Source organism: Oligoflexus sp. (genome assembly GCF_035712445.1).
GTDB lineage: Bacteria > Bdellovibrionota_B > Oligoflexia > Oligoflexales > Oligoflexaceae > Oligoflexus.
Window position 1 is genome coordinate 1 of sequence record NZ_DASTAT010000061.1, and the last position, 57,671, is coordinate 57,671.

The following is a 57,671-nucleotide window of genomic DNA, read 5'->3' on the forward strand; positions in this document are numbered from 1 at the left end:
GGAATTGCGTGGCGATTGGCGCTTCATCCCGGGGGACTTCGTCGGCGGTCAGGACAAGGAACGCTGGGAAAAATCAGAGTTCCTGGACCTGCCCGGAACCTGGGCCATTCAGTATCAAGGCCAGGGCATCGTCTCGATGCGGGCTGATCTTGATGTGCGGCCGTCCGATCATTGGGGGCTTTTCTTAAAGGATGCGCCCAGTGCCATCGAGGTCTGGATCAACGGCGAACGCCTCGGCGGTTCCGGTACGGTGGGTCGCGACGTCCAGTCGATGGTCCCCTCGCGCAAGCCTGTTCATATCAAGCTGCCGCGTGCCGAGCATTATGAAATCATCATTCATATGTCGAACTTCAAGCATTCACGTGGCGGCATCTATTTTCCCGTGACCTTTGCGCAGTATGAAGCCTATGATTACAGCCTTCGGCTCCGACAGATCATGGAAGCCGGTTTCGCGGCCTCCATCCTGGTGATTGGCCTTTATCACGCCTTCCTCTATTTCATCCGCCGCGAGACTATGACCATCATCTTCGCCCTTTGCTGCATAGCCGTGGCCCAACGCCTTGCCAGTTCCAATACCAGGATCTTCGATCTTTTCATGGATACCAGCTGGGATCTTTCCTATCGCCTGGAATACGGCAGCCTCTATGTGATCGCACCTATGATGGAAGCCTTCATCGGGATGCTCTTTCCCATGGACTATCCCAAAAAACTGATACCCTGGCGCGTGGCCTGGTATCTCGGGATTATCAGCACCCTGCTCTTCCCCATAGCCGTCATCACCGACAGCCTTTGGTTTGCGCATGCCGGTCATCTGACAGCGGCTTTGATCTGTACCTATACCGTTATCATGGCGACTCTGCGGCAGCGCGTCGGCATTCGCTGGATCAGCTTCGGCACCGCCTGCATGATTATCTTCTCGTCGATTGATGTGCTCTATTCCTATCAGGATCAAACCGGAACCTATACCATCCACATAGGCTTTCTCCTCTTCATCCTCTTTCAGGCCGGGGCGATTGCGAAAAATTACGCCTCGATTCAAACGAGTCTCATGGAAGAGGAAGCCAAGCGGAAGCATAGCTACAGGCAGCTCGGCAAGGTGTTCTATCCGCATCAGCTCTTGATGATGGAAGGCGGGCGCAACCTGGAAGACACCATGCCCACCGGCCCGGGCAAGGGCTGCGTTCTTTGCTTTGATATCATCGGCAGTTCGACCGTCAAGCACATCAACAAAAACCAGGTGATCAAAAAGTTCTTCACTCATTGCTATGAAGTCATGATGGAGAATTATTCAACCGCGAGCCTGAGCGCGAATGCCTATCGCATGAAGGAAATGGGCGATGGCTTCCTCTGCTCGATCGGCTATCCCTTCAAGGTTCCCGATGGCAGCAATGAAGCGGCGTTCGCCGTGCGCCTCGGCCTTCGTTTCATTGCGATCTTCGATGAGCACATCAAGGCCATGGATTATCCGCTGCCGATTCACTGCGCGGTCGGGATCGCCGGCGGGGATCTGGAAGGCTTTTATCCGGAAAGCGGAACCCGCGAATACGATCTTTATGGGCGCGCGGTCATCCTTTCGACCCGTTACGAGGGCATGCGGAAGCACCTCTTCAAAAACGGCCAGGTCGATGCCTCGGTTTTGATCGTGCAGGAGGAAATCTATCTGAGTCTGCCGACCGACCTGCGTCGACGCTTTATGGAATTCGATCTGGTTCGCCACAATCTGAAGGTCCGCGACGATCCCTCCGCACGCGTGCTTTACTATGCGATGGTGACCAAGGAGCAGGATATCCTCTTTCCACACACCGGAAGCTAAAGCGTCTCCAGCACTGGCCGAGCGCGATCCTTCGTGCTAGGATCGCGCCGAAGTGCTGAAAGGAAACGCCGATGAAGAATACCCGCATACGTCCCATCCAGGCCCGAGACAACGCCGCCACCGCAGCCGTCATCCGTCAGGTCCTGACCGAATACGGTCTGAATCGCGAGGGCTTTGCCTTTGTCGACACCGAACTCGATGCCCTTTTTGAAAATTATCGCGCGCCACGCGCTGCGTATTTCGTGGCGGAAGTGGCTGGTAAAATTGTGGGCGGGGCGGGCTTTGGACCCTTGCTCGGCGGGGACGAGTCCACGGCCGAACTTAAAAAGATGTACCTGCTGCCCGAGGCCCGCGGTCTTGGGCTCGGCAAGGGTTTGATGGAAGCCCTTCTGCCTTTGGTTCAGGCTGGCGGTTACTCCCGCCTTTACCTGGAAACCATGCCCGAGATGAAGGATGCGATTCGCGTCTATGAAAAATACGGTTTCGAAGCGCTGGCAAAGCCCATGGGCAACACGGGCCATCACGGCTGCCAGGCGTTTTATGTGCGTTCGATCGGTTCCGCGTAATTCCCGGGAATGCGGGTGCGGCTCAGATAATGCATCGGGCCGAGTTTTTTCTCCCACTCATGCTGCACCTGCACGCGCTCTTCCTTCGGCTTATGCATAATGGTCTGGCATTCGCGGGAGCAGCAGCCCTCGAATTCCGTCGCGCAGCCGGGGCATTGGATGAAGAGCCGGTTGCAGCCTTCGAAGCGGCAGTTCACGTGGGTATCGCAGCTGCTTTCGCACTGATGACAATGCGCGATCACATCCTCGGTCACACGTTCGCCCATGCGCTGGTCGAAGACGAAATTCTTGCCGACGAAACGTGAGGGCAGACCCTTCTCGCTGATCTGCCGGGCGTAATCAATGATGCCGCCGTGCAGCTGATTCACATCCTTGAAGCCGCGGAAACGGAAATAGGCGCTGGCCTTTTCACAGCGAATGCCGCCCGTGCAGTAGAGCAGGATTTTCTTATCCTCCTGTCCCTGCAGCTTGTCCAAAACTTCCGGCAGAGCGTCGCGGAAGGTATTGGCATCCGGCAGCAGCGCGCCTTGGAAATGACCCACTTCGCATTCGTAGTGATTGCGCAGATCGACCACCAGCGTTTCAGGCTGATCGAGCGCCTCATGAAAAGCTTCGGCATCCAGGTGACGCCCGACATTGGTGACATCAAAAGTGCCATCGGGCAAACCATCGGCCACCAGTTTTTTACGAACCTTGATTTTCAGTTTGGCGAAGGCCTCGCCTTTTTCTTCCAACGCGAACTTGAAAGGGATACCCGGAAACACCGACCAGACATGCTCGCAGAAGGCATCCTTGTTTTCCACCGGAACCGTGACCTGAGCATTGATGCCCTCATGGGCCACATAGGTTCGACCCTTCACACCCAGCGGTTCCCACGCCGCGCGAAGATTCTGCATCATGGCCGCAGGATCCTCGATAAGCACATAGCGGTAGAAGGAAAGCGTAATTTTTTCGGGGGTGTTGGTCATGATGTCCTCCAAACTGAAGCAAGGTCTTCGATCATGGGCTGATCTTTGTCAAGTGCTTAGATTCTATGACGACGTCCAACTGACAGGTTTTATGACAACGCCAGGACTCTGGCAGGGGTCACTCACAATATTTTACAGTAAAATCAACATATTAAGCATAATAATCGGTGGAACCTCTCTTGCATTTTACCCGGCCAGAAGAGGTGCTGATCATGTTGTTTCCGATGCCGCGCTCCATCCTGTTGATTCTGTTCTTTTGCAGTCTGGCGTGTCGCCCGCTTAAAAACAGCGTTTTACACGATATTTATTGGGAAGACAAATCCAGTCAAGCCAGCGGGAATTCACGCAGACATGCGGCATCCGCCGAAGAAATTCTGTGGACCGTGCACGTGGCGGGTTGCTCGGGAATACTCTTGAATCCGCGTTATGTGCTAACCGCCGATCACTGTGAAACCAAGGTCGGTGATCGACTGCGCACAGGCTGGTCCATCCTCACGCGCGGTACGCAGGATCTTGAAGTCAGCGCGGTGGCCGAAAGTTCCGAGGCACTGGATTATCGACTGCTGGAAGTCAAGTGGCTGACGCCCGTGCCCAAAACCATACCCTATCCGCCACGCATAGCCACGCAGCTGGATGATGTATTTACCAGCGTCGACGAAGATCAGGGTGATGAGATCTTCACCGTGGGTTTTCCCGATGATCGCTCAGGAGTCTGGTCGGCGACCTATGCCGAAGGCCAGGCGAAGGCCATCAAAAATTCTCAGCTCTTCTTCAATGCCGGTGTGATCAATGGCAATTCGGGTGGTGGCGTTTTGAAGAAGGAAACGCATATGCTCGTGTCCCTGGCCAATGGCGGGCGCCACAGTCTGGGCCAGGCGGGTTGGGACAAGGCGGAGAAAGAAGATCCCTTGTCCTGGAATTATGGGATTGGCCTTTGGTCGATCTATCCGCAGTCGCCTCTATTGCAGAAACTTTTCCCGGCGGGTGTGAATGCGCTCTATGCCGAGACCCTGCAGCCCAAGACGAAAATTTATCTGGCGATCACCGGAACCGAGTCGAGCGCCAAGCTTTGGATCGCGGCCTCGTCGCAGACGAAAAGGGTTTTGCTCTGCAGCGGTCTTGTCAAAGATTGCAGCGAGGACAGCCAGGGCGTGCTGAAGCTTTCTTTGCAGAATGTGAATCAGGGCCGTGCGTTCTATCAGTCGCCGGCGGCTCCGGAGTCCCTTCCCGAGATGACTCTCGTGGCCTTGGATCAGGAGGGCACGGTGATCGGTCAAAGACAGGTCGTGCTGGAAAAAGGAGAAGGCTCATGAAGATGATGAAGCTCTTTCTTATGCTGCTGGTCCTGAGTTCCTGCGGCAAAACCTGGCGTTCGAAGGCTGAGCCCGATACAAAATCGGCGCCTAAAAAGGCGGGTCAGCTGGATCGTTGGTCGGGGCGTAGCGATTATATAGATACGGGTTGGCAGGTCAAAAGCCAGCCTTGAACTTGCCTTCGCCCGAGGAAAGCACTAGATTGAGGGCTGATCTTTCCCTGGAGGACGGCCTTGAAAAGCATTCAGTATGAAACGCTGCACGGAAACGCGGCGGAAGCTTATATTGAAGACCTCGCGCGCCTGCGTATTCAGGTCTTTCGTGAGTTTCCCTATCTCTATGACGGCACCACCGCCTATGAAGCCCGTTATCTTCAAACCTATTTCCAATGCCCCGATAGTCTCATCGTTTTAGCCCGCGATGCCGATCGCATCGTCGGCTGCGCCACGGCCATTCCACTTAAATTCGAGGAAGATGAATTCAAACAGCCCTTCCTCGCTCAGAAGATGCAGCCCGACGCTGTCATGTACTTTGGAGAGTCGGTGCTTTTGCCTGAATATCGTGGGCTTGGGGTCGGCAAAACTTTTCTTCACAAACGAATTTCCTATGCGCAAAGCTATCCCGGCATTCAGTGGGCGGCTTTCTGCGCCGTCCGTCGTGCTTCGGATGACCCGAGACGTCCTTCCCCATATCGTCCTCTGGATACGCTCTGGCAAAGTTTCGGCTTTCACGCCGCGCCCGGCATGCGCACGAGCTATCGTTGGAAGGAGATCGGCCAGTCCAAGGAAACGGATCAGGACATGCAGTTTTGGTTGCGGCCCATTCCCTAGTCCCCGAACCCTGAACTGTTTGGACGAGCCCGCGGCTTTCAGCTAGGATGAAGTCTGGACCCGCGACAACAAAAGGGGATCTATGGAATTTAGCAGTTCACTCGATTCAGTGTTCTGGTTGAAGGTGCTGATGTCCGTTGGCTGTGGCTTTATCTTCGGAATCGAACGTCAACTGCGTGGCAAGCCCGTCGGCATTCGAACCAGCTGCATGATATGCCTGGGCACCATGGCTTTTATTCACCTCGGGCTGCTGCAGTCCAAGCAGGACGCCGACCATATTCGTCTGCTGGGACAGATTGTCACGGGCGTTGGTTTTCTAGGCGGTGGCGTGATCTTCACCCAGGGTGGCCTTGTTAATGGCGTCACCTCGGCCGCTGTGATCTGGCTGCTTACCGCCGTTGGCGCGGCCATCGGCTTTGGCCATTTCGGTGTGCCCATTGCCCTGTCGCTCGTCGGCGTCGGCATCCTTTGGGGCGTGCAGGTCCTGGAGCGTGGCTTTCGTGGACTGCGTCGCGGCGTGCATTCAGTCCGCATTCAAAAAGATGTACAACCCTGAGGTTTCCCGTCATGACCCAGACAACCAAAGCCGCCTCGCGCGTGCGCGTCGCTGCCGTCAACTATCGTCAGGAACGCCTGGCATCCTGGAATGCCTTCTCTGAAAAAATCGAGGAATGGACCCGGCTCGCGGCGGACTACCACTGCGACTTCATCTGCTTCCCCGAGTTTCTGAGCCTTCAGCTTCTGACACTGGAAACCCGATTGCTGCGCGGTTCAGCGGCCATTGACCGGCTCGCGCACTATACCGAACCGCTGCTCGCCCTTTTCAAAAAGCTGGCCCACGATCAGCGCATCAACATCATCGGCGGCAGTCATCTGCAGCGCAATGCCGCGGGGCTTTGTGAAAACATCACGCATGTCTTCACCCGTCAGGGCCAGCATTTCCAGCAAGGGAAAATCCATCCCACCCCAAGCGAGAGGATGGCCTGGGATGTTCACGGCAGTTCCAAGCTGCAGATGATCCCGACCGACTGCGGTCCCATCGCGGTCCTGATTTGCTACGACAGCGAATTCCCGGAACTCAGCCGCCATCTCATCGACCAGGGCGCGAAGATGATCTTCGTTCCTTTCTGTACGGATGACCGCCAGGGCTACCTGCGCGTTCGTCTGTGTTCGCAGGCCCGGGCGATCGAAAATCAGTGCTATATGGTACTGTCCGGTAACGTCGGCCTTCTGCCCGGCGTTTTCAATATGGATATTCAGTATGCCCAAAGCTGCATCCTGACTCCCTGCGATTTTGGATTCGCGCGTGACGGCATCGCTGCGGAAGCCGAACCCAACTCCGAAGGCCTGATCATGGCCGAGCTTCGTCTGGACGATCTGGATCATGCGCGAGCCGCGGGCACGGTCCGTAATCTTGCGGATCGACGCCTCGATCTTTATCAGGTTCAGTGGAAGGATACGCAGCCTTAAGCCGGGAAAGCACAGACGCTCTATGCATGGTTCATCGTTTCTTTTGGAACTTCTTATCCTGATTGGTTCGGCCACATTCGTGGCCACGGTGTTTCATGCTCTCAAACTTCCCACGATCATCGGCTTCATCGTCGCCGGCATGATCATCGGCCCCTTCGGAATCGGCTGGGTCGGCTCCGTTCCCGGCGCCGAGACCCTCAGTGAAATCGGCATCATCTTCCTCATGTTCACCATCGGTCTCGAATTCTCTTTGAGCCAGCTGAAGGATCTCAAACGCCATTTCCTTGGACTCGGCGGCAGCCAGGTGCTGGTCACTCTGAGCCTGACCGCCGTCCTCTGTCATCTCGCTTTCGATACGAGCTGGATGCAGAGTTTTTTCATCGGCTGCCTTGTCAGCCTCAGTTCCACCGCCATCATCATGAAGCTCCTTCAGGACAGCCGCGAATCCGCATCACCGCACGGCAATGCTATCGTCGGCGTCCTCCTTTTCCAGGATCTCGCCGTGATCCCGATGATGATGCTGCTGTCCCTGGTCGGGCTCGCCGGCAAGTTTGATGAAGCCACCGTCTGGGACCTCAAACTCCTCCTGAAACTTCTTGGTGCCGGTGTCTTTTTATTCTTCGCCGGGCATTATCTTATTCCCAAAGCGCTGCACCGCGTGGCCAAAACCGGCAGCCGCGAACTCTTTTTTTTCGCGGTCCTGCTGCTCTGCCTCGGCATCTCGTATTTGATGCAGCAGGTGGGACTGTCGCTGTCTTTCGGGGCCTTTCTTGCCGGTCTTTTGATCGCCGAATCCCCCTATGGGCGGCAGGCGATGAGCGATATCCTCCCGCTTCGGGATAATTTTCTCGGCCTCTTCTTCGCCTCGGTGGGGATGCTCGTCAACACCCGCTTCGTCCTTTCTCACATCGGCACCGTCCTGTCCTGGGTCTTGGCGCTGGCCTTCATAAAAATCGTCGTGACCTATGTCGTCGCTCGCGCCTGGCGCTATACGCATAGCGTCGCCATCATCGTCGCGCTCAGTATCTTTCAGATCGGCGAGTTCAGTTTCGTCCTGGCAAAAATGGGGCATGACTATGGGCTGATGGATAATGAAGGGCTGCAGTATTTCTTTGCCGTTACCGTTCTGACCTTGATTCTAAGCCCCTTCCTTTTCAAATGGGCTCCTATCTGGGCTCTTGCGCGCTCCGATGGCGAGAAGGGGGAAACGCCCGCGGAGACCCCCACGGCCCCAGGTTCCCCCAATAAAGAGGGTCATGCCATCATCGTAGGCTTTGGCGTCGCCGGACAGAACCTGGGTCGCGCCTTCAAGGGTCTTGGCATTCCCTATAAGGTGATCGATCAGAATTACAATAACGTGCTACTGCAGAAAAAAAATGGCGAGGACATGCTCTACGGCGACGCCTCACGCGTGGAAATTCTGGAGCATGCCGGTATCCATGAAGCCCGTCTTCTGATCATCGCCGTATCGGGAGCCGCCATGACCAAAGCGGTTTTGGACGCGGCCCATCGCATTCGAAAGGACATCACGGTGATCGCCCGGGTGCTCTATTCCCGTGACGTATCGATTATGGAACCCGGCCCGCAGACCACCCTTGTGGTCGCCGAGAACGAAACCACGATCGAACTCCTCGCCCGCTCGCTCATCAGTTTTGGAATCGCGGAAGAGGAAATCTATAACTTCATGGCCGAAGCCCGCCGCAACATGCACAACACGCATTCCGGGCTCTCCGATTTCCTGCGCACCTCCCTCGATCATTCCACCTGGCAGATGCTGAGCGCCCTGCATTCGGTGCAGCTTCGCCCCGACTCCTTCGCGGTCGGCCGTTCCCTGGATCAACTCATGCTGCGTACGCATACCGGAGCCACAGTCGTGACAGTCTATCGCGACAGGGAAGGTTCCCTCCTGCCTCAGGCGGGCATGAGCCTTGTGGCCGGAGATATCCTGCATATGGCGGGGGATCGGGAAAGTCTGCGGAAAGCCAGTCAGCTGCTCCTCAAAGGAGAGGGCCTCGTGTCCCATCCTTCGACTGCCACTGCAGTTCCAGGATAAGATCCTCCCCTTCACGGCGCCGGATCAGAGTCGCCTTCAGGGATTCGAGCAGCTCCTGCAGAAGGGAAAGGCGCATGGCCTCTTCCAGATCGTCCTTGGGCTTTCCTGCCGTGACCGCAAAGCGAATCCGCACGCGCGTCAGCTCATTATCCACAAGCACATGCAGCTGAAGCGCCGAGCCCGGCTTCGTCGGCCGATGACCAAAGGCCTCTTTCAAGGCTGTGATCACCAGCATGGTCAAGCGCCCCAAAGGACCGCTGACCAGCGCGTGATCGGGCTGAATATCCGTGGAAAGAGTCCAGCCTGCTTCGGCTGCGCGCCGGTAGCAGATATTACCAATATGATCGAGCCAGGTGCGGCCTTGCATCTCCTGACGATCCTCATGCGCCTTTGGTCGCGAAAGCAGGGCAAACGACTGGGAAACGCCATTGATGCGACTCACGTCCTCCTGCATCCCCTGCAGGATCAGCAGATTCTGTCCATCATGCTGAAGGTTTTTCAGCTGCTGTCCGAGGAGCCTGAGCGGCTCGCCGATTAAAATCGCGGCGCTATCCGCCAGCTCATTCACTTCCCTGAGACGCGCCGACAGAAGTTGCCAGTCCTTCTCGGCCACCAGCTGACCATGCGTGGAATCCATAAGGGAAGCGAAGGCAGCGGCCAGCACCACGCTTGTGAAGATCACCAGCAGCAAAGTCGATTGGAACCTTTGCACGTACTGCGGAAAAGTCTGAGCGAAGGAAATCTGCAGACCGTAGGCCTTAAGATCCATCATCACCAGCACATGGCAGCATAAAAGGGCAATGGAGACCAAAAGAGCCACTCGCGGCCGCGCCACCAGAAAAAGACTGGCTGCCATGACGGGAAACCAATGCAGGGCCGGAACCAGAATACTGCGTCCCCCTATCGCCGCAAAACTCACGATCACACCATAAAGCACAATAATATAACCGACCCCAATCACCTGCGGCCGCGGTAAAAATTTCAGCACGAGCATACTGATCAGACCGAAAGCAAAAATAACCGATCCACTCAGCAGCACATTGTCCATGACCTTTTCCACAAACAGCTGCTGAATAAGATTGGTGGTCATGGAAATCAAGCCCAGCGTGCAGATCAAAGCCGTGGCCCGGGCGCGAAAGCGTTGCGACACCGACCACGAGCGCGTGACCGGCGGCAGCGCGCGATCAAGGCCCGCGATGGCGAGGCGGATCAGGCGATAAGGCCAGCGCTGCCGTCTTTTCTCCTGGGCCTGGGTCGCCTCACGACTGGACATCAGCCGCGAATTGCCGAATTGCGGCGGCCTATCCTGATCCGACTGCAGCGAGGCATAGCTGCGTGGAATTTCAAGGTCACTCCAATCCGCAGCGCTATTCAAATCATCCACCACATGCCAGAGCCGATCCAGGGCATCGCGCATGCGTTCGATCAATCCATCCTGCATATAGGGCTCAAGGCGCTGCGTCTGGAGCAGCCTTTGATAATGCACCAGGGCCGTGTGCACGATCGCAAGCGGATTGTTCACCTCATGGGCAAGGTTCCCGAGCATCTCGCCGATCATCGACTTATGCGCAGTCTGAGCCCGCACCACATGCTGGCTTTCCAGCTCACCTTCCATCCGATCGTTATAAAGCGCGAGGGTGTGCATCATCCCGACGATGGCCATGACAGCCAGGATCTGATTGAAAAAAGCCTGATAAAAAAGCCGATCGAAGCTGCGAAAAACTCCGAGGCCATGACCATAGATGCCGTTGCCATGCAGGGCAACCATCACAGCCAGACAAAGTATGGCGGCCATCATCAGCCCCTGGCGTCGACCGGACAGAAAGCTTACGAATAGAATGATCCAGGGCAGCCAGTAAAAGTAACCGACGTAAACCGTCTTCAGAGCCAGAATGTGGGTGATGCCGATGGGCGTGACAAAGAGTGCAAAATAAAGCGCAGCCTCGCGAAAGCGGCCTGTCTTTCGCACGTACATCAGGACGGCAAGGGGAACCAAGGGCATGAGCAGGGGGCTGACCTTGCCGATCCAGGGCATGGGCAGCATCAGCAGCTGGGGGGCAAGGATCGCGGCCGACATAAAAAAACCGAGCATCGCGATCACCAGAATGCCAAGCCGATAGCGCTCATCACGATTGCCGGGCCGCACCTTGGCCGGCAGAAAGGCCTTCAGCCACCATCCATAACGCTGCTGCTTCTCCGCTTCAATCCGATGCAAGGCCTCGCTCCTCGTCAGTAAGGCGGCAATGAAGAAACTCATGTAACATAAGCTGACAGCTGTACCTTCGCCTGGGGTTTTGCTAATTGTAACAACCAGTATCCGTCCCGGCTATTGGAGTGTTCCCATGGATCCAGCTATTGCGAATGAACGTCCCCTTCTTATCCGTTGGATGGTCTACGCTCGGGCCATCCTCATCAGTCTTCTGCTTTTCGTGCCGCTCCTTGTGATCAACGCTTTGCAGACCCTCTCGCTGATCGTCAAACCTCTGTCAAAACCCCTCTTCCGTGGCATCAACCGCCGCCTTGCCCAGGTCTACTGGTCAATTCTGGTCTGGTTCCTGGAAAAAGTGTATCGCGTCCGCCTGAAATGGCAGAGCGCGGAGCTGCCGTCCCGTGAGGATGCCATATTGATAGCCAATCATCAAACCGCCGTGGATGTCCTGCCCCTCTTTGCACTGGCGGCGCGCAGCGGGCGTATGGGTGACATGAAATTTTTTGTCAAAGACGTCTTCAAATATATACCCGGTCCTGGCTGGGGCATGGTCTTCCTCGACTGCATTTTTCTGAAGCGTCGCTGGATGTCGGACCGGCGTCGGATCAAGGTCACCTTTGAACGCTTCCGCACGGAAAACATTCCGCTCTGGCTCAACATTTTTCCCGAAGGCACGCGCTTCCGATTAGACAAAGTGCGTGAGGCCCAAATCACAGCCAAACACTATCAGCTGCCGCTCTGCGAGCATGTCCTCGTTCCTTACGCCAAAGCCTTTGAAACCAGCATCCTCGGCCTGAAGAATCAGGTCCAGGCAGTCTATGATATCACGATAGGGTACCCGCAGGGCATTCCTTCCCTTTGGCAGATGCTCTGCGGGGATGTGAAGCAAATCGAAGTGCGCGTGGATCGCTTCCCGCTCACGTCCCTGCCGCAGGAAGCCCAGGGTATCGAACAGTGGCTGAATGAACGCTTTTGGGCGAAAGAGCAGCATCTGCAAAGACTGCATAAGAGTGGAAGCTTCACGACGCCGAAGAAACAGGCGTCGCAGGCGTTGCCGCTTTGCGCAGATAAAGGGTGGACGGCAGGCTGATGACCAGCGAAAACGCGCAGTAATCCGCGCGTGCCGGAGTGCCTTCCAGGACCACGCGAATGGAACCTCCGGCCTCTTCGATGAAACTCTTCACAGCATCCATGCCGATTCCACGACCGGAAACCTCGGTGAGCGTATCCGCTGTACTGAGCCCCGGATAAAAAATCAATTCCGCCAGCTGCTCGGGCGGCGCCACATGGCTCGCCGACAGGATGCCAAGCTCCAGAGCGCGACGCTCCAGCTTATAAAGGGAAAGTCCCCGCCCATCATCCGTGATGCAGATCTGCAGGCGGTTGCGTATCTCGCTCAGCACCATGGTCAAGGTGCCTTCCGCTTTCTTGCCCTGCTTCAGCCTTTCAGCCGCGGGTTCGATGCCATGATCCAGAGCATTGCGGATGATATGGATCAGGACTTTGCGCAGAAGCTGCTGCGCCTGGTAGCTCATGCCGCAGTGAATGCCGGTGATGATCACCTGCGGCTGGGCCTTGCCGAGATCCCTTGCGATTTTTTCCGCTGGGGCGCTGATATCCCTCAGCACCACATGCGAATCCTCGAAGGCCAGTTCTTCAAATTTGATCAGAGCCTCCGCCAGCGCATCATTGAATCCACTGCCCACGCTGTCACTCTCCAGGCTTTTGAGCATCTGCGTATGCTGCACCAGGAACTCGCGATCGACCGATATCATCGATGATTTCTGGGTCGTGCGTCCCAGTTTCGTTTCGTTGACCCGCCTGTAGTATTCGATCATGTCCTGCGTGCGGATCACTTCCTGGGCCAGCCGCGACTGCTCCCAGACCATTTCGGGATCTTTGAGCAGGAGCGCATAGCTCTGCTCGACCTCGTGCAGCCAGCCTGTCAGCGTCGTGAAACCCAAAGTGCGGGCCGCGCCTTTGATGGTATGCATGTTGACGAACAGGATCTTTAAAATCTCAAAGTTCCGATTCTTGTTCAGGTTCACGAGCCGCAGATTCTCATCCAGCATGCGGACGCTGGTTTCATAGAAAATGGAGAATTTCTCGGCCGACACATCCACGAGTTCCTGAATATACGATAGTTCCCGCTTCTGCTCCTGGGCCTCGGCCTCATAGCGCCGCATTTCCGTTACATCATGGCAGGTGATGAGGAACTTGGTGATGATGCCCGCCTTGTCGACCACGGGATTCCAGGTCATCTGCAGTATTTTGAAGCCAGCATCTTTGAGTTGAATGCGAAGCTCCGTCGGCAACTGGCCGCTATTCAGCTCGAAGGCCAGCGCCTCTTCACCGAGACAGCTGCTGAGAGCGGCCTGGATGCGTTCGCGGTCATCGGTCGAAAGATTTGAACGCGACAGGAGCACTGCATCCAAAGTTTCGCCGGCAATGTTCTCCCGGGATAAAACCGTCTGCAGGTGCCGTGAATAGCCTTTGTCAATAACGCCAGGCGCGATCAGATTCATCACGCCCTGCGGGATGTGATCGAGCATCGACCGGATATCGAGCGTCTGCCGATCCACTTCCTCGGCCAGGTTGCGGCTCAAACGATCAGCCGTGCGGAAGGCGGTGGAAAAGAGTTTGGCAATCACCTGGCTCTGGCTGAAGATCAAGGCCACCATTCCATAGGGCATTAAAAATACGGGAGTTCGAATGGTGCCGAGGCCGATGAGGACATCATGCCAACCGCAGACCACCACGGAAATCATACCGAGAAGGGCAAGGAACGATCCTTCTTTTTTCCTGCGCATGGCTGTTATGACCAGAATCAGGACCGCGACCGAGACGGCCAGCGAATGCAGTATCATCATCGGCAGAATCCGCGGGTAGATCGTGGCATCCGTGACCGCGATGAAAATCGTGAGGATCACCATGGCCAGGTGATTCCATTTCAGATGCTTCTGCCAGCGGTGAAAGCCAAAGGTATGCGCAACGAATACCAAAAGCGCACTGGCCGAGAGCGGCATGGCTGTGAATTCAATTTTGCGAATCGCCTCATAGAGGTCGATGTGCGAGCGGGGAAATAAAAAGGCGGTGAAAAATCCGCTGGTCGTGACCTGCCTCGCCAGGATCAGGACGCAGAAACTGGCGAGCCAGAGGCTGCTGAGATCCTCGCGCCGGTGCAGATAGAGGCTCAAATTATAAAGTGTCATGATCAGGAGCATGCCGATCACGATGCTCTCGCTCAGCTTGATCCAGTCACGCTCTCTTTCCATGAGCGCCATCGGTCCAAGGGTCGGCGTGATCCAAAGGTTGGGACGCACATAGAAAAATCCGGAAAGATGGATCACCACATAGTAAGGACCTTCGCCCTCGGGGGCCTTGAAGCGTCCCAACTTCTCGATGATCTGGGGGATGGATTCCTGAGGCCTCGGTCCGGGCAGACCAGCCTGGGCCACAAGCTGCGTTTTCTGCGGCGCGCCGGCTTCCACGAAGAGGACCTTATAAGCGGTATCACCCCGCAGTTTAAGGCCCAGTTCCGAAGCCCAGACAGGCACGTTGCGCAGCTCCAGGACATAAGTGCCCCAAACATGCTGCGGCATGGGCTGACCATCCGGACCGGGCATGGCTCCCAGAGCCCCGGGCACGGGCACCATGGTAAAAGGCCGATCGGAAGGCCATTCCTTGGAAAAGTCCTGGGCTTCCAGGAAAGCCCCGGGATAGAAGCGCCAGAGTCCATTCAGCTCGACTTTGCTCTTTGGCCCCAGCTTTTCCTGGGATAAATCAAGACGCCCCTCGCTCACGCTGACCGCCAGGGCCACCGTGCTCATGAGCCATCCGATGATGAAAAGAGTCCAAAGCCGCATGTAAACTCCAGGAAATCTCCTTTCTGCCCATCGGCGCGCCCGCTGAAATATTTATCTGGCGATTTGAACTTGAAAGTAAGGCTTCACGGATCACCAAACAAATCCGCTGACTGCTGGATATATGAGGTTAATTTCGGATTACGTATCTCAAGTGCAGGTTGTGCATTCCGAAATCGGAATTGCAAAGAATGAAATAGGAAGCGGAAAAAACGTGAAAACCGGCCCATTTTTTAAGAACTTTATTCTGGCGCTCGCCTTGCTCCTGGCTTCTCCATTGGTCCGGGCCGAGCCCCATGCGATCGATCTGCCGCGTCCGGGCGAATCCGGCAAGATCCTGCTTTCTCATTCCTTTCAGGTACTTTTTGATCCTTCGCGTCAGCTCGAAGCCCAGGACCTTCTGAAGGCCGAGCATGACGGTCGCTTTCAGGATATGAACGGCCAAGACGTCTATCAGCTTCAGCGCGGCCATTTCTGGTTGCGCGTGACGCTGGTGAATCCGGCGGCCGAGCCGGCCTCCTATCGACTGGTCAACCACTTCCCCTATTCTGATCGCATCCTCCTCTATCAACTGGAAAACGGCAGCCTTACGCCGAAGGCGCAGCGGGGGGATTTCATTCATGCAGGACCCGAGGCCAACGACCATCGCCTGCCCAATTTCCCTTTGCGCCTCGCCCCCGGTCCCACGACCTTCTATGTGCTCTACGATACGATGGGGGCGGTGAATCTGCGTTTTTCGGTGATGACCGAAGAAAGCTTCACGAGCACCAGCCGCTCTGATTCCATGTTCGTGGGTCTGCTCTTTGGCTTTGTGGCGGTGATGATTGGCTATAATATTTTTCTCGCGATCCGCCTGCGCAATCCGTCCTATTACCTTTACGTGGGCTATATCGCCAGCTTTGCGGTCGTACAGCTGATCTTTACCGGAACGGCCCAATACCTGCTGCCTGAATCCTGGTTGACCACCATCATCCTGAATCAAGGCCTTGTGATCAGCGCGGAGCTGACGGCGATCTGTGGTAGCCTTTTCGCGATCTCCTTTTTGAGCATCCCGATAAATTCACCGTTGCTCTATAAGATGATGCTCGGCTTTTTTCCACTGGCCGCCTTTGATATCGTCCTCTCCTTCGTTGATTTTGATAAATCGGTAAGCTTTGTGCTTTTCACCAACACCTATATCTCGGTCGCCCTTCTCCTGGCTGGTGTCCAGGGCTGCATGCGGCGCTATAGGCCGGCTTATTTTTATCTTGCCGCCTGGAGTTTTCTGATCGTCGGCAGTCTGATCACGATGGCCCGCATCTATGGATTCCTACCCGACAATGCCTTCACGAGCTGGAGTCAATTCGTCGGCGGCGCTATGGAAGTCGTGCTGCTGTCGCTGGCCATGGGCGATAAGATGAGCCTCATTCAGGAAGAGTCCCACCGCGAGATCAGCAAGCTGGCGACTGATTTGAATGTGGCGAACTCCGCGCTCAAGGATCACATCGAGAACGTGGAAGCCATCGTCGAGGAAAAGACCCGCGACATCAAATCCATGCTTGCCAATATTCCTCAGGGAATTTTCATGATCTCGGCCCAGGACGGAATGATCATGCCCGACTATTCGGTGCATCTGTCCTCGATCCTCGGCACCAAAACCATCGCCGGCCGCAGCGTGCGCGACATCCTTCTTTCGCGCAGCGATATGTCCGCGGACCAGATGGATCAAACGGAAACAGTGATCATGAGCGCCCTTGGGGATAGCAGCCTCAACTTCGAAGTGAATCAGAATCTTCTGGTGAAAGAGCTGCTCTTCAGTTTGCCCCAAACCTCGAAAATCCTGGAACTCGAATGGAATCCCATCTGCGATGACGAGGACCGGGTGGAAAAAATCCTGGTCACGCTGCGGGACGTCACGCAGATCCGCGAACTGGAACGCCAGCGCGAGGAGCAGCAGCGCGAACTCGAAGCGATCGGCAAGGTGTTGAAGGTGCCCTCCGACAAGTTCAATAATTTCCTCGCCACCTGCGAGGACTTCATGGGTTCCTGCGCGAAAACCCTGCAGAGTGAACGCACGCTGAATACGAAGTCGATCAATAAGGTCTTCATGAACATTCACACCATGAAGGGCATGGCGCGAACTTACCATCTCGATGACCTCGCCAACGCCTTCCATGAATTTGAAAGTCAACTGGAGCCGCATCGCAATCGCGAGGGGGCTCAGCTGGAATCCAGCGTCCTGGGCCGCTATCTGCAGGGCGCGGAGGAGCGGATCCAATTCTATCAGCAGATCAATTCCGAAAAGCTCGGCCGTAAATCAGGCAGCAAGGCGGATCTGGATCAGCATGCCTGGATTCGATCCAAGGTGCAAAAACTCCGCGGCATCGATATGAGCCGCATGAAACCCGAGGAACGGGAAACCTTGAGCCAGGTCATCGAAGGACTGGAGCAGCGTTATGCGGTCAACCTGGAAAAATCGCTGGAAACGATCCTTCACTCCCTGCCGGATATGGCCAACGTCCTGGGCAAGGCGTCACCGCAAGTGATCTTCGAGCATGATGAGGTGCTTTTGAGCAGTGAAGGCCAGCTGCTGGCGGAGCGCATCTTCGTGCACCTTCTGAACAACGCGATAGATCATGGGATCGAATCCATCGAGGAACGAAAGAAAGTCGGCAAACCGCGCCGCGGTGAAATCCGCATCAATACCTGGCTCGAAGGCGACGAACTTTTGATTACGATTCAGGACGATGGGCAGGGCCTCAATCTGCGTAAAATCTTCAAAAAGGCCATGGAACGTGGTCTTTTCAAGAGCGAGCCCCCGACCGCCGCGGAGCTTGCGAATCTGATTTTTGAAGCCGGATTCAGCACCAAGGAAGAAGCCACCCTGACCTCGGGTCGTGGCGTGGGCATGGATGCCGTGCGCACCTATCTAATCAATTTCAACAGCTCCATCGAACTGCAGCTGATGGAACCAGACCGTCTGCGCGGCGATTTGGAGCCCATGGCCTTCCGCTTTCTTCTGCGACTGGAGCAAAAGCTCTTCATCCAGCCTCATCGGCAGAAGGTGCAGGAAGTCGCCTAAGCGGATTCAAGATCAATGCCCTGCTCGTCCAGAAGTCTCACGAGCGATTTTTCCACGACCAATCGAAACCGCCTCAGATGCGACAGCACCGTGTTCGGACACAGCCCCAGGTCGGCCGCCACGGCCGCCACGCTCTGGCCGTCGCGATAGAAGCGCTGGGCCACACGCCGCCTTATAGGGGACCGATGACTGTCGATCAGCTGCTGCAAAAGCCGGAGTGAGAGTTCAAGATGCCAGGACTGGGATGGGAACGACGACGCCTGCCGATTCTCCGGCCGCGCATGCAGGACCTCCTCGCTCAGATCCTCAAGCGCAACCATGGGCCGCATGCGCCGCATCTCGCTCAGACAGCGATGTCTCGTGACGGTTCCGATCCAACTGGCCAACGCCTGCTCATGCACGAGCTGTTCTTTTTTCTCCCAGATGATCAGGAAAACCTCCTGGCAAACCTCCTCCTGCTGCTGCGGGCTCAGCGGGAAATTGGCGGCAATACTGGCCACCAGCCGATTGTAATGATGATACAGCGGAGCAAACGCATCCGATTGCAGGGACCTGACCGACGGCATAGCGGACTCCTTCCATGAACCCTTCTCAGCTCTCACTTGCCATGTAGCATCAGTCATGCCATCGCAATATACGGTCTGTTTACGCATTTTCTTGCATAATTGGACCGTATTTTACAGATTTTTGTGGAATGCCCGGACGGCGAGTATACAAAGATGTTCCAAGATCGTGCGCAGCAAGATGAGCTGAGATCAGAACTGAAAGGACATGCGCAGACCAGCATAGGTCGTATAAAGTGATTCCGCATAGGCCGCATCCGTCTCGACGCTGACGTTGCGAATCTTATACCCAAACGTCAAGTCGAGCAGTTTCGACGTGAGTTTGATGCTGCCGCCCAGATCGATATCGAGCCTTTGCTTGATACTGATCTCCTGATCTATGGCATTTTTCATGGTTGGCAGCGTGGCCGTCATCAGATCGAGGTAGACGGAACCACCCCGCCCCACTCCCCAAAGGACGCCGGTATTAAGGCCCATGCCTGAGCCTGCCGCATCCACGAGTTCGGTGCCTTCCTTATTCGCCGTCATCTCCAGCCGGGTGAAGAGGGCGCCCAAATAAAAAAATCCCATATGGTAGCGCACGCGAGTATCCTGCCAGTTCATATCCACTTTGCTACTGTTCAGTTGGAAATTGGTCGTGTCCCGATCAAAGTGCAAAAGGAAGGCGAGATTGGAGTTGCTTCCGGCATACCCTCCCAGTCCATAACGGAGAGCGGTCCCGGTATCATTGCTGCCAACCAGCTTGCTTTTGGAAGTGGTAAAGGCATACTGAACATCAAAGAGAAAATCGGACTGCGGTCCGCGCCCGGATCCTTGCGCCATGGCAGTTCCGGCTCCTCCCAAAAGGATGAGGCAGGTGGCCCGGCAGAACTGGATCCAAGGTTTCACGCAGTCTCCTGTATTGGCGAACGTTTCACGTATTCTGCTGTTTGTCCTGTTTCAGCTTTCCCTTCCCTTTATCGGCAGCTGAAGCTAAGGATTGAGGAAAGGCATAGCACCCTTGAATGGACGAGTGGACACATGACAAAAATCCTGATGGTGGGCCATCGGCAGGGACTGGTGGAAGCCGCCAAGAGCCAGGCTCTGGATTTTCTTTTATGGAATGACAAGGAACTGAAGAACCCGCTTCCCGCACGGCATCTTGTCAAACTGCCTTGGCCGCGGAATCCGCGCGACTGGCGCCATGTGAAGCCGAAGATTCTCGCTCTCGGTCCCTTCAACGCCATCATAGCCGGATCCGAGCGGGCCATCCCCCTGGTTGCAGCTCTGAGGCGCGCCACGGGCCTGACCCGGATGGCCCCGATCAATCTGCTGCGCTGCCACGACAAGCTCCTGATGAAAAACAGGCTCCAGAGCGAGGACATTCCTTTGAATCCCTACCTTTGGGGCCAGGGCTTGAGCGCCGATCACATCTGGGAAACGCTGGGCCCGCGCATCGTCTGCAAGGACCGCTCCGAGTCCGGCGGTCGATCCATCCAGATCTATCAGCAAAAGACCGAGCTTTTACGGGAACTCCAAAAACGTCAAAGGCTCTTCGAGGCCTTCAATCCCCATCCCGAGTTCAGCGTCGAAAGTTTTGTGGAGAACGGCCGCATCGTCTTCACCAATATCACTCAATATTACCTGCGGCAGCACATCAATATCCTGCCCGCCTTGCTGCCCATGGCCGCGCAGGCGAAGATCCTGGATCTGAATGCGCGCGTGCTCGGCATCATGGGCGTCACACGCGGCATGACCCATGTGGAAATCTACCTGGGCCCCGATGGTCCCGTATTCGGTGAAATCGCGGTGCGTCCGCCGGGTGGTTACATCATGGAGCTTTTGCAGCTCGCCTATGGTTTTCCCGCCTGGGAATCGTTCCTGCAGCTCGAACTCGGCCGTGCCGTCAGCTTCCCGCAAAGCGCCCAACGCATGGCGGCCGTGCATGTGCTGCATCCGGGGCAAGGCATTATTCAAGCCATCAAAGGCTGGCCCGCGGTAAAAAATCATCCGTCCGTGCATCGAGCGAAACTCAAGGTCGCCGTGGGCGATCGCCTGAAGACACGGGCCGCTGTCGGTGAGGATGTCGGTTACGTTCTGCAAACGGCAGAGAATTGGGACGGGCTGATTCCGGCCGTCGAGGATATTCGAAGGCTTCTGCAATGGACCATGGAAAAAACGGGCTGAATGTCAGGAGGCAGGTTTTTCAAGAACGCACTGGCCAAGGGGAAGCGGGCAGGTCTTCGGAAGATCAGGATTGCCGATCGCGGAAACCCAGAGGCCAGGAATCGCGGAAAGAGCGCTGATATCGGTCAATTTATTGGAATCCAGAATTAATTTCTGAAGCTTCGGCAGGCCGGCGAGCGCATCGACCGTGGTCAGTTTATTGCTGCTCAGATTCAGAAAGCGCAGCTCATGCAGAGCCAGAAGCGGCGTCACATCCCGAAAGTTCTGGTGATCCAACACCAGCTCCTCCAGCTGCGTCAACGGCATCAGGGGACTCAGATCCGACATCCATGGGGCCGCTTTCAGGCCGGAAAATTCAAGTTTTTTTTTAGCCTGAAGCGCCGTATCAGCAGCCGCGCAATCAGCTTCGGCCAAAGTCTTCTGTCCGACTTCACGCAGAAGGAGGATCACGGTCTTGTGAGCTTCCCAAAGCGCCCGATCTTCATCACTCAGATTCTTTGCGAATTCACAGTAAGCGGTGAAGGTCGGCTGAGGATCAGGATTATAAAGACATTGCGCACCCTCGGGACAGGCCTTGATTTTCTGCGGATTGGCCAGCGCCTTCAGAGTCTTCAGTTCCTTCAAATCCGCAACCGATGAAAAATCCTCGATCTGATTCTGCGAAAGATCCAGCATCTGCACCTGAGGCAGCTTGGACAGAACGCCGATATCCTGGATGTTGTTATTGCGAAGGTCCAGACTGCGAAGGCTGGTGGCCTCAGCAAGAGCGGCAATATCCGTGAGTCCTGCATTGGCGACGATCAAGGTATGAAGGCGTGGCAGGCTGGAGAATTTCACCTGCTCCAGCTTGATGCTGTCGTTGGCGCTGATATCAAGGACCTCAAGCTGGCTCAGGCTTTCCCAGGGCACCTGGGTCAGATCAAGGTTTCCCGCATTCGACCCAAGGTTCAGCACCCGCATTTTTTTCAGGCGGCCCAGGAAGCTCAAATCGTAGGGAATCCGCGCCTTGCTCGCAAAATCATAGTTATTGCCGAGCGTGAGTTCTTCCAAATCCTCAAGCTGGCCCAAGGCTGTGACATCGCCGAGGCGATTGCCGACCAGCTCAAGCTTCTGCAGTTTTTTAAGGCCCATCAAAGGCCGCAGGTCTGTAAGCTGCCGATCCTTGAGCGCGAGGTTACTGATATCAAAACTCACGCCGGTATATTTGAACGACGTCCAAAGAGCCATCTGCGCCGCGGCGCGTTTGGGATCCGTCACGACCTGATCCAATTCGAGGATCTCGCGTTTGCCTTCTTCACCGAAGCTCGACATCATGGCTTCGGCTGTCACCCACAAGGAATCTTCAGGATTGTTATAGGCCAGCATGCGCGCAAGGTCAGGGTTCGCACCCAAGCTCTCTGGACGATCGACGGGCAAAAGGCCGGCGCCTTGGGGATTATTTTTTTCATCGAAAGAAAGGCTGACGCCCGACGAGGACTGCAGCCAATCCACATAAGCCCCGGCGAAGGTATAAATGGATTCACCCGATTCACAGATCCGCGCCGAATCCCAGACCGCCGAACTGTTCAGAGCAAGGTTTTTGCCGTTCAAATCACCCAGCACGTACCAGCGGCCGTTCACCTGGGCAAAGGCCGATCCCCCGGAGTCCCCACTGCAGGTTCCAAAAAGCGGCTTGGGACCGATGACCATCAGCTGCTGAAAATGCGCGACGTTCACAAAGCGGCGCAGATAGGTCTGAACCTGAAGCCTCTGTCCGGAGCAGCCGGCCTCGCTTGCAGGGCAATCCGTTTTGGTGCGGCCAAAGCCCGACAGAAGCACGGCATCGGTCTTGCCGATGACCGGCTTCAGCTGATCCGCCGAACGCAAGATTTCCGCAGGTTCGTAGCCAGCGGGCGCGACCCCATCGAGCTTGACCCAGGCGATATCGAAGTTCGGATAATATCGGGAACCATCTTTCGGGCGATAGGCTTCAAAGGCAAGGACGGGAACGGTCACCGCCTGCGGATCGTCTTCACCCTGACCGAAGAGCACGACGAACTGCTTCCCTGATTTCAAGCCGTCTATGCAGTGCGCCGCCGTCAGCACGAGATTGGGCGCAATCAGGGTACCGCTGCAAAACGAGTCAATCCCACTGCGATTCACCTTGGACAGGGAAACCGTGGAGCGAAAAGCCGGACTATTTTCGGGCACGACCTGACCGCCTACCATGTCCACATGGGAGCTTGAGGGGCTCGCGCCGCCACAGGACAGCATAAGGAGGATAAGACCGAAAAAAGCCATGGTTTTCAGCATGCAAGGGTCCTTCGTGAGCGAACTTTAGTTAAATTGACATCGTCGATTATGAGGAAATCCCAGCACCCGTTCGCTACCAGAGACAGGGGAAGGGCGCAAGTGTAGATTTACTAAGATGGAAAAGGCTTTGCGGCCCCGTTCATGCTGCGTGCTTTGTCTGAGAAGGCGCCTCGGTGAGAGGAATCGAGATGAGATAACAGGTATCAGGGCTATAAGGATCGAGCGTCATCTGGCCCCCGATATTATCCAGAAAGTCGAGACTGAGACGCAGGTTGACATCCCATGCGCTGCGTTGAGACGTCTGCTCCTGGATAGCCCGACGCTCCTGATAGGAAAGACTGGGACCGCTGTCCAGAACACGAATCTGCATCTGCCGTCCATAGATGCGGAGCTGCAGGCGAACCCAGGCAGGTTCCTGCCCGGCTGCGGCCTCGACTCCCTTGTTCACGAGGGAGACGAGAGCGAAGAGCGCCGCCGCCACTGGTACATGCAGCCTGACCTGCGGTTGATCCGCGGTGAAATCGAGGCTGACGCCGCGGGCTATGGCCTTCTCACGGGTGAGCTCATTGAGGTGATTTAAAAAATCGACGGCGCGCAGCGAAACCACATCCTGTCCGCCGTGCGTCTGGCTGAAAAGGAGCAGGCTTTCTGTCAGGCGTTCCAGTTCCGTCAGCGCCTGGTAAAGGCTCTGCATGATCTGCGGCCCCCGATTATGCAGGGTATCATTCGCATTCCACTGCAGCACTTCGTCCATTTTTTTCTGCATGCCGCTGATCGGTCCCTGCATGTTGCGGCTGATATCGCGGGCCATATCACCGAGCAGACTGAGACTCGCGCGATGCAGGCTCAGAGCCGTGGCTGTTTTATTCGCGCTATCCGCCCTCTGCCGACTGACTTCCACCGAAGTCATGATCGCAAAGGACGCGATGAAGCCTGACCCCAGAGTTCCAAGGATGATGGTGACGGACAGATCGAAATTCAAGCCCGCCATCAGCACAAAACCAAAATCCCGCGTGAACCAGATCACGAGCATGGACTCGATGAAAATGGAGGTCACCGCCAGCATCCCGAGCCAACGCCCGCAGAGCAGGATGGAGGCGAAGGAGAGAAGAGGATACCAGGCATGGATGGGGGAGAAGGCTGACTTCACGAAAAAAATCAGATAGGTCGAGAAGCAGCTGGCGATCATGGTCATATAAAGTGCGGCCACCCATTCCGGGCGCTTGGCGCGCCGCACGGTCAGATAACCCAGAAGACTGATGATAGCGATGGGCACCTCAAGGCCGACGACTTCGTCATAGCGTTTGAAATAGATGGCACTCATGCCATTGACGATGGCGAGGACGAGACCGATCAAACAGATATGATTCACGGCCCTTTGGCGAAACGCATCCAGTGAGCTGGGTCCGCGGCGGTCCCGCTTCACCCGGCGATCAAAGATGCGAATCAATGTCAGAAAAAACCACTGCATACGATCCTAACCGTGAGCACGACGTGAAATTTCGCTGAGCTTCTGCGTTTTTGCCTGCAGCTCGCGCATGACCGTCTGCACATCCTCCACTTTCGTATCGCTGCGTTTCGCCAGACCATCGAGCTGCTGCAGCTGGCTGCGAAATTGTCCCAGCTCTTCGTGCAGCTCCTGAGCAATGCTACCCATGCGTTCCCCACGTGTGGCCAGCCGCGCGGCTTCATCATCCGTCATCCGCAGGAGCACCGCACGCACTTCGGCCCGATTTCGAATCACATCATAGGCGACCATGAGCATGAAAAAGCAGATCTGAATCACGAGGATCTGCAAGGTGATGCTCGCCAGCAGCGCATCGGCATCCTGAAAGCGGCCCACCGTATGGCCGAAGCGGGCCGCATGCTGCATGATCCCGGCAAAGAAAAGCAGGGCGAGCCCGGTATAGATCGCGGCGGCCTTGACCCCGAGCACCAGGACGGAAAAAACGATCAGAAAAGGAATCCACACCCAATAAAGGGCATGAACCGTTCCGGCCATGAGCTGCGCCCAAGCGCAGAGCGCGCTGGAGTAAAACACGTAGAGGCTGCCGCAGACCTTCAGCCAGCCGGTGCTGCGATAGAGCCAGATTAAAAGAAGCGGGATGAAGACCAACGTCAGGACAATGCCGGTCGTCTGCCACAGAGTGAAGGCGGAGGATTCAAAGAGGAAAAGGAAAGGATTGAGCAAAGATCCCAAAAGCGCGGTGCGCACCAGGGCCCGGCTGCGGTAGACGTCGATGACCCTTCGCTTCGGGTCCATTTTGGGCAAAAGCGAATCCATGAGACGATTCCAAAGTTTTTGCTGCTGCTTCACGGCCGCTCCTCATCGTGCGAGACCTGCGAAGAAGGCATCGGAATTTCAGCAAAAAACTGGAGAGGTCCCGGCGGTGAATGCCGGGACGAATTCTCACATCCGGTGTGGGATCACCAGAAAAAGACGAACATGGAAAGAGATTAAATGATTTCCCGTCCGGCGATATATCCGGTGCTACGGGTATTGCAACCGCAGGTTCGGTTGCCAGCGGACTCGAACAGTGCACCGCAGGAGATGCAGGTGCGGATCTTGATTTTGATGGGGGAAAGATTCGCCAAACGTCTAGCGTGGTTCTTCAGCTCGATGTCCTTGACCACCGAAGGCGGAAGACGCTTGATTTTGTTGGCTTGAAATTCCCGCTCGATTTCTTGCGTCATCAGCAAGTGCCCCTTTATACTTGAGTCACACTCAACATGCGAAGTATCGACGACACGTAAAGCCATCAAAATGTCGCAAAATTATTAAGAAATGTCAAGAAAAACAAAGAAAATACAATGAATATGCAAACTGCGCCAGGTAAATTTTGCTCCGCTTCATTTTTTTCAATCGCGCTTCTGTGGCCCATGTCGTGTACGACGTCTGATTCTGCACCGGCTCAGTCCGACCTTTCCGAAAATCATAGTGGACCGCTCAGGGACCCGACGTCACAGGCTTTTGCCAAATTGATCGATCGCGAATTGGCAGCATCATTTCCGCATTTACGACCTCATCAAGGCCAAATCGTACTGGGTCAGAATCAGTTGCAGGTCGTGGCCAGCAGCGTACCCCCGCTGAGTGGCGGTTCCATATTTTACCCAGTGCTGCGTGCTCTCTATTCCAGAACGGGGAAAACCTGGCAGCAGCAAACCTGGCTGCCTCCTCTTGAAATCAGCATCAGCACAGCAGCCGGGGAACCCTTGCCGTTCATAGGCCAGGACCTTGAAACACATAGCGGAGTCCCGCATCTCATCTCGTTTTTCCGCGCCCAGAATCCCGCCTGGGGCACGGCTCGTTTGGATATGGAATGGCTCGACGGCGGCCCCATGATCAAAGTCTCGCTGACCCAGGACGGAGGCTCCGAGGGCCTGCGCTGGAAGCTGCGCGTGCCCGACGGTTATGGCGAGGAGCATACCATTCCCTGGGACCAGGATCGGGTCGCGGGGCTTACGATCAGTTTTTTCCCGGAAGTTTTCACCGTGCTCTCACAGACGCCTTTGACGGTGAAAACCGATGCGCGGCAGACTCTCCTGACGCCTGCACCCAGTCCGAAATTGAACAGCTCCTTTGTTCTGCTTCCCGGTCGCGAGGCGGCCCTGCAGCAGGCGGCTCTGGTGGCTCAGCTGAAACAATGCACGAAGGAATGCTGGAAGCAGCCGGCCCGCGACGAGGCCTGGCAGATTCAAATGCCCTGGCGTCGATCGATGCAAAAGTCGGACAAAAGACTTTTTCAATCCCTCTTCGTTCATGATGACAAAGGCGGCTTTGTCAGCACGCTGCCTATTTTTGAAGGCGAGCAGCTGAAATGGAATCTGCCGCTCGATCAGAACTGGGAGGTCCTTTATCCCGATACGCAGGGCATTTTAAAAAAACTCGAATTCGATAAGGGCACACGCAGCGCGAAGCTGCCGGCTTTGACTCTCGGCTCCGTTCAGATTGATCTGAAACCCGGACGTCCGGGCTTTGTGGAAATTCGCGATGCCGTGCGAAAAAACAGTGTGACCTGGGCCCGGCATCTGGCCCATCGTCCCTATGAGCTGGTGAATGCCCACAGTTTTTTGCAGAAAAGCTGGCCGCTTCAGGCCCAGCTCCCCGGTGGTGATTACCAGCTGCAGATCCGGGATGGAATGCAGCGCCTTTGCGTGCAGCGTTTCACCGTTCTTCCCGGACGCCACCAGGCCATCACCTGCAGCGGTGAGGATCCGAAGCCGGAACTTTCCCTGCGCGCTCATCTGAGCCTCGATAACGGCACCTCCGAGGAGATGCTGCAGGCAGCCCAGTTTCAGGCGATCGGACATCTGGTGCGCCCGGGTCGGGAATCCACGCACGGGGTCAGCGAAATTCCCATGCTGATGGCCGAGGATCCCAACCTTGGTCTGAGTCTTCGCGCATTCCCGGCCGATGAAAGCATGCGCAAAAACTGGCTGGCGGCAAGACCCAAGGATCAGGCGGCCCTCCTGCCGGCTTTCGCCAAATTCGCCCAGGCCCAGGAGCCTCCGCTGCAGCTGGTTTTGGAATGCCCGGATATCGGCTTTCAGTTCGAGGATTATCGCTGGCTGGCCTTGACCATGGAACCTGATTTCATGGAGGTGCTCGGCTGTCAGCAGCCTGATCTGGTGGAGCCTTTGCTTCAGGTCGCTCATAAACTTCAGCAGAAAACTACGCATCCGGTGAAATTCGCCGCGGCCACTCCCTTTCGGGGATGGGATCAGGACTCGGACTTTATCCCAGCCCTCTATGTTCCCGAGCCTACGAACCTCATCGCAGCCCTCAGGAACGGGAACTATAGCCTCGGCCTTCGCAGTGAAATCGAGCTGGCCGGCCCCCTGCCGACCTTGGGTACCGATCAAACTCAAACGCTGCTGCTCCAGATTCGCAGTTATGACCTGAAGGACCAGGCGGGTTTGATTCGCGTGTACGATCAGTTTGGGCTTTTGGCCGAGCAGAAGATGAGCGCCATGCGCGATCACGAGCAGCGGCTTCCCATCGCCATCCGTCTGCGCCCCAGCAGTCGCTTTCTGCGCCTGGAGCTTTTGGGTCAAGGCACTCCAGCCGGTCAAGCCGATGGATTGACGCAGCCTTTCCTTCTAGCCACGAGCAACTTTTTAAGCTTGAATGGTCCCCCATAAGAGCAACCGTTGGGGGAAAGGCAGCTATGACAGAGTATTCCATGCAACCACTTATTTCAGCAGACCGTCTGGCCGCAAGGGTGCGGGAATTGGGCCAGCGCATCAGTCGGGACTATAAGGGCGAGCAGCTTTGCGTCATCGGCGTGCTGAAAGGCTCCATTATTTTTCTGGCCGATCTGGTTCGCGCCATTGATGTGGCCTGCGAAATCGAATTCATCGGCGTGTCGAGTTATGAAGGCATGCACTCAACCGGTCATGTTCGTATCAACTATGATCTGTCCGTTGATATCGAAGGCAAGCATGTGCTCCTGGTCGAGGACATTATCGACACTGGCAACACGATCGACTACCTTCTGAAAACATTGGAAGTGCGCAAACCCAAGTCCCTCAAGGTCGCCTGCCTTCTGTCCAAGCCCGAGGCGCATCAGATCAAACTCCATATCGACTACACGGGATTTGAGATCAGCAAGGAATTCGTCATCGGCTACGGATTGGATCTGGATGGACTCTACCGCAACCTGCCTGATCTCATGCAGATGCTGCCTAAAGCCTGAAACCCTTCCGCGCGCCCGGATTCGTCCGGGATTTCAGCTCCGAGAAATCAATCACGAAGGGGTGTCCCTGGTAGCGGCGAAGCTGGGGATAATCATCCAAGAAAAGATCCGCAGCAGCCATGGCCTTTTCCAGGTCCTCCCAAAGGCCTGCGACGGTCCTGTCCATGGTCAGCTCGCTCTCACAGAAGGGCTGCACATAAGCAAAAAACTCAGTACCTTCCATAACTTCCATCGGAGGCACCAGGGGATGCTGGAGCGCCAGGAGCCGCTTCAGGTTTTGCATCCAAAGAAGGCGCGTGGGCTGATCGTCCTTCAGGAAAGCCGGTTTTGCGACAAGAATCCCAAGATCCATTCCTCCCCGTCCAGGCAGCTTGAAACACTGGAAATGTCGGCCTTCCCCGCTGAGCTCCCAATTGCGAAACCGGGGCGACTGCGAAAGTCCTGAGCGGATGACCGAACTGTCGAGGCTACGGTAGAAGCCCTGTTCCAGAGCGGCTTTCGTCTCTCTAAGTTCCAGGAATAGCTTGGAAATTCCGTCCACACACACCTCCACGCGACGTTCAAAGCCAGTCAGGACGCAGGAAAGGGCTGAAAAGGGACTTGACACTGAATCGGGCACTGTCATAACGTCCAACATAGCTGCCAGGCGCGAGCTAAGATAAGACCCAAATTCATTGGCATAAATGATCACACAAAGTCGTTCAACACTGGCTGGTCATGGCATAACGCTTGCTTTATTAAGGTTGTGGGATTGACTTCCCCGTGTTGCCGAGACTCTGCTGCCCCTACTGGAGGTTGATATGCAAACTGAAAATGGTCAAGACAACAAAGTCGTTTCGATTTTCAATCGCACGCCCAATAAAAGTGCGACGACGAATCAAACCGAGCAGAAGCAGGAACAAAACTTCAGCTGGGAAGAAATTCAACGTCGCAATGAAGAGAATCGCCAGCGAATGAAAAAAGAGCGTGAGAAGGCCAACAAAGGCGTGATCCGTTCCTACCGACTGAAACACTGATTTTGTTCGTTTGACATCTTGATATTCCTGGTCCTTCTCCCTGAGGGACCTGAATATATCGTCCTTGCTCCCGTTTCCTAATGCTGTTGTGTTCCTCTTGCTGTTGCTGCTGTTGTTGTTGAGGTGTTGTGATGAAGAACGATGTTCCTGCCAATGTTGTCGATTTCACAGTTTTTAAGCGTAACAAAGATGCCCAGACTGACTTGGCTCGCGGTCGTACGCCGCTGCATGTCAGCCACATCGATGGCAAGGTCAAAGGAAGTCCTCACTTCCGCAGACCGGAAGCTGACGATTTTGGTGATCGCATGCAAAGAATCAAGACAAGTCTGGAGAAGATCAATCAGCTTATGACTGAACTGAAGAAGACAACCAGGAAGGCCGAGTTTGAAGATTAAGATCTTCTCGTTGCAAAGTTCTGGTCAAGGCATTCTCGTCAGATAACCCCTTTGGGGCGGAGAATGCGGACGTTTTGAGGCATCGCCTTCTGGTCGTCAGCCTTTCGATCGTCATCCCCGTGAGGGGACGGTCCCAGAACTTCGCAACGAAAAAACCGGTCCAAGGCTCCGTCAAGGAGCCTTTTCTTTTTCCAGCCAAAGCTTAAACTTCCACAAATCCATTGCGGATAGCATAGCGGGCCAGCTCGATCTGGGAACGCATGTTCAGCTTGTTCATGATGTTGGCTTTGTGACGATCAACGGTTTTGACGCTGATCTGAAGGTCGGTGGCGATTTCCTTGGCGGTCATGGCCTGGGCCACGCAGCAAAGGACATCGACTTCACGAGGGCTCAAAGGATGCTCAAGGCGTCCGTTCACACCTTCACGATGCTTCTGCACGAGTCCACGGATTGGGTTGTTGGCCTGGAACCAGGTTCCCCCTTCCATGACGGCGTGCAAACACGCGTGGATTTGATCAGGTGCTTCAAACGCCGAAATCAGAGCGCGAGCTCCAATGCGCTCGGCCAGACGCTGATATTCCGGCAAAGGCAAAGAGCTGGACAGAATCAGATGCATATCTGGTTTCGTAGCTTGAGCTTCCGCTGCCATTTGGTAGATGGAGGCCATCGACTGCAAATCGAGCAAAAGAACTTCAGGCTGAAGCCGCTGCACCAAATCCTTGATCTGATAATGGGAGGCTGTGCTGGCGAGGATGTGCACGTCCTCAAAACGATCGAGTACCTGAGTGAGCCCTTCTCGAACGATTGGATGATCGTTCACGATCAGAATGGAAATCTTTTTCATGTTAAACAACCCGCATCGAAAGAAATGCATTTAAACTTAGACCACTTTTTCCGTGCCACATGGGCAGGTATTAGCAATATTCTGCATGAAAAACGAGACGTCTGACTTTGAAATTCTGGGAAGAATTTATGTAGTCGCACGAAATGATTGCCGAAAAACATAATTTTGAAATGCACGGAAGGATTAGAAAGCCCGTAACGACGGGATTCTGAGCAGAACGGAACGCGTCAGGCAAGCGCCTCAAGTCCTTCAAAAAGACTCGAATTTTGGATGTTTTACCGCACGGCAGCCAGGCGATAATTCTCCGTGGAGAATCAGCTTCCAGGTCAGGTAACCGCGCTCGATTGGGATATAATCGAGCCATTCCGCACATGGGAGGAGTCAAGATGCTTAGGATTCTGAGCCAACTGGGTCCGCGCAAGGTTCGATCACGTATCATTCCGACCTCGACCGCACACACGTACGCCGCAGAAGGCGGCCCCCTCTCCCTCTCCTTTGCCGGTTGCGCCTGGCTCTTCCCCTATCACCTGGGGGCTATTGAGGCTTTCAGGAAGGAATCTGCCTTCGCCCGTGCCCTCTACCTTGGGGCCTCATCTGGATCGCTGGCCGCTATCATCGCGGCCCTGGACATCGACACGAAAAGGATCATGGATCACACCCTGGAATTTGCCCAGGATGCTCGTGAACGCCGCCTGGGCCCCATCGGTCGCATGTCCCGTTATGTGTCCGCGGGACTCAAGGATCAGCTGCCGCCGAACGCCCCCCAGCTGGCGGCTGGTCGGGTCAAGGTCTCCGTTACGCATCTGCCCCGGCTCAATCATGAGCTCATAGATGTCGGCGTCTGCCAAAGCCGTGACGAACTCATCGGCCTGCTCCTTGGCAGCTGCTATATTCCGATCTATTACGAAAAACCCGTGAACTGGGCCGGCCGCTGGCTCATAGATGGCGGCCTGCGTAATAATCAGCCCATTCTCGATCACAGGACCATTCGCATTCTCCCCCAGGGCCCGCGGGAAGGGGCTGCCGATATCCATCCTCAGGCCGCGTCTTCGATGGCTCATATCCTGTTTCCCGAACCCGGGCGGCTGAGCCAACTCTATGAATCAGGTCAAAGGGATACCGAGCATTGGCTGCGCACGCGTTTTCACGGGAAAACCTGAGGGTTTTACCTTTCCGTATGGATGCTCGTTCTCCATAAGGCTTTCGCAGCACGCACCGATCCGAAGATATCGGGAGGAACGACCATGCGAAGCCTGGGGACCTGGCTGCTTTTACTTTGCCTAAGCGCAGGACCCTGGGTCGCGCTGGGAAAAGATAAGGCCTTTGAAGTCCGCTCAGACATCCCCCTTGCCAATCTCATCCCTGTGGCTGAATACGTCGAGGACGTGACGGCCAGGCGGAAACTTGATCAGATTATCAATATGCCCGATGACGCCTGGCGATCCGGGGCCGAGAACAATCTGACCTTTGGCTGGACCTCCTATGCTTACTGGATACGCTTCTCCCTGACGCATGCCGAGGCACGCGCGCAGAGTCTGATCCTGGAAATCGACTGGCCGCTGCTCGATGATATCAAGGTCTATATTCGCGACAGCAAAGGTCAGACCCTCGAAATGATGAAGACGGGCGACATGTATCCCTTCACCCGCCGCCCCATTCTTCATACATCCTTCGCCTTCCCCCTCGATCTGCCGGTCGGCGAGACCCGCGAGATTTATATACGCGTCGCCTCCACCAGCTCGACCCAAATCCCGCTGAGGCTATGGCAGGAAAAGAAATTCTATGAAGAGCGGCAGTATGCGGAAGGCGCCCAAATCCTTTATTACGGCGCGATGCTGATCATGGTCTTTTATAACCTCTTCATCTTCCTGTCCGTGCGCCAGGCCACTTATCTTTACTATTCCGCCTTCATCATCGGCTATATCGTGCTGCAGTCCTCGCTCAAAGGCATAGCCTTTCATTACGTCTGGCCGAATCTGCCGCACATCGTCGATCGTTCGATTTCCATGGGAGGCGCGGCGACGCTCGTCTTCATGATGCTCTTCGCGCGCAGCTTTCTGCGTTTCGGCACCACCTATCCTTTGATCAACCGCACGCTCGTCACGCTCATCATCCTGACGTCGATGGCCTTCGTCGCCGCCGCGTTCGTTCCCTATCGCATCATCATCAAGGTCGTCGCCGGACTCACGGTGGTCTGCGCCCTGACAGCCTTGTCCTCAGGCATCTACGCGGTCCTGTCCGGACAGAAGGAGGCCCGCTACTACGTGAGCGCCTGGGCGGCTCTCGTCCTCGGGACCGTGCTCTACATGATGAAGCAGTTCGGCATTATGCCGCGCAATATCTTCACCGAAAACGCCATGCAGGTTGGTTCGATCCTGGAAGCCGTGCTTCTCTCCTTCGCGCTGGCTGATCGCCTGAACACGCTGAAAGACAGCCTGGAAAAAGCCAACACCGCACTGTCCTATCACCTGCGGAATGTCGAGGCCGTGGTCGATCAGAAAACCCGCAGCATTCGTTCCATCCTCGATACTTTGCATCAGGGTATCGTCACTATCAAAGGCGATGATCTGAAAGTCCAGGATGAATACGCGAAATACACCGAGCGCCTTCTGGGCACCGAAAAAATCGCCCAGCAGGATATGATGGGCCTGATCTTCGCCTACAGCGACCTGTCCGTGGACAGCAAGGCCCGCATGGTGGAAACGCTGCGCGCCTGCCTCGGCGAGAGCATGCTGCAGTTCGATGTGAATGCCTCGAACCTGCCGAATCGCTGCGAATTGAAACTGCCCGACCGCGAGCGCATAGCCTTGGAACTCGACTGGACGCCGATCGTGGAAAGCGATGAAACGGTCAGCCGCATCCTTCTCAGCTTCCGCGACGTGACCGAGATCCGCCGCCTGCGGGCCTCTGCCGATCATCAGCAGAATGAGATGAAGATGATCGGTGAGCTTCTCCAGGCCGATCCGCGCAAACTCAAACGCTTTTTCGCCGGCGCGAAAGCTGCACTGGATGAAGATCAAAAGCTCTGCACGCCGCAGACTCTTTTCGATCCCGAGCTGATTAAGATTCTGTTCATCGACATGCATACGATCAAAGGCGAAGCCCGGGGCCTGGGCCTCAGCCGCCTCTCGGATGCCGCGCATCTCCTGGAAGAGGACTATGCCCGCGTCAGGCAGAATCCAGCGCTCTGGTCACCGATGGCCCTGCGTGAATCCATTGCCGGCATCGCCGCGCTGCTCGATTCCTATCAGCAGACCCTGGATGGAAAACTGCGTGGACTCAATGATAGTGACAAGCTCGCCGTCACGCCCGAGGAAGTGGACAGCTGGCATGGGACTGTCAGCCGTTGGATGCTGAATACCATCGACGAAAAAAGCCGGCAGATGCTCCTCGCCAACTGGTCCCGCATGATCTTCGTCGAGCTGCGCCCCTATCTTCAGTCCTATCGCCTGCTCTGCTCGCGCGTGGCAAGGGATCTGAACAAGCCCGAGCCGGAAATGGCTTTTGAAGGTCCTGCGCTCTATCTTGATAAAAATGCCGTTCCACTTCTGGACAAGGTTTTGATGCATCTGCTCCGCAATGCCCTCGATCACGGCGTGGAAACCGCGGCCGAGCGCGAGGCCAAACATAAGCCCGCGCGGGGACGCATCAGCTTTTCATGGGCCCTTGAGGGGAACTGCGTTCGGATTCAAATGCAGGATGATGGTCGCGGTCTGCAGCTAGATCGCATCCGCAGCAAGGCCGAAAAGCTAGGCATTTCGGTTGCGGGTCAATCCAACCAGGACCTGGCTCAGATGATTTTTGAAGCGGGAATGACCACAGCGGAAACAGTCACGAATATTTCAGGCCGCGGTGTGGGTCTGGCCGCCGTGCGGCAGTATCTGAAGGAAGTCGGCGGGGATATTCACATAGCCTGGAACGGCGTCGAAGGCAGCGGCTTTGCCTTCGTTCTTCTGCTGCCCTCCACCCTCGTGCGCGGGGAAACGTCTCGCCTGGACCAGCAGCAGTCCGCCTGAACCATCCTCTGACGAAACGCCCCATCCATCTTTGCGACGGAAATCGTGGTATTGCCCCAGGCTTCACAACATGGGACTCTGATCGCATTATCAGTCCTTTCGGAAAGGTCATGACTATGTCGATCGTTAAAGCAATCTGCGCAGGTCTTTTTCTGTCCACTTTCGCCATGAGCGCATCCGCAGCGGAAACCGCGCCACCGGCACCTATCGAACAACCGAAGCCGGCCGTCGTGGACGCCCGCAATCTCACGGAAGTCGTTCAAGTCCTTTTTCTGGCCAACGCCTCCCAACTGGATGGCGTGACGCTTGCCCTTGAACGCAATCCGGACGAAGCCCTGCAGCTTTTTGCAGAAGATATGCGGCGCGATCATCTTTGGATGCAGGAAACCCTTGCCGCAGAGGCTCAGCGCCACGGCATCAGTTTGCTTCGGGATGATTTGACTTTAACGTCGCAGCAGGTGAAGAAGAATGTCGATGTCGACTTTGAGGCTCTGTCGCAGAAATCCCCGGAAGATTTCCGGGCCGCTTTCCTTAGGCTGACAGTTTACCAGCATCGGAAAATCTTGAAACTCTATGATCAGATCGAACGACTCAATCAGGATGCAGGATTGAAAGGGAGGATCACGATCTTCCGCCCCCTCATCGCGCATGAGATTCTGACCGCGGAGCAGCTGTAAGCGGCAGTCCGCCTGATGTTTAGCCGTTGCCTTCAGCCGGCGCCGGACTTGCCGTCGCCGCCGCCTCGGTACCCGCTCCCTCGTCGTCCTTGGCCGCGGATTTTTTCACCCTCGGTGGGAACTCAAAGCGGAACCCTGTCCAGTCATTTTCCATAACGAGCTTGGCGCTGAATTTCCGGCCTTTTTTCGATACGAAATCACTGATGATCGGTGTTTCCTTGGTCTGCAGGAAGGTCACCAGATCCTCGCGGGTCAGATTGCGTTTGCAAAGGACGCGCGGGAAAGCAAAGCCGGGGGCTCCGCGTTTTTCACCCGCATCACGGCCTTTGACCTTGGTCTGGCACGCATAGTCCGCGGGCGTTTCGATCACCATGCAATCCGGAGCGCACTTCAGGGGACAGGGTGCGATCGGTTCCAGGTTCACATCGAGCTGCGGCTGATTCGGATCGACTTCGGTGGAATTCTCGACGACGCGGCGCACGAGTTTGCCACCCTGGAGTTCGAGCACGGCCCGATAATCCTTGCCATTGGCATTCTTGAAGCCATCCAGTTCGGGCGTGACCTTTTTTTCCAAAAGGATGCGCACGGCGTTGCGGTTGATGTAACGGCCGTTGAAATCCTTCCAGATCAGAAAATCGCAGGCCTTCTTTCCGGCCCGCTTGGTGCTTTCCGAGCAGCCATAGAACCAGGCGCGCTCAAAAACGGGACGCCCACAGTTCGGGCATGGGCCCAGGGGATTTTCATCCGGATAAATCTGTTCGAAATCGAAGTCACGGGTCGAGTCCACGACGTCCTTCGCGTAGGTCGCGATCTCGCGCATGAAGTCTCCCGGGGAACGCTTGCCTTCCTCGACTTCGTTCAGGAAGAGTTCGAGCTGTCCCGTGAGTTCTGCCGACGTCAGGCGACTCGCATTGATGCGATGCAGGATATCAATGAGGCGAATGCCCTTCGGCGTGGGCCGCAGGTTTTCGTCCACGTATTCACGGTTCTTCAAGTTTTCAATGATATCAGCGCGGGTCGCGGCCGTGCCGAGTCCATCCGCACCGCGAAGGGCCTGCGACAGCTCCTCGTTTTCAATATGACGACCGGCGTTTTCCATCAGGGACAGAAGACCGGCTTCACTGATGCGGGCCGGCGGCTTGGTTTCGTGCTCTTCCAGGGTCGCTTCACTCGACTTCACCGAGACGCCTTCGGCTTTATCCTTGCCGGGAATCAGGGCGGCGAAGGACTTATCGCCTTTATCCGGCACCTTGCCGAACACGGCTTCCCAACCGGCTTCCTTCAGAACGCGCGGCGGCTTGCTGCGGAAATAATTCCCGCCGACTTCCGTGATGCGCTCGACCTCTTCATAGACCGAGGGTGGATAGAACGAGGCCATGAACTGTCGGGTGACCAGATCGAAAAGCTTCTGATCATCACCTTCCAGCGCGCGCACTTCACCTGTGGGAATGATGGCAAAGTGATCCGTGACGCCTTCGTTATTGAAGACCTTGTCCTGATTCAAAAGACCCTTGTCCAAAAGATGTTTGGCGTGAGGGCCGTAGTCTCCGGTTCCCGAAAGGATATCCAGGATGCGGCTGACTTCAGGCTTATAATCCTCAGGCAAAACCTTGGAACTGGTACGCGGATAGGTCAGGACCTTATGCGTTTCATAGCAGCGCTGGGCGGCGCGCAGCGTCCGGTTCGCCGACCAACCAAAACGGGTGTTGGCCGTTCTCTGGAGCGAGGTCAGATCGAACAGCATCGGCGGGTTTCGCGGCGATGGCTTGCGTGTTTCACTGGCCAGCGCGGGTTTCCCGGCGATGGTCTGAATCACGGCCTCGGCCTTGGCCTTCTCAAAAATGCGATCTTCCTTCTGTTCACGCGTGGCATTCTTGCGATCGAAGTTGGGATCGTACCAGGTGCCATCATAAACCTGACCGTTGGCCTCGAAGTTGCCGATCACTTTCCAATAGGCCTGCGGATTATGCTCAAGGACTTCCAGCTCGCGTTCCACCAAAAGACTAAGGGTCGGTGTCTGCACGCGACCCGCGGACCAGGAGACCCCGCGCTGATTTTTTGCTTTCAGGCGCACGGTCAAAGCTCGCGTCGCATTCATGCCGATCAACCAGTCCGCATGCGCGCGGCATTCAGCGGCGGCGGCGAGGCCGATATACTTCATGCCATCCTGCAGACTTTTGAATCCGTCCTGGATGGCTTTTTTGGTCATGGATTGAAGCCAGAGCCGATGGATGGGTTTGGTCACCCCCACGTGCTTGACGATCTCACGGAAAATCAATTCCCCTTCACGCGCCGCATCGCAGGCGTTCACGAGGTAAGCGACGTCATTGCGCTCCATCAATTTCTTGATCACGCCGAGACGCGTCTTCTGATTCGGCACCGGCTTGGTTTTGAAATCCTCCGGGATGATCGGAAGATCGGCCAGGCGCCATCGTTTATAGATAGGATTGATATCTTCCGGTTCGAGAAGAGTCAGGATGTGACCGACCGCATACGTGCAGACCATGGTCTCGCTTTCGTAGTAGTCGCCCTTGCCTTTCTCTTCAAAGCCACCGAGGGCTTGCACGATATCCTTCGCGACGCTTGGCTTCTCAGTAATTATCAGACCTTTTCCTTGCATCGGTACGCTCTGTCCTTCCGGTTGGCTATTCCTCCCTACAAAATCTTTAAGACACCCCGCTGTCAAGAGATATTCCAGACTTTTTGTCATTCCTGGGCGCTGCACCGCCTCTGGACGACGCACCAGACTGGCTCTCGGGAACATTTAGGGTGTCCTTGGAAATAGACTTCATTGCATGATCAAGTGAAAGACGACATGACACCCGGGCAGAATTTCACGGAAGGGTCAGCCAGCGCCCCAGGAGCTTGCGAATATCATCGAGCTGAGCAGGCTTCGCCAGGAAGTCGGTAAAACCATGCTGCAGGGCTTTCTGCCGATCCTCTTCGCGGCCCAGAGCGGTCAGGGCAATGACCGGCGTGCCGGGAATGAAATGAGGCAGGGTATGCAGAATGCGATTCAGCTCGAAACCATCCATATGCGGCATCTGGCAGTCGACGAAGATAAGGTCAAAGTGCTTTTTTTCCAGCCATTCGAGAGCATCAACACCCGAACTGGCCAGCGTGGGCTCGGCTTTGAGTTTTTTCAGCTGCTTGTCCGCGACCTTCAGATTCACCGGATCGTCATCCACGACCAGAATCCGCGCGCCTTCGAAGTTCAAAGCCTCCGGCTGAGGAGCCGGCGTCTGCGAACGTATGGACTGCGGATGACGCAGCACATAGGCGCGCGCGGAACGAGGATGACGCCAGGGCTCGCGGACCTCGGGCTGCAAGGCCTCCTCCTGCAGAGCAAAGGGAAGCGTGCAGCTGAATGTGCTGCCGACACCCGGCTGGCTCTGCACGCGGATACTGCCGCCGAGCAGCTGGACCAGATCGCGGGTTAAACTCAAACCCAGTCCTGACGAAGGATTGCGGCTCAAGTGAGCGGATTCCGTCTGTTCAAAAGGCTGGAAGAGTTTGTCCAGTTCAGCGGCGGCGATGCCGTGGCCGGTGTCCTGCACATCCAGCAAGAGACGACAGGTCTCGCCTTCCCAGGCCTCGACGCGCACCTTGATCAGGACCTGGCCCACGCTCGTGTATTTGACGGCATTGCTGATGAGATTATTCAGGATCTGACTGAGTTTTCTTTCATCACCGCGCAGGGCATCCGGCACATCCGCTTCAATCACGCTGCTCATCAGAAGGCCACGGTCCCGCGCATCCCGCGCGTAAAGCTGCAGGGAATCCTCGATCAGGCGGCGCAGATGAAAATCACGGGTGACTCGATTCATCTTGCCCGCTTCCATGCGACTGACATCCAGCACTTCGGAAAGGAGATCCACCACACGGCGGCCACTGCGATCCATGACATCGAGCATGTCGAGCTGTTCCGCGGTCAGGTTGTCCTTTTGAAAGATTTCCAAAAGTCCCAGAACGCCATTCATGGGCGTGCGGATTTCATGGCTGAGCCAGGCCAAGAACTCGGTTTTGCTCTGCAGGGCTTTTTGATGTCTTACAATATGAGCCTTGAGCGCATCCTTACTCACGCGACGGGCATTCAAGGCGATTCGGGTCTTCAGCAGGACCTGGGGCTCGGCCAGGATTCCTGCCTGGAAGACGATTTCATCGACGCCGTGATCCAAAAGCTCCTGCATCTCGGCCGGGGTGGCTTTATCGAGGCAGACAATGAGATGACAGCCGGGATCCCGCAGGGCAAGACTGTCCACAAGGCCGAGCAGCCGGGCAAAGGGGGCATCGGTTTCCGGTTTGACCCAGATCGCTTCGAGCTGCGGGAAAATTTTAAGAAGAAGGGTCGTCTCCCGATTCAAGGCGACAAGTTCGTGGGGCCAAAACAGGACCAATTGACGCCACAGTGGACAGAGGACGTAGCGTTCCTCGGTCAGTAGAGCCATTTTAGCGCTATGTCTGCGGCTTTCCGGTGCCATGGTCTGGGTACTCCTGAACTCATCCCTTTATCGAACCCAAACCCCTGAATCTTAATGGCAAAACTTACCCAGACAGGGATGCGCGTCATGGCTCTTGCGGCTAAGTAGGCGATCTGTCGGCTCCAGGAAACGTTTATAAAAAAAGTCCCAATCCGGTGGAAAATGAGCAAAAGAGACCTGGCCATCAATAATTTTATGTGTTAGCTTCCCCGACCTGTTAGACTAGAGCGAAAATTTATCAGCACGGTTTCATCAGCAGGACCATCTATGAGCGCAAATTTACGCAACATCTGTATTATCGCCCACGTTGACCATGGCAAGACCACGCTTGTGGACTTCCTCCTCAAACAAGCCGGGACTTTTCAGGAACACCAGGCGGTTGATGATCGCGTCATGGACTCGATGGACCTGGAACGTGAACGTGGGATTACCATTCTCGCGAAAAACACCTCGGTGGTCGTGGGCAACACCAAGATCAACATCATCGACACACCGGGTCACGCCGACTTCGGTGGCGAAGTGGAACGCATCATGGGTATGTCCCAGGGCGCCATCCTTCTGGTCGACGCCGCGGAAGGCCCTCTGCCCCAGACGCGTTTCGTACTGGAAAAGGCCATCAAACAAGGCCTGAAGATTATCCTCTGCATCAATAAGGTCGACCGTCCTGAAGTTCGGGAAGGTGACCGCATCAATGAAGTGATCAACGGCGCTTTCGACCTCTTCTGTGACCTCGGTGCCACCGAAGATCAGTCGGACTTCCCCATCCTTTACGCCTGCGGCCGTCAGGGCTGGTGTACGATGAATCCCGCTGAAATCCCTTCGCTGCTGGAAGGCAAAAAAGGCGATCTGAAGCCACTCTTTGACCTTGTCCTGGATTACGTGAATCCGCCCCAGGTTGAAGATGGTCCCTTCCGCATGCTCATCAGCAACCTCGATTATTCCGAGTGGGTTGGCCAGATGGGTGTGGGCCGCGTGTACTCCGGCTCCGTGAAAAAAGGCGATCGCCTGATCAGCAAGACCGTGGACGCCGCGGGCAAGCCCGTCAACCGTCCTTTCACCGTTTCCAAAGTGCTGTCCTTCAAAGGTCTGCGCCAGGTCGAGGTCGATGAACTCGAAGCCGGTGATATCGGTCTGATCGCGGGTCTGGATGAAGTTCATATCGGCGACACCATCGTCGCCAACGAAACCCAGGAAGCCCTGCCGCGTATCATTGTGGAAAGCCCCACTCTCGGTATGATCTTCTCGATCAACACCGGGCCTTTGTCCGGCCAGGAAGGTGAAGCCGTTCAGTCGCGTAAACTCCGCGATCGACTGCTCCGCTTCTGCCGCTATAACGTGGCTCTGCGCTTCGAAGAAACCTCGCAGCCCGACCAGTTCCGCATCCTCGGTCGCGGTGAGCTTCAGTTCGCGATTCTGATCGAGCAGATGCGCCGCGAAGGTCTGGAATTCATGATCGGTCGTCCGGAAGTCCTCTTCCAAAAAGATGAAAACGGTCAGACTCTGGAACCTGTGGAACGCCTCGTTCTCGACCTTCCCGAACAATTTTCCGGTGAAGTGACCGAGATGCTGCAGACTCGCAAGGGCATCATGAGTTCCTACGAAAATATCGGCCACGGCCGTATCCGCTTGAAGTTCGAGATCCCGACCCGCGGTATCCTCGGCATCAACTCGCGCTTCAAAACCGCAACCCGCGGTGAAGGCATCATGAGTTCCGAGTTTATCGGTTACGTTCCGTTCCGCGGTGAACTCGTTCACCGTATCAACGGCGCTTTGATCTCGGACCGTGATGGCGAGACGATCCCCTACGCTCTGGAATCCATCCAGGAGCGCGGTCAGCTCTTCGTCGATCCAGGCGTGAAAGTTTACGAAGGCATGATCATCGGCGAATGCGCGAAGGATCAAGACCTGAACGTGAACGCCTGTCGCGAGAAAAAATTGACCAACCACCGTGCCTCGGGCTCGGACGGTCTGGTTATGCTCCAGGGTGTCCGCAAGATGTCGCTTGAGCAGTGTATCGAGTGGATCGAAGACGATGAGTGGATCGAAGCCACTCCCGAATCCATCCGTCTGCGCAAGAAGATCCTCGCTCAGAACATGCGGAACATGAAACGCTAAGTCATGACCAAGGACGGAAGACATACACTCGGCCTCGCGCCGATGGAGGGAGTCAGCGAACTCCCCTTCCGTCTTTGGATGGCTCAGGTCAGTGCCCCTGCCTTCAGCTCCACTCCCTTTCTCCGTGCCACCGATACCTATCCCGCTCAATTGCCTTTGGATTTTGCAGCCGAAGTCACGCGCGCCTGGGATGTGGGCTATCAGCTGGTTCCCCAGGTCATGGCCTCGGAACCCAAGGATTTTGTGCGGACAGCGCAATTGCTCTTACCCGCGGCTGATTTCGTCGATCTCAACTGCGGCTGCCCTTCGCCCAATCCTGTCAGCGGGGGCGCGGGATCCAGTCTTCTGAAAGTCCCGGCGCATTTTCTTGGATTCGCCGAAAGGCTGGCCGACAGTCTGCCCGCGCAGAGTTTCAGCATCAAGATGCGAACAGGTTTCGATGATGCCGCGCTTTTCGATGAACTGACCTCGGGTCTGCGCCCGCTTCCTTTAAGGCAGCTCACGGTTCACGGCCGCACGAGGCGCGACCGCTATGATGGCCGCAGCCGCTGGGATCTAATTCAGCGCGCGGCCGAACAGCTGCCCTGCCCTGTCGTGGGTTCGGGCGATATTCTGAGCGCGGCGTCTTTCCATGAAATCGCTGCGGCGGCTCCTTCTGTTTCCCGCTTTATCGTGGGACGCGGGGCCTTGCGCAATCCCTGGGTATTCATGGAGCTTCGCAATCAGGAGCCGGTCGTCATTCGCCGCTCGCTTCTGCAGAAGGTCGTGGCGAGCTTTGCTCTTCTCACTGAACTCGGCATGGATCATCAGATCGACAAGCTGGAGCCTTTGGTGAAAAAAGGCCTTTGGCAGAATTCAGCCGGGAATAGTGGGCAGGCCTGGGCCGCGCTCTATGAAGAACTGAGCACAGCCTACGCGGGAAAGATCGTTGCCTTCAAGGATTTGGAGGTCGATCGCATCACCCTGGGGCGCGTGAAGATGGTTTGGAATTATTTAAGGAGCAGTCTGCCCGACGTTTATTTCGAGCCTCTGCTTCTGCGTTCCAAAAGTCTGGGCGAGCTGCTCACAGGCCTGACCCGTCTTGATCCTGGGGACGAGGCCTTCACTATCCAAAATCGCCCGGAATGGGACTGGCTATTCACCAGCACGCGGCAAAAACCTGGCGCCACGCCCGCTGAAGCCTGAAATTCAACCCCGCAAGGCCTTGAAACCCAAGGACAAATCAGGAATTATTTCAGAAAAATAAGAATCCAACCGATAAGCCTCTCAGAACTGAACTCTGCACATTGTTGTTAAAAATTGCGAGGGATAGCTATGTGGCGCCTATGCCTGATTTTGGGGCTTTCATTGAGTGTGAATGCATGCTCAAACGCATCCTTTAAAGGCATGTCGGGCGGCAAGTCACGGAATGATTCCGCGCCGCCAGAGACCAATACCGAAGACGTCACCAAAGGCAATCCGCCGGTGCCGGACCAGGGGCCGCAGCCCATTCCACCTGCGCCTCCAGGCGCGGAAAATCCCAATACGCAGAATCCAGGTCCCTGTGAGTCGATGAACCTTTCGCTCGCGAGCCTCTATCATCTGCATGATGAACAGTGCCATCAGACCGATACGGGCGACAGCGGTGAAGACGATGACGATATGGATGATGATGATTCCGATAATCCGGGACAGAATAATCCGGGGCAGAACTAAAGCGAGGGGCTGAGCCTCACGGTCTTGGCTCCAGGATTGAAGCGGCGTGCTCCGGCCTGATCATGAAAACTCAAGACGAAGACTTCCGCCTGATCCATCAGGCGCCGAATCATGGGGGCGGGCGCATCGAAACGCATATGCGGATTGCGCGCGTCGACCAGCACATGAATAGGCTCGTATACCAGATAATCGCGAAGGTGCGAACTGCGGATAAAATCAAAAATCTGCTGCACATCGGCCTGCGCGGTGATCTCGACCACGATGCGTTTCACAGCGGTGTCACGCAGGAGTTCGACAAGCACCTCAAAAAAACTGTAGGCCATCTCGCAGCAAACACAGGCATTCAAAAGCCGTTTGATGCGCGGCTCCTCGCTCCGTGAGAAATCCAGCTTCACGGCGCCTTCCTCGCAAAGGATCAACCCCAGTTTTTCACCAGCCCATTCATGATCCAACTGATGCTGAATGAAAGTCGTTTTGCCGGAACCTAAAAGTCCGCCGACGATGTGGAGAGGAACGGGCGCTGCGCGCCGTGGAGGCAGTTCAATCATGTTAAAACCCTTGACCAGTACAGCCTGCATCATTCCATAGAACAGAAGATAGGGCAACCAAAGTCCCTCCAATCGAACTGTCAATTTTTGACAATAACCGTCAAAAATTGATAGCCATTTTTACCCAGCTTTGGAATTGTCCGGCCCTGGAAGCTTTGCTATGCTTAAGGCTCAGGCTTCGGCGCATCCTACCGTTTTAACCGCCAACATCCCAAGCGGAGAGGACCAGTCTTGAAAGCGAAATTTCATTCCCGCCCATTCCCTTGGAATCGCGCGGCACGAGACCTTTTCATTCATCCTGGAATTCTGCTGCTGAACGTGATTTCGTTTCTTACGATTGCCCTGTTTTCAGGCACGATTCTGACCTCCGCTTTTCTTTTCGTGCATATCGCGGTCAACTTTGCGGCCACCACGGGACTTGAACGCATAACGGACGCCCACGCGCGCCGTTTCTTTTATTGGCTCTGCGTGGCTCTGAACGCGGGCAGCTTTTTGATCCTTCAGCACCTCGGCTTGATTGGAATCCTGGATTCGAATAACGTCAGCACGCCCTCGACCCTTCCCTTTCTGATGGGTTATGCCTTCTACACGCTGCAGGCCCTCGCGATCCAAGGCGCTGTTTATCGCGGGCTGATCACGGGCCTTAACTTTCAACGCTATGTCCTGGCCGTAAGTTTTTGCGGGGCATTCCTCGCTGGGCCTATTTTTAATCAGGCGCAGCTGAAGGCCTTCGAGGATATCGAAGTTTCCTTTCCCACACCGGCGCGCATCTATCAGCATCTTCACTTTCTGATTGGCGCCTTGGTCTTTAAATATGTCTTTGCCAACTGGCTGAGTCAGTGGGTCAACACTCAGGACGTTTCGAGCCCTCTTCTGATCGCTCGCACCGTGCTGTGCTTTGAGCTTCAGGTCTATTTTGATTTTGCAGGCTATAGCCTTCTCTCCTTTTTCCTTTGCCGCATCTTTTGCATTCCCATGTACCACAACTTTCAGCATCCCTTCGCGGCCCGCAACATCCCCGAGTTCTGGCGACGCTGGCATGTAGGTCTCGGGACTTTTTTCAAAGAAAATGTTTTCACGCCTCTGAAAGGGATCTATCCGAATCAAACAGCCACACGCATGGCCCTGCCGATTACCGTCTTCATGCTCTCGGCCCTTTGGCATGGACCGACGCGAAACTTCGTCCTTTGGGGGTTGCTGCATGGTCTCGCGTTCGTCTCGTCCGTGGCTGTTTTGAAAGCATTCCGCCCGGGATTTCTTCTGCGCCTTGGCACTCGACTCTCCGTCTTTGTCGTGCTTTTCTACGGGCGCCTTCTCTTTATGGAAAGCGACTTCGGGCGTCTTATGCACAAATTCAGGGAATTGGGCCGCTTTCTTCATATGGGTCGTGAGTTATCTTTGATCTTCGCGAATCGCGAGTCGCTGACAGGCCTGCTTCTGAAAAACTGGGATGGCTGCGTCGTAGGCCTCGCGATCGCAGGCATCATCGGCTATGAAGTCTGGGGGATTTCCGCCGATGACAGGCGCTGCTACCGCTACCTTAAACCAGGACTATGGGCTTTGATGCTGCTGCTTCTGATGCTTCTCTTCTTCCAACCAGCCGATCATGCAGGTTTTGTCTATGGACGATAGGAATCAATCGCTCTGCTTTTTCGCGATTTTGGGATTTGCGGCCGTCTACCTTGGCTTTGGGTTTCTCTATGCCCTCGACAAGCGGGATACCAGCAACGTCCCCTACGAAATTTTTCGCGGTAAAGTCCACGCGGCGACCGCGGTCGATGGCCCGCGCCTGCTTTTGGCCGGAGGATCCAATGTCATATGGGGTTCGCGTTCCACGATAATAGAAAACGAAGGTGGCGTTCCGACCTTCAATCTTGCGCTGTCTAGTGAGGCTCACGACCCCAAAGCCATGCGCATTCTTACTACAAATGCTGTTCGATCCGGCGACACAGTGATTTATTCCTCCATTTCATTCTGGAATTCAAGCCAAATCGATCCCGCTGCAGCGGGTGACATCCTAAATGCCGCTGGTCACTTGCCCGACGATAGTTCACATTTCCAATCTTTGAAGAAAAAACTCGGTCGATTCTGGTCACCCTATCCCCAAAAACGCACAGTCGTGACCTCACTTCCTGCCCTTTACCGCCGCTATATCAGTCACGAGCCGAGCGAGCACATGCAGGGTCTCAATGCGAAAGGCGACCTTGCCAGCTGCCTCACACCGGGGGCTGTACCGGGTCCCAATTCCTATGTTGAACCGGCCGAACAAAGTATTCTCCTGCAGGAACTGCAGGACTTCGAAGACGCTCTCCGACAGCGCGGTGCATCTTTGGTCCTGCTCTTCCCACCCAATCTCATTCTGGAAGGGGAGAGGGACAAATGGATTCAGAATTTCACGCCTGTGTTCGAGGCCATGAAGCGTCGCTTTACAGTCGCGCAGGAGACATTGGACGCGAGTCTTTACACCGACAAAAGTTATTTCTGCGATACAGGATTTCATCTGGCGGATGCTGAAGCAGCCGAACGCAGCCGCAGGATCGGTCAATTCATAAATGAAACACGCAAGGCCGCACCCATGAGCAGAAATTAAGACACCTGTTCCAAAGCCAGAAACTCAGAACCGTCTTTTAAAATCCGCTCTGCCTCACCGGCTTCAAAGATGCCGCGATAGAAGGCGTCTGCTTCCGCATCATTCCGAATAGCCGCGGAACCGGGCCCCAGACTCTGTTTCTGAAAGTACGGCTTCAGTCGCGGCGGAAGACCTTCATACATGCGCGTTGGCATCGTGATCATATGCCCCGCACGGGACGCGGGCCACTGCTTGCGGAGGCTTTCATAGCGAGTGGCCAGCACGATGCTGTCGCCGAAAAGTTCATAAGACCGAATTCCCGACACCGTGAAAAACCCCTGAATGGCCCCGCGGGCCATCCCGATGGAACAGTAACTGCGTGACTCCGAAGTCGTGCCCGGGAACTCCTCATCAAAGGCATTCAGAAAACCAAAGGCCAGCTGCAGCGCCACCTCATGGCTGACGTGTCCGGGCGGCGTTTGGAAGGGGAAGCCGACTGCGCATAAGAACCCGTCGCCCATTTCCTTGATACGGAATCCCGAGGCGCTCAGGGGATCGCCCTGATAATCGCGGTTCATGAGATGGCCGCAGCGATCAAAGAAACGCCGCAAAAAGTTCGGCAGGTCGTCGATCTGAGAGCTGGTGCTCGCAATGATATCGAGACAGATCACGACCGCTTCACCCGAGGCATGAGGCATGGTGGTTTCCAGGATCCCGCCTTCCTTCATCTGCTCCATCTGATGCGGATAGACCATTTTTTCCAGCTGGGAAAAGGCATGCCGCCGCCGTTGCGCTTCATGCAGGCGGGCGAGCCGCATTTTGTGGGCCAGCGCATAGGAAATGATGATGGCCTCAAAACTGGCGCCGATGAAATTCAAACTCACGATCCAGGGTTCATCGGGCACGGCTGCCATCAGGTGAAGGACCTGAGCCACGTTGCCGACGATCAAAAGCGACCAGGCTATCAAAAAATACATGGCCAGGGGATGCCGCCGCTTCAGAGCAATGACCGCGGCCAGGACTGCCATGACAGAACCCATGATCGAGAGGATCTGAGTGATGTTCGCGGCCCAGATCAGCTGATCGAAGGCGGTCAAGGCCACCGGAACCCCCAGCGCGAGCATATAGCCGATTATGACCCGACCAAACCAACGTTTATAGTGCTGAAAGTCCAGGAAATAATAAATGAAGGCCATCGTGAAAAGAAGAGCCGCATTGATACTGAGGATACCGAGATGATGGATCGGTCCGGCATCCGGAAACCCGAGCTGCTTTAAAAAGCCGGTAAGATAAAGCTGCGCGATGGCATAGAAGTTCAGATAGAAAAAATAGAAGACTTGCGAAATTTCACGATTCACGAAATAGATCACAAGATTATAGAACGAAAGCGCAAAGCAGATGGCGAAAAAGCCACCGAAGAGCATAAGCTCCAGCACCATGCGGCTATAAAAATAATCCGGATTATAAAGACGCCAATCGAGGACGAACACATCCCGGGATTTCTGGCGAATCAAAAGAGTGTTCTCACCCGGACTCAGCCTCAGGTCGAAAATCGGCAGCCGGTAGTCAACCTTCGAGGCCCGCAGGGGTCTGTCCATGCCGAGGGACTCTGCATGAGTCAGACGCCCGGCCACGCTCTGATAAAGGTCCACGCGACTGGTCATCGCAACGCCATGCTGAAGGAAAACACGTTCCTCCTGAGTGCTGCGATTGTGGATGGTGATCAGACTCCAGCACTCCTGATCCTCGCCGACATTCAGCTTCTGCCGACCCGTGGGGATCCATCCCTCGGTACGTCCGAGCACAGTCTGCCAGTCCAAAGGCTCCGCACTGCAGAGATAGAGGAAGCCTTCATGCGCAAAGGTCTCTCGCTGCCCCGGCTCATGGATCCAGGGCGCAGCGTACCCAGCTGTCCAGAAGGTCAGCAGGAAGACGAAAATCAATATCCTCTGCAGCAAACTCTGTCCTTTCCATGGGGCAGACTATGCACCACAGTTGTTTTTCGGTAGCCTGGGCCCTGCGTGAAGAGGCAAAACTTGCCGCGCTCCCGGAGCACTGGTTATACTGCGCCCAGGGAGGCCCTTATGAAAACTGCAGCACTTGCCTGGCTACTGACCGCAGCCCCTTATTCCTGGTTTGGCGCAGAAATCCGCACGCGCGAAACCTTTGGACAGAATCTGAAAACCCTACGTGTGACCTGGCTGGCGAAACCCGCAGCCGGCAACTGTGCGATCACGCTTTTTTCGCTCTTCAATGGCGATCGCATTTTTTCCAGTGGCCAGGGTCACTGGTCGGAAATTGGCTTTGAAATCTATGGAGGCTCCGCAGCTCAGCCGCTCTATGATGCCTTTCAAACGCAGTACATCACCTATGAATCGAAAAGCGATCCCGCTGCAAAGAGAGGGCGGCAACATGCTATCCAGCATCGCGTGGACAGCGCAGTCCCTGATATCTGGGATGGCGGCTATCACGAATTCCAGGTGGAATGGCGGCCGGCGTCGGATAGTTCCGCACAGCTGATCTTTCGGCTGGATGGCACGATCATCCGCAAGGAAACAGGCGGCGATCTTGGTCGGCTGGAAGAGCAGCTCAAGGTCCACAGCGGAGCCTGGATGGGCTTCTACGAAGGCAAGTGGGCCTGGGGTTGCTCCGACGATTCCCCAAGGTCTGAGTCCACGCGGGTCGAGCTGGATAGTTTTCGCATCGAGCAGCTTGAAAATGGGAACTGGACGACGAGGCTGCTGCGATCCTTTGATCGCAATGAGGAAATAGATTGGAGCTTCGAACGATCGAGCTGGGGTTTCGAATCCTTTGCCGGCAGCTACTGTCCCGGCAATGCCTTTGCCCGGAGCGGCCGCCTTGTCCTTGAACTCGATCAACAGTGCGGACCCGGTTTCTAGCGCGCAAGGGCGGGATAGGTCAGCAGCAGGATATGCACCAGATTCAAAAGAAAATGAGTGATGATGCTGGCCTCGATCCGTCCAGTGACCTGATACATCCATCCGTATCCGAGTCCGGCAATGCTGGCAAGGATCACGTACGTTAAGCCCCCTGCAAAGTGAGCCACACCGAAGAGCAGGGAGGCGATGCCAAGCGCCAGAACTTTTCCATAGCTTAAATCCCGCCCCAGCTCGCTGAGATATTTTTGCAGAAAGCCGCGAAAAAAGCCTTCTTCCGCGACGCATACGAACAAAAGGTTCGTGACGGCCCAGATGGGAAGTATCGCCGGCACCTTCGGATCCCAACGCACGAATTGAAACGCCACGGACAGAAGAGCGAGCCCCAGAATAATCCAGGGCGCCCGCGTACTGGTTTGCAGAATCAAGGCCTTCCCGTCGGACCATGTTCGGATCAGGTTCGGCATGGAACCCAGGATAAAGACACCGATCAGGGTCTTGTCGAAATTCAGGTGCAGCGTAAAAGGAATTCCATCCTCGCTCACCTGCACAGCATCCACGACTTTCAGATTATGAAATCCGGGAAAAAGATGCGCGCCCAAACCAAGTCCGGTCAGAGCCAGCACGCCCGCGGCCACAGCACGCACCCCAGGCCTTTCACCTGTTTGCAAAAAATGTGTCGCGAGAGCAAGCACGACCAGAGGCGGCAGGGCAGCCAGGCTCAGATGATGGGCTATGCCTCCAAGGATCAGGGAACATCCCAGAGGAAGCCACCAAAAGGGAATTCTCCATGGCAGGGGCAGCCACAGAGCGAGAACAGTTAAAAAGAGAAATACGTAGGCAAGTGTCGCAATAGGATCCATGGCAGAGTCCACCCAGGTGTTTCGCATCAGCACGTGTCTCGGTGATAAACGCAAAAGCCTGGGGAATTCAAGCCTTTTTCAGCGGCTTTCACCCGCGCAGAAAAGATCGGCGACCAGCACCTGGCGCTCGACGAAGCGCTGAAGACTGCGCGCCTGCATGCGAAGGCTTTTGCCATGCTGCCGGTCTTCATCCATCGCTCGCATCCAGACGCGCACGGCTGCGGCCCGAGACCCCACCAGCGAAAGAATCTGTTCTTTCATTGCGGCGTCGCAATCATAGAGAAGAAGGGCCACCTGCTCATCCTCGCAATGCGCGAGCGCCAGCTGAAGTTGAGGATCCTGGCGCTCCACCAGACGCCCGAAGCCGGCATGCCTATCCAGGCAGGCGCCCAGCACCAGCATCATAAGATCAGAATTCAGCGCGGTATCCAGGGTAAGATCCGCGAAGTAGCTATCGACCACCTGCATGGCCTCACGATCGGAATAGAGCTGATCGCGCAGCTGATCAGCGTCCGTCTGCAGTATGGACCGCACCCGACGCATCAGCTGATCCATCGTCGTGTCTTCCTTGGATCCACTTTGAAACCAACCAGGGTGCAGATCCTGGCGTCCACGCAGCCAGCCAGCTCGTTCCTTATCCAGGAGTTCCGCCAACGCGCGGCGCCGCGGCCGCGTCATCTGCTGGGCGACCCGCTGCCATTCACGACGGGTCATGAGCTGCACGAAAAGCGGTGCGGAGGCCAAAGGACTTCCCTGCCCCAGCTCCCGCGCCAGATCCAGAAGGAACCGCAGAGCGGCGCGCTGAGCCTCGCGAGGATGCGTGACCGGATTTTTAATATCGGTCAGCAGCAAAAGCTGATCGGTCTCTAAAAAATTCAGCATGGATTCCTGCGTGGCGGCATCCAGCCAACCCAGAAATTGCAGAAGCGCTTCGCGGTCCTTGTCCCAATAGTGCTGCACGCGCTGCCCGGCGCGTTTCGCATCCATCTGCATAAGCAAGCGCCAGGCCTCGCGACCGCGTTCTCCGAAATCCTGAATCACGCGCGGAGCGACAAGGATACCCAAAGCCGGCGTGTTCGCAGGAACGGCTGCGGACGCATCCACCGTTTTTTTCCGGGGTTTCAACCAGGATGTGATGATCTGGGCAAGAAAAAGTCCAGCCGCGCCGACGAGTAAAATTCCAAGAATAGCATGCAAAGATTGCATAAGAGACGCGCGCAGCCGGGGCTCAGGTGCGGGAAACAGCGGCGGATGAAAGGGTCGGGCCACCAAAGGCGGGGGAGCCAGGGACAGCACGGATCCCTGCGCAGCCGGCAGTTCAGGAAGCTTTTTTACGCGGCGAAACTCCAGTTTCTGCCGGGGTTCTTCCACCGACAGATAGCGCGTCACGAGGTCTTCCACCTTTTTGCGGCTATCGCGGCTCAAGGCGGCATCGAAACGCACAATGAATTTCGTGCTGCCCATATCCGGATGCTGCATCAAATCCCGGGTGGCGGCCATGCGCAGATCCGTATCATCGAGGGGTTTCACCTCGCGCCAGCCCATGCGCCAGAGGAATTTATGCCAGCGGAAATACAAGGCATCCGCTACGAAGGAATGACCACAGCTGCTCTGCACCTGGACCTGGGGCGCAGGATCGGGCAGATGCAAACGGGCATACGATTCCACGCGTCTTTGCAGCTCGTCCTGCCATTCCCGGCAGCTGCTGGCACTCAGGCGCGTCCAGGCCATCTCACCCAGCCCGAGGCCCATGATGAGCGTTGTGATGACAAGGATGGTGATCAGTGATCTTCGCATAGGTCGCTGCCCCCGGTGCGCATAGGCAAAAGCGGTTTCCCTTCCATCATATTGCTGCTATAGGAAGGATCAAAAGGGCAGAACTTGCCCAGGCAGGAGTGCAGCATGCTGGAACATATCGTACTTTTTCGCTTTAAGCCGGAAACCACAGCGTTTACCAAAGAGAAGATCGTCAGCGAACTCATGGCTCTGAAAGGCAAGGTGCCGAGCATTCTCGACATCAGCGCGGGCCCTAATTTCTCGGACCGAAACCAGGGATTTGAATATGGATTGGTCGTGCGTTTCGCCGATCGCCAAGGACTTGACGCCTACCAGGTGCATCCCGATCATCAGCACATCGTGCACGAATTGATCCGCCCCGCCCTGGCCGATATCCTGGCCGTGGATTACGAGTTTCCACGTTAAGGCGGGCTCAAGTCGCCCAGGAAAATGCCGATCCGTAAGAGCAAGCAGTCCCATGCAGCAGGAGATCGGCCTTGTCCGGCAAGAATAAAATATTGAAGCCTGGCGAACTACTGTTCAAAGTTGGTGAACAGTCCGATGGCATGTATCTGATCCGCAAGGGTCAGATCCTTGTCTACCTTGACAAGGGTGGGACTGAAATTCCTTTGGCCACCATTGGTGCCGGCTCCATGCTGGGTGAGATGGCGCTCTTCGATAAAAAACCGCGCTCGGCCTCGGCCCGCGCTGTCGATGATGTGGAAGTCACCAAGATTTCCAACGATGAATTCAATAAGATCATGACCCAGATCCCGAAGTGGTTCGTCACGCTGATGTCGACCTTGTCCTCGCGCCTTCGCGACACCAACGAGCGCCTTCAGGACATCGAGGCCAAGTACAAGGGCAACCTGAATCCCATCGAAGAGATGATCAAGACCGTTCATGTTCTTCAGCTGCTCTACTACAAGATGGGCGTGAAGGAAGTGAAGAGCTGGGGCATCGAACGCGAGCCCGCGGAAAGGGAAGTCGCGCAGATTCTGAACAAGGATAAAGCCAAGGTCACGCCGGTCATCGACGCGATCGTGTCGGGTGGGTTGGTTACCATCACCAAGAACTCCTATAAGAAAGATATGCTGACGATCCACAACCGTGGTGATCTGGAGCGTTTCATTGATTTCTCGAGCCGCATTCGCAAGAAAAATACGGCGATGAAATTTTTGCCCCAGGAATTCGTCGATATCCTCGATCTTCTCTGCCGCCAGGCGAAGGCCACGGCCTATGATACCTTTTCCATCGACCTTAAAAATCTGGAAGAGGAAGGCAAGAAAAAAGGCTTTGTCGTGGAAAAATGGACTGAAATCGCCATGATCCTGGAAGGCATCGACGATGCGATCGTCGTGGCCAAGGGCAAGGACATCAATTTCAAAGTCCAGAAAAAGACCGTCGAGATCGTACTGCAGCATGCCCGCATTCTCAGGGCCATCTCCCGCACCGAAGAGAAAAAGCAGAGCGGCAAGGCCGCCTGAACCCTTGCCCGCTCTTTCACCGCTTGCTACCCTACGGCCTTCATCCACGGCAGAGGTGGCGACGTGCTGCCCTACGGCCTTCATCCACGGCAGAGGTGGCGACATGCAGCAATTTATTGGAATTTTAGGCCTGCTCATCATTATCGGAATGTGCTGGGCGCTCTCGGAAAACAGATCCCGTATCGCCTGGCGCACTGTGGCCCTGGGCGTGGGCCTGCAATTCATCTTTGCCTTCCTGCTGCTCGGAATTCCTGTGCTCGGCCTGCACAGCCCGGCTTACGCCATCTTTGAAGCAGCCAACAATGCCATCGTAGCGGTCGTGGGTTACTCCGATCAGGGCGCCAACTTCCTGTTTGGTGACCTCGGCAGCACCGATAAATACGGGTATATCTTCGCCTTCCGCGTTCTGCCGACCATCCTATTTTTCTCGGCGCTGATGGGCGTACTCTATCACCTGGGCATCATGCAGCGAGTGGTTTACGGCATCGCCTGGGTCATGCATCGGACGCTGAAGGTCAGCGGCGCGGAAGCCCTCGCGGCGGCGGCCGAGATCTTTCTGGGTCAGACGGAATCCCCACTCATGATTCGCCCCTATATGAGCGGCCTGACCCGCTCCGAGCTCATGGCTTTGATGACCGGCGGTATGGCCACGGTTGCGGGCGCAGTCCTGGCCGCCTATGTCGGCATTCTTTCGCCGCTCATTCCCAACATTGCCGGTCATCTTTTGGCGGCGAGTATCATGGCGGCACCGGCTGCGCTGGTCCTATCGAAACTCCTCGTGCCGGAGACGGAAATTCCAGAAACCATGGGCCGGGTGGAACTTCACACGGAGAAGACGGCCGTGAATATCATCGATGCCGCCGCGCATGGCGCCAGCGAAGGAACCAAACTCGCGCTGAATGTCGGCGGCATGCTGATCGCGTTCGTCTCTCTCATGGCGCTTTTCAATGGCCTCTTCACCTGGTTCGGCTCGCTCCTCGGATTGGAACAGTGGCTCGGTCATCCCCTGACTTTGGACTGGCTCCTCGGCTGGATCTTCGCCCCACTCGCCTGGGTCATCGGTATCCCGGCTCATGAAGCCCTGGCGATGGGCCAGCTTCTAGGCAAAAAACTCGTGCTCAATGAATTTGTCGCTTACCTGGACCTTGCAAAAATGGGCGAAGGCGTCTCCGACCGTTCCCGCGTGATCATCTCCTACGCGCTCTGCGGCTTTGCCAATTTCAGTTCGATTGCCATTCAGCTGGGAGGAACGGGAAGTCTTGTGCCCGAGCGTCGCCCGGATATCGCGCGTTATGGAATGAAGGCTTTGCTGGCGGGAACTCTGGCCACATGCATGACCGCTGCGATCGTGGGGCTTTTGATCTGATCGGATGGAAAAAGCCGACGGATAAGATCACACCGGCTTTTTTTTCAGAATACGGTACCGGCCTTAAGCGCCTTTTTCAAAAGAGCCTGGCTGCTGGCGCTGCGAAGATTCACATACTGCGAAATATAAATATCCTGGCCATCTTCGGTCTGGCCGACGCCACCACCGGATGTCACACCCGCGAGGCGACCTTTGATGAAGAGGGGTCCACCCGAGTCACCCGAACCACTCAAAGCATAGCGGCCTGCTTCCACATCACTCACCGCACCCGGCACGCCGATGAATTGAATCATTCCATCGTCGCTGACGTTGGCGACCTGGTTCACGCCCTTGCGTTTTTTACCAGCGCCCGATCCCGAGAGCTGACCCAAAGAGTCCACATAGTTTCTGTTGTTGCCATAACCCACGATGGTCAGTTCATCATCCACCTGAGGATCGACGACCGCGATCTGGCTGGTCGCTGGCGCGCTGTTTGCGGGGAATGTGATCACAGAAAGATCAAGCGGACCGACGCCATCATTGATGTCGTAGCTGGCGTCGCGATACCAACGCTGGGCTTTCGCCAGAGCGCGCATCTGCGGGCGACCTTTGACCATCTTCTGTTCAACCAGGTAAAGAGCAGGATTGCGCTCGCTGGTGCCCTCTACACAGTGGCCGGCCGACACAGCCTGGGAGTCGTTCACGAAAGTCGCCGTGCAGTTGGCCAGACCTTCCGGAGTTTGCGCTGCGATAAAGACCACCGACGGATAATCCGTCTCAGCAATTTCAATACCGTTGGTCACCTTAACAGCACTCGTCTCGGGTCCTGCCGATCCGCAGGCGATCATATGAAAGGCCAGCCCTGTCGCGGCGGCGAAGTGAAACCAGGTCTTGTGTGATGTGCGTGCCATGCAAGCTCCCATTCCTGTGTGTTGTGCGGAACGGAATATAGCGGTCTGCTGACTGACTGGCCAGAACAAATTTAATTTTTTTCAATATTCCAATAAAGTCCTGAAACCATTTATCAAACTGCTGTTTCAGGTCCACATGAAATCTCCTCAACCAACAGTTTTGATCAGGCCTGGACCTCCAAATAATCGAATCCAATTAGGATCACAGCTGGGTACTTTGCAGCACAACCCGAGCCGCGAGGAAAGCCCCGCCAAAGCCAAAAAACTCAAATGTTTCGCGAGCCCTTCCCTGGTGTTGGCCTTGCAAAGAAAAAATCGGCTGTCCAAGCCTCATGCACCTACGGGAGAGACCTCATGAGCTTCAAACTTAGCACCTGGACCCTTGGCCTTCTTCTTTCCGCCCCTGCTCTTGCTCATTCCGGATCCCAGCACATAGATCTGCCGAACTGCGGCGGTCACGCCATGGTTTATCGCAACGAGCGTCAGACCATCATCAAAATCGAAGACGTAACCGACTGCAGCAACGTATCCGTCAATGGCCAGCGCATCAAAATGCAAAATCTCAACGATCGTTACTCCTATGTCTATACCTGGCAGCCCACGTTTTACCGTGAGCAGCTGACGCTCCGTGTTCATTCCAATACCTCGCGCACCGAAGATCATGTTCAGCTGCAGGCGGACGAGAATCATGCCGGAAAAAAAAGGCCGCGCTGGGAACGTCCAAGCTGGAAGCCAACGTATCCCGCACCGTCTCCCGTCGTGACCGTTCGTGAAGACGATCTGATCTACCTGGATGAGGCGCGCAATACCGCACTTCTCCCGTCCTGCGGTGGACGCGTGCGGGTGGACATCGAACAGCAAAAGCTGATCGTGCGACTGGAAGGAGCCAACACCTGCGATCGCGTGCGCCTGACCGTTTTCAATCAGCAGCCCCTGGTGATAGAAAGCGTGCGCCGGCTGGATCGCAACTGCGAAGTCTGGACTTTCCGTTTGCCTGAGCGCGCGGTTCGTCCCGGGCGCAACAGCCTGACCCTCGCCATTGAGAATCGTTATCGGGAACGCGCGGACTATGTGCGCTATTACTTTTCAGATCAGCGCTGGTTCTTTGCAAGCGGTGGCCGCTAAGCCCCTGCGCAATTGACTTACGCGACCCTCATCAACACAAAAAACTAG

The 57,671-nt window shown here is 55.7% G+C and carries 46 protein-coding genes; 28 read left to right on the forward strand and 18 right to left on the reverse strand.

The window, feature by feature from the left end; translation table 11 throughout:
* Together VFO10_RS12175 and VFO10_RS12180 are read left to right on the forward strand one after the other, a co-directional pair.
* On the forward strand, nt 1-1,813 hold a 1,813-nt coding region (locus tag VFO10_RS12175), incomplete at its 5' end, for a 7TM diverse intracellular signaling domain-containing protein (protein WP_325140442.1).
* 71 nt (nt 1,814-1,884) lie between these two features.
* On the forward strand, nt 1,885-2,379 hold the full coding sequence (locus tag VFO10_RS12180; RefSeq protein ID WP_325140444.1) for a GNAT family N-acetyltransferase: 495 nt from the start codon (nt 1,885-1,887) through the stop codon (nt 2,377-2,379).
* Here the strand turns inward: VFO10_RS12180 and VFO10_RS12185 are convergent.
* Complete coding sequence (locus VFO10_RS12185) at nt 2,352-3,347, reverse strand: rhodanese-related sulfurtransferase (protein WP_325140446.1); 996 nt, start codon at nt 3,345-3,347, stop codon at nt 2,352-2,354. The genes VFO10_RS12180 and VFO10_RS12185 overlap by 28 nt on opposite strands.
* Nucleotides 3,348-3,559: 212 nt before the next feature.
* Between VFO10_RS12185 and VFO10_RS12190 the strand changes: the two genes are divergently transcribed.
* The 6 genes from VFO10_RS12190 to VFO10_RS12215 all read left to right on the forward strand — a co-directional run bounded on the left by VFO10_RS12190 (nt 3,560) and on the right by VFO10_RS12215 (nt 9,013).
* On the forward strand, nt 3,560-4,660 hold the full coding sequence (locus VFO10_RS12190) for a serine protease (RefSeq protein WP_325140448.1): 1,101 nt from the start codon (nt 3,560-3,562) through the stop codon (nt 4,658-4,660).
* Complete coding sequence (locus VFO10_RS12195; RefSeq protein WP_325140450.1) at nt 4,657-4,833, forward strand: hypothetical protein; 177 nt, start codon at nt 4,657-4,659, stop codon at nt 4,831-4,833. The genes VFO10_RS12190 and VFO10_RS12195 overlap by 4 nt, the downstream gene beginning before the upstream one ends.
* Nucleotides 4,834-4,893: 60 nt before the next feature.
* Nucleotides 4,894-5,490: a GNAT family N-acetyltransferase gene (locus VFO10_RS12200; protein ID WP_325140452.1), complete on the forward strand. Its 597-nt coding sequence runs from the start codon at nt 4,894-4,896 to the stop codon at nt 5,488-5,490.
* An 82-nt stretch (nt 5,491-5,572) separates the two neighbouring features.
* Nucleotides 5,573-6,046, forward strand: coding sequence for an MgtC/SapB family protein (locus VFO10_RS12205; protein WP_325140454.1), 474 nt, complete (start codon nt 5,573-5,575; stop codon nt 6,044-6,046).
* Between the two features lie 11 nt (nt 6,047-6,057).
* Complete coding sequence (locus tag VFO10_RS12210) at nt 6,058-6,960, forward strand: carbon-nitrogen hydrolase family protein (protein ID WP_325140456.1); 903 nt, start codon at nt 6,058-6,060, stop codon at nt 6,958-6,960.
* A gap of 22 nt (nt 6,961-6,982) precedes the next feature.
* The gene (locus tag VFO10_RS12215) at nt 6,983-9,013 is read left to right on the forward strand and encodes a cation:proton antiporter (protein WP_325140458.1); all 2,031 of its coding nucleotides are present in this window, start codon (nt 6,983-6,985) and stop codon (nt 9,011-9,013) included.
* Here VFO10_RS12215 and VFO10_RS12220 read toward each other — a convergent pair.
* Nucleotides 8,958-11,228 (reverse strand): hypothetical protein, encoded by a 2,271-nt coding sequence (locus VFO10_RS12220; protein ID WP_325140460.1) that lies wholly within the window; start codon nt 11,226-11,228, stop codon nt 8,958-8,960. The two genes, VFO10_RS12215 and VFO10_RS12220, sit on opposite strands and share 56 nt — an antisense overlap.
* A gap of 127 nt (nt 11,229-11,355) precedes the next feature.
* Between VFO10_RS12220 and VFO10_RS12225 the strand changes: the two genes are divergently transcribed.
* Complete coding sequence (locus VFO10_RS12225) at nt 11,356-12,312, forward strand: lysophospholipid acyltransferase family protein (protein WP_325140462.1); 957 nt, start codon at nt 11,356-11,358, stop codon at nt 12,310-12,312.
* On the opposite strand, the gene VFO10_RS12230 is transcribed toward VFO10_RS12225, so the two are convergent.
* The gene (locus tag VFO10_RS12230) at nt 12,242-15,088 is read right to left on the reverse strand and encodes a 7TM diverse intracellular signaling domain-containing protein (protein WP_325140465.1); all 2,847 of its coding nucleotides are present in this window, start codon (nt 15,086-15,088) and stop codon (nt 12,242-12,244) included. The genes VFO10_RS12225 and VFO10_RS12230 overlap by 71 nt on opposite strands.
* A 211-nt stretch (nt 15,089-15,299) precedes the next feature.
* Here VFO10_RS12230 and VFO10_RS12235 point away from each other — a divergent pair, with 211 nt between their 5' ends.
* Nucleotides 15,300-18,146 (forward strand): 7TM diverse intracellular signaling domain-containing protein, encoded by a 2,847-nt coding sequence (locus VFO10_RS12235; RefSeq protein ID WP_325140468.1) that lies wholly within the window; start codon nt 15,300-15,302, stop codon nt 18,144-18,146.
* Here the strand turns inward: VFO10_RS12235 and VFO10_RS12240 are convergent.
* Together VFO10_RS12240 and VFO10_RS12245 are read right to left on the reverse strand one after the other, a co-directional pair.
* On the reverse strand, nt 18,143-18,712 hold the full coding sequence (locus VFO10_RS12240; protein WP_325140470.1) for a sigma-70 family RNA polymerase sigma factor: 570 nt from the start codon (nt 18,710-18,712) through the stop codon (nt 18,143-18,145). The genes VFO10_RS12235 and VFO10_RS12240 overlap by 4 nt on opposite strands.
* A 189-nt stretch (nt 18,713-18,901) precedes the next feature.
* Nucleotides 18,902-19,597 (reverse strand): hypothetical protein, encoded by a 696-nt coding sequence (locus tag VFO10_RS12245; protein ID WP_325140472.1) that lies wholly within the window; start codon nt 19,595-19,597, stop codon nt 18,902-18,904.
* A 132-nt stretch (nt 19,598-19,729) separates the two neighbouring features.
* Between VFO10_RS12245 and VFO10_RS12250 the strand changes: the two genes are divergently transcribed.
* Nucleotides 19,730-20,875 (forward strand): hypothetical protein, encoded by a 1,146-nt coding sequence (locus VFO10_RS12250; RefSeq protein ID WP_325140474.1) that lies wholly within the window; start codon nt 19,730-19,732, stop codon nt 20,873-20,875.
* A gap of 3 nt (nt 20,876-20,878) precedes the next feature.
* On the opposite strand, the gene VFO10_RS12255 is transcribed toward VFO10_RS12250, so the two are convergent.
* From VFO10_RS12255 to VFO10_RS12270, 4 genes are all read right to left on the reverse strand, one after another.
* Nucleotides 20,879-23,167: a leucine-rich repeat domain-containing protein gene (locus tag VFO10_RS12255; protein ID WP_325140476.1), complete on the reverse strand. Its 2,289-nt coding sequence runs from the start codon at nt 23,165-23,167 to the stop codon at nt 20,879-20,881.
* A gap of 139 nt (nt 23,168-23,306) precedes the next feature.
* Nucleotides 23,307-24,638 (reverse strand): hypothetical protein, encoded by a 1,332-nt coding sequence (locus VFO10_RS12260; protein WP_325140478.1) that lies wholly within the window; start codon nt 24,636-24,638, stop codon nt 23,307-23,309.
* A 6-nt stretch (nt 24,639-24,644) separates the two neighbouring features.
* Nucleotides 24,645-25,484 (reverse strand): hypothetical protein, encoded by an 840-nt coding sequence (locus tag VFO10_RS12265; RefSeq protein ID WP_325140480.1) that lies wholly within the window; start codon nt 25,482-25,484, stop codon nt 24,645-24,647.
* A 140-nt stretch (nt 25,485-25,624) separates the two neighbouring features.
* Nucleotides 25,625-25,861 (reverse strand): hypothetical protein, encoded by a 237-nt coding sequence (locus VFO10_RS12270; RefSeq protein WP_141734836.1) that lies wholly within the window; start codon nt 25,859-25,861, stop codon nt 25,625-25,627.
* Nucleotides 25,862-26,161: 300 nt separating this feature from the next.
* On the opposite strand from VFO10_RS12270, the gene VFO10_RS12275 reads away from it, so the two are divergent.
* Entirely contained in the window at nt 26,162-28,309 is a 2,148-nt protein-coding gene (locus tag VFO10_RS12275) for a hypothetical protein (protein WP_325140482.1), read from the forward strand.
* 41 nt (nt 28,310-28,350) lie between these two features.
* Nucleotides 28,351-28,863, forward strand: a complete 513-nt coding sequence (gene hpt / locus VFO10_RS12280) for a hypoxanthine phosphoribosyltransferase (protein WP_325140486.1) — start codon at nt 28,351-28,353, stop codon at nt 28,861-28,863.
* Here hpt and VFO10_RS12285 read toward each other — a convergent pair.
* Nucleotides 28,853-29,404: a hypothetical protein gene (locus VFO10_RS12285; RefSeq protein ID WP_325140488.1), complete on the reverse strand. Its 552-nt coding sequence runs from the start codon at nt 29,402-29,404 to the stop codon at nt 28,853-28,855. The genes hpt and VFO10_RS12285 overlap by 11 nt on opposite strands.
* A 259-nt stretch (nt 29,405-29,663) precedes the next feature.
* Between VFO10_RS12285 and VFO10_RS12290 the strand changes: the two genes are divergently transcribed.
* Both VFO10_RS12290 and VFO10_RS12295 read left to right on the forward strand, forming a co-directional pair.
* Nucleotides 29,664-29,879, forward strand: a complete 216-nt coding sequence (locus tag VFO10_RS12290; protein WP_325140490.1) for a hypothetical protein — start codon at nt 29,664-29,666, stop codon at nt 29,877-29,879.
* Between the two features lie 131 nt (nt 29,880-30,010).
* Nucleotides 30,011-30,274: a hypothetical protein gene (locus VFO10_RS12295; RefSeq protein ID WP_325140492.1), complete on the forward strand. Its 264-nt coding sequence runs from the start codon at nt 30,011-30,013 to the stop codon at nt 30,272-30,274.
* Between the two features lie 202 nt (nt 30,275-30,476).
* Here the strand turns inward: VFO10_RS12295 and VFO10_RS12300 are convergent, their stop codons facing one another.
* Nucleotides 30,477-31,118 (reverse strand): response regulator transcription factor, encoded by a 642-nt coding sequence (locus VFO10_RS12300; protein ID WP_176736837.1) that lies wholly within the window; start codon nt 31,116-31,118, stop codon nt 30,477-30,479.
* 386 nt (nt 31,119-31,504) lie between these two features.
* Between VFO10_RS12300 and VFO10_RS12305 the strand changes: the two genes are divergently transcribed.
* The 3 genes from VFO10_RS12305 (at nt 31,505) to VFO10_RS12315 (ending at nt 35,811) form a co-directional block, all read left to right on the forward strand.
* Nucleotides 31,505-32,278 carry a patatin-like phospholipase family protein gene (locus VFO10_RS12305; protein ID WP_325140498.1) on the forward strand — a complete coding sequence of 258 codons (774 nt, stop codon included), beginning with the start codon at nt 31,505-31,507 and terminating at the stop codon, nt 32,276-32,278.
* An 84-nt stretch (nt 32,279-32,362) separates the two neighbouring features.
* Nucleotides 32,363-35,134, forward strand: a complete 2,772-nt coding sequence (locus VFO10_RS12310) for a 7TM diverse intracellular signaling domain-containing protein (RefSeq protein ID WP_325140500.1) — start codon at nt 32,363-32,365, stop codon at nt 35,132-35,134.
* Between the two features lie 110 nt (nt 35,135-35,244).
* Entirely contained in the window at nt 35,245-35,811 is a 567-nt protein-coding gene (locus VFO10_RS12315) for a DUF4142 domain-containing protein (protein WP_325140502.1), read from the forward strand.
* Nucleotides 35,812-35,830: 19 nt separating this feature from the next.
* Here VFO10_RS12315 and VFO10_RS12320 read toward each other — a convergent pair whose 3' ends face one another.
* Complete coding sequence (locus VFO10_RS12320) at nt 35,831-38,575, reverse strand: DNA topoisomerase (protein WP_325140504.1); 2,745 nt, start codon at nt 38,573-38,575, stop codon at nt 35,831-35,833.
* Between the two features lie 70 nt (nt 38,576-38,645).
* Nucleotides 38,646-40,292, reverse strand: a complete 1,647-nt coding sequence (locus tag VFO10_RS12325; protein ID WP_325140507.1) for a response regulator — start codon at nt 40,290-40,292, stop codon at nt 38,646-38,648.
* Between the two features lie 267 nt (nt 40,293-40,559).
* On the opposite strand from VFO10_RS12325, the gene typA reads away from it, so the two are divergent.
* The 3 genes from typA to VFO10_RS12340 all read left to right on the forward strand — a co-directional run bounded on the left by typA (nt 40,560) and on the right by VFO10_RS12340 (nt 44,102).
* Nucleotides 40,560-42,407 (forward strand): translational GTPase TypA, encoded by a 1,848-nt coding sequence (typA, locus tag VFO10_RS12330; protein ID WP_325140509.1) that lies wholly within the window; start codon nt 40,560-40,562, stop codon nt 42,405-42,407.
* Between the two features lie 3 nt (nt 42,408-42,410).
* A complete protein-coding gene (locus tag VFO10_RS12335) occupies nt 42,411-43,592 on the forward strand; it encodes a tRNA-dihydrouridine synthase family protein (protein ID WP_325140511.1) in 1,182 nt (393 codons plus the stop codon).
* Between the two features lie 129 nt (nt 43,593-43,721).
* Nucleotides 43,722-44,102, forward strand: coding sequence for a hypothetical protein (locus VFO10_RS12340; RefSeq protein ID WP_325140513.1), 381 nt, complete (start codon nt 43,722-43,724; stop codon nt 44,100-44,102).
* Here the strand turns inward: VFO10_RS12340 and VFO10_RS12345 are convergent.
* Complete coding sequence (locus VFO10_RS12345) at nt 44,099-44,707, reverse strand: GTP-binding protein (RefSeq protein ID WP_325140515.1); 609 nt, start codon at nt 44,705-44,707, stop codon at nt 44,099-44,101. The genes VFO10_RS12340 and VFO10_RS12345 overlap by 4 nt on opposite strands.
* Nucleotides 44,708-44,881: 174 nt before the next feature.
* On the opposite strand from VFO10_RS12345, the gene VFO10_RS12350 reads away from it, so the two are divergent.
* Together VFO10_RS12350 and VFO10_RS12355 are read left to right on the forward strand one after the other, a co-directional pair.
* Nucleotides 44,882-46,282: an MBOAT family O-acyltransferase gene (locus VFO10_RS12350; RefSeq protein ID WP_325140517.1), complete on the forward strand. Its 1,401-nt coding sequence runs from the start codon at nt 44,882-44,884 to the stop codon at nt 46,280-46,282.
* A complete protein-coding gene (locus tag VFO10_RS12355) occupies nt 46,272-47,240 on the forward strand; it encodes a hypothetical protein (protein WP_325140520.1) in 969 nt (322 codons plus the stop codon). The genes VFO10_RS12350 and VFO10_RS12355 overlap by 11 nt, the downstream gene beginning before the upstream one ends.
* On the opposite strand, the gene VFO10_RS12360 is transcribed toward VFO10_RS12355, so the two are convergent.
* Nucleotides 47,237-49,177, reverse strand: coding sequence for a 7TMR-DISM family protein (locus tag VFO10_RS12360; protein WP_325140522.1), 1,941 nt, complete (start codon nt 49,175-49,177; stop codon nt 47,237-47,239). The two genes, VFO10_RS12355 and VFO10_RS12360, sit on opposite strands and share 4 nt — an antisense overlap.
* A 126-nt stretch (nt 49,178-49,303) precedes the next feature.
* Here VFO10_RS12360 and VFO10_RS12365 point away from each other — a divergent pair, with 126 nt between their 5' ends.
* Entirely contained in the window at nt 49,304-50,119 is an 816-nt protein-coding gene (locus tag VFO10_RS12365) for a hypothetical protein (protein WP_325140524.1), read from the forward strand.
* Here the strand turns inward: VFO10_RS12365 and VFO10_RS12370 are convergent.
* Complete coding sequence (locus VFO10_RS12370; RefSeq protein WP_325140526.1) at nt 50,116-50,979, reverse strand: CPBP family intramembrane glutamic endopeptidase; 864 nt, start codon at nt 50,977-50,979, stop codon at nt 50,116-50,118. The two genes, VFO10_RS12365 and VFO10_RS12370, sit on opposite strands and share 4 nt — an antisense overlap.
* A 78-nt stretch (nt 50,980-51,057) precedes the next feature.
* Nucleotides 51,058-52,776, reverse strand: a complete 1,719-nt coding sequence (locus tag VFO10_RS12375; RefSeq protein ID WP_325140528.1) for a hypothetical protein — start codon at nt 52,774-52,776, stop codon at nt 51,058-51,060.
* A gap of 105 nt (nt 52,777-52,881) precedes the next feature.
* On the opposite strand from VFO10_RS12375, the gene VFO10_RS12380 reads away from it, so the two are divergent.
* From VFO10_RS12380 to VFO10_RS12390, 3 genes are all read left to right on the forward strand, one after another.
* Nucleotides 52,882-53,181: a Dabb family protein gene (locus tag VFO10_RS12380; protein ID WP_325140529.1), complete on the forward strand. Its 300-nt coding sequence runs from the start codon at nt 52,882-52,884 to the stop codon at nt 53,179-53,181.
* A gap of 71 nt (nt 53,182-53,252) precedes the next feature.
* Nucleotides 53,253-54,242 carry a Crp/Fnr family transcriptional regulator gene (locus VFO10_RS12385; RefSeq protein WP_325140531.1) on the forward strand — a complete coding sequence of 330 codons (990 nt, stop codon included), beginning with the start codon at nt 53,253-53,255 and terminating at the stop codon, nt 54,240-54,242.
* A 103-nt stretch (nt 54,243-54,345) separates the two neighbouring features.
* Nucleotides 54,346-55,608, forward strand: a complete 1,263-nt coding sequence (locus VFO10_RS12390; RefSeq protein ID WP_325140533.1) for a NupC/NupG family nucleoside CNT transporter — start codon at nt 54,346-54,348, stop codon at nt 55,606-55,608.
* Nucleotides 55,609-55,652: 44 nt separating this feature from the next.
* Here VFO10_RS12390 and VFO10_RS12395 read toward each other — a convergent pair whose 3' ends face one another.
* Entirely contained in the window at nt 55,653-56,498 is an 846-nt protein-coding gene (locus VFO10_RS12395) for a trypsin-like serine protease (RefSeq protein ID WP_325140535.1), read from the reverse strand.
* A 354-nt stretch (nt 56,499-56,852) separates the two neighbouring features.
* Between VFO10_RS12395 and VFO10_RS12400 the strand changes: the two genes are divergently transcribed.
* Nucleotides 56,853-57,623, forward strand: coding sequence for a hypothetical protein (locus VFO10_RS12400; protein ID WP_325140537.1), 771 nt, complete (start codon nt 56,853-56,855; stop codon nt 57,621-57,623).
* Nucleotides 57,624-57,671: the final 48 nt, after the last annotated feature.

Excerpts from the sequence above, each read along its gene's own strand:
- VFO10_RS12180 (WP_325140444.1), top strand. The coding sequence starts at position 1,885 with ATGAAGAATACCCGCATACGTCCCATCCAGGCCCGAGACAACGCCGCC.
- VFO10_RS12185 (WP_325140446.1), bottom strand. The coding sequence starts at position 3,347 with ATGACCAACACCCCCGAAAAAATTACGCTTTCCTTCTACCGCTATGTG.
- VFO10_RS12190 (WP_325140448.1), top strand. The coding sequence starts at position 3,560 with ATGTTGTTTCCGATGCCGCGCTCCATCCTGTTGATTCTGTTCTTTTGC.
- VFO10_RS12195 (WP_325140450.1), top strand. The coding sequence starts at position 4,657 with ATGAAGATGATGAAGCTCTTTCTTATGCTGCTGGTCCTGAGTTCCTGC.
- VFO10_RS12205 (WP_325140454.1), top strand. The coding sequence starts at position 5,573 with ATGGAATTTAGCAGTTCACTCGATTCAGTGTTCTGGTTGAAGGTGCTG.
- VFO10_RS12210 (WP_325140456.1), top strand. The coding sequence starts at position 6,058 with ATGACCCAGACAACCAAAGCCGCCTCGCGCGTGCGCGTCGCTGCCGTC.
- VFO10_RS12215 (WP_325140458.1), top strand. The coding sequence starts at position 6,983 with ATGCATGGTTCATCGTTTCTTTTGGAACTTCTTATCCTGATTGGTTCG.
- VFO10_RS12225 (WP_325140462.1), top strand. The coding sequence starts at position 11,356 with ATGGATCCAGCTATTGCGAATGAACGTCCCCTTCTTATCCGTTGGATG.
- VFO10_RS12230 (WP_325140465.1), bottom strand. The coding sequence starts at position 15,088 with ATGCGGCTTTGGACTCTTTTCATCATCGGATGGCTCATGAGCACGGTG.
- VFO10_RS12240 (WP_325140470.1), bottom strand. The coding sequence starts at position 18,712 with ATGCCGTCGGTCAGGTCCCTGCAATCGGATGCGTTTGCTCCGCTGTAT.
- VFO10_RS12250 (WP_325140474.1), top strand. The coding sequence starts at position 19,730 with ATGACAAAAATCCTGATGGTGGGCCATCGGCAGGGACTGGTGGAAGCC.
- VFO10_RS12255 (WP_325140476.1), bottom strand. The coding sequence starts at position 23,167 with ATGCTGAAAACCATGGCTTTTTTCGGTCTTATCCTCCTTATGCTGTCC.
- VFO10_RS12260 (WP_325140478.1), bottom strand. The coding sequence starts at position 24,638 with ATGCAGTGGTTTTTTCTGACATTGATTCGCATCTTTGATCGCCGGGTG.
- VFO10_RS12270 (WP_141734836.1), bottom strand. The coding sequence starts at position 25,861 with ATGACGCAAGAAATCGAGCGGGAATTTCAAGCCAACAAAATCAAGCGT.
- hpt (WP_325140486.1), top strand. The coding sequence starts at position 28,351 with ATGCAACCACTTATTTCAGCAGACCGTCTGGCCGCAAGGGTGCGGGAA.
- VFO10_RS12290 (WP_325140490.1), top strand. The coding sequence starts at position 29,664 with ATGCAAACTGAAAATGGTCAAGACAACAAAGTCGTTTCGATTTTCAAT.
- VFO10_RS12295 (WP_325140492.1), top strand. The coding sequence starts at position 30,011 with ATGAAGAACGATGTTCCTGCCAATGTTGTCGATTTCACAGTTTTTAAG.
- VFO10_RS12300 (WP_176736837.1), bottom strand. The coding sequence starts at position 31,118 with ATGAAAAAGATTTCCATTCTGATCGTGAACGATCATCCAATCGTTCGA.
- VFO10_RS12305 (WP_325140498.1), top strand. The coding sequence starts at position 31,505 with ATGCTTAGGATTCTGAGCCAACTGGGTCCGCGCAAGGTTCGATCACGT.
- VFO10_RS12310 (WP_325140500.1), top strand. The coding sequence starts at position 32,363 with ATGCGAAGCCTGGGGACCTGGCTGCTTTTACTTTGCCTAAGCGCAGGA.
- VFO10_RS12315 (WP_325140502.1), top strand. The coding sequence starts at position 35,245 with ATGACTATGTCGATCGTTAAAGCAATCTGCGCAGGTCTTTTTCTGTCC.
- VFO10_RS12320 (WP_325140504.1), bottom strand. The coding sequence starts at position 38,575 with ATGTTCCCGAGAGCCAGTCTGGTGCGTCGTCCAGAGGCGGTGCAGCGC.
- VFO10_RS12325 (WP_325140507.1), bottom strand. The coding sequence starts at position 40,292 with ATGGCACCGGAAAGCCGCAGACATAGCGCTAAAATGGCTCTACTGACC.
- typA (WP_325140509.1), top strand. The coding sequence starts at position 40,560 with ATGAGCGCAAATTTACGCAACATCTGTATTATCGCCCACGTTGACCAT.
- VFO10_RS12335 (WP_325140511.1), top strand. The coding sequence starts at position 42,411 with ATGACCAAGGACGGAAGACATACACTCGGCCTCGCGCCGATGGAGGGA.
- VFO10_RS12340 (WP_325140513.1), top strand. The coding sequence starts at position 43,722 with ATGTGGCGCCTATGCCTGATTTTGGGGCTTTCATTGAGTGTGAATGCA.
- VFO10_RS12355 (WP_325140520.1), top strand. The coding sequence starts at position 46,272 with ATGGACGATAGGAATCAATCGCTCTGCTTTTTCGCGATTTTGGGATTT.
- VFO10_RS12365 (WP_325140524.1), top strand. The coding sequence starts at position 49,304 with ATGAAAACTGCAGCACTTGCCTGGCTACTGACCGCAGCCCCTTATTCC.
- VFO10_RS12370 (WP_325140526.1), bottom strand. The coding sequence starts at position 50,979 with ATGGATCCTATTGCGACACTTGCCTACGTATTTCTCTTTTTAACTGTT.
- VFO10_RS12375 (WP_325140528.1), bottom strand. The coding sequence starts at position 52,776 with ATGCGAAGATCACTGATCACCATCCTTGTCATCACAACGCTCATCATG.
- VFO10_RS12380 (WP_325140529.1), top strand. The coding sequence starts at position 52,882 with ATGCTGGAACATATCGTACTTTTTCGCTTTAAGCCGGAAACCACAGCG.
- VFO10_RS12390 (WP_325140533.1), top strand. The coding sequence starts at position 54,346 with ATGCAGCAATTTATTGGAATTTTAGGCCTGCTCATCATTATCGGAATG.
- VFO10_RS12395 (WP_325140535.1), bottom strand. The coding sequence starts at position 56,498 with ATGGCACGCACATCACACAAGACCTGGTTTCACTTCGCCGCCGCGACA.
- VFO10_RS12400 (WP_325140537.1), top strand. The coding sequence starts at position 56,853 with ATGAGCTTCAAACTTAGCACCTGGACCCTTGGCCTTCTTCTTTCCGCC.